Source organism: Salinicoccus kekensis (assembly GCF_900220995.1).
Taxonomy (GTDB): Bacteria; Bacillota; Bacilli; order Staphylococcales; family Salinicoccaceae; genus Lacicoccus; species Lacicoccus kekensis.
In genome coordinates this window covers 62,126-119,796 of sequence record NZ_OBQF01000006.1, presented here as the reverse complement: position 1 = coordinate 119,796, position 57,671 = coordinate 62,126, and the positions used below count along the sequence as shown (strand labels likewise).

The window sequence follows — 57,671 nt, the reverse complement described above, 5'->3', positions numbered from 1 at the left end:
GAAGGAATCGAAGTCAACAGACGCAGTCATATCATCGAAGCGAACGTCAATAATGCCGACTACCTGAATGTCAAAGAAGAGAAGCTCGGCCACCAATTACAGGAGGAAATGAAATGAATATCATACAAACAGGCATGAAAGGTGAAAATTTAAAGATCGCAATCGTCGCAGGCAGGTTCAATGACTTCATCACGGAGAGGCTGATCGCCGGGGCGGAAGGTACGCTGACCGCCCACGGGGTGGGGGCTGAAGACATCGACCTCGCTTATGTACCGGGTGCGTTCGAAATTCCGATCGCTGCAAAACAGATGGCGGAGTCGGGGAAGTATGATGCCATCATCGGCCTCGGCTGTGTCATACGGGGCAGCACGACCCATTATGATTATGTATGCAGCCAGGCGGCATCTGGCATCATGGAAGCAGGCCTTTCGACGGACGTGCCGGTGATGTTCGGCGTGATCACGACCGAAACGATCGAGCAGGCGATAGAGCGTGCCGGGACGAAACTCGGGAACAAAGGCTCGGATGCTGCAGCTGCCGCGATTGAAATGGCGAACCTGCTCAGTAAAATAAAGTCATAAAATGGTTATAAACTCAAAGGACCGGCCGTTTCAACAGATGCTATAGTGATAAGGAAAGGAGTTTTTCAAATGAAAATGAAATCTTTATTGCTCGTATTATTTGCAGGCATCATCCTTGCCGGCTGCGGCAATGGCGGAGACTCCGGGGAAATGAATCATGACGCGCCCGAGTCCGATGAGATGAGGACCCTGGAAGTCGATCTTGCCGCACCGGACCATATCATGGCAGGAGACACTGAAGTCCTGACGGCTTATGTCACATCAAATGATGAAGATGTGACCGATGCGGACCGCGTGATGTTTGAAATCCAGGATGAGGCAGGCGAAACGGTCGAGGAAATCGATGCCGAACATTCCGGAAACGGCGAGTACACCGTGGAATACACTTTCAAAGAAGCGGGTACATACACCGTCATCTCCCATGTCGATGCATACTCACTGCACACGATGCCAAGCTCAGAGGTCATCGTGGAATAATTCCTGCAGGCGGAAATCTGTGTAATCCAATGCCCGATTGGGTATAATATTGGTATCACAGTAGCAGGAGGTAAACATGAGACTGGATGATAAGACTTATATCATAGCCAATGCGACATCGCCTCTTGGTTCTGATTTATCCAAACACCTGGCGGGTGTTGGTGCAAATCTGATCTTGACGGGATTGGATCATGTCGCACTGGACCGGCTGCTCGAAGAGATACAGGAAGCGTCCGAAGGGCAGCACAGTGCTGTACTGCTTCAGCAGTCCAAGGAGATCGACTGGCAGAATGTGCTGTCTGAAATAGAACGGGATTTCGACAGTCTGAACGGCATCATCCTGATCCACACGATACACAGTGAAAGCAAATCCATCTATGATCTGACGTTCGAGGAATTCAACGAAGTGGTATATGAGCACGTGTGGGGCACTTATCTCGGTACAAGGGTGCTGCGTCCGCTTCTGAAGGATGAAAGTGAAGCGAAGATCATCAATGTGATTGAACCTTCCTTTGAAGAAGTTTATGAACGCAATTTATACTATACTGTGACGGGTGCCATCGAAGCGCTGACCCACTCGACGGCGATCGAGCTCAGTAAGGAAGATATCGATGTGTATGCGCTCAGTTACAGACCTTCATACAAAGAATCCATGGAAGATTCGCTTGAGCGGGCCAACCCCCAGGCCATCGATACATTAATGGATATTTTATCTGACGGGGGCAGCCAGCCCACGGGAGAAACGATAATCATCAATTAAAACTACCTTGCCCAAGGTAGTTTTTTCTTCGGATTGTCACTCTTCCAGCTTGAAAATCGAGATATACGGTGTATAATACTAATTATGACCGTATTGATAATCATTATCAGTTAAGGATGGTGGAAATGGCACAAAAATTATTTCGTATTGATATATTGATTATCATACTTATAATCCTATCAATAATTTCAATGTTTGTAGGAGTAATTCCACTATCTATAAACGAAATATTCAACTTGTCGGAACAGCAGCAGAACATACTGGCAACCAGCAGATTCCCAAGGACCGTATCCATCATCATAGCGGGTGCATCCCTTGCGGTCAGCGGTTTGATCATGCAGCAGCTGACCCGCAACAAATTCGTCTCCCCTACAACAGCAGGGACGATGGACTGGGCCCAGCTCGGTATACTGATCGGGCTCGTGATGTTCCCGGCGATCAACCTGTTCGGCAGGCTGGCCTTCTCACTGGTGCTTGCGATTTTCGGCACACTGCTCTTCATGCAGATCATCACGAGGATAAAACTTAAAGACGTGATCTTCGTCCCGTTGATCGGGCTGATGCTCGGCGGTGTGGTTTCAAGCATAGCGACCTTCATTGCACTCAGGACGAATTCACTGCAGGTCATATCCGGGTGGATGCACGGCAGTTTTTCAACCGTCATTTCCGGAAGGTATGAAATTTTATACATAAGTATTCCATTGCTCATCATCGCGGTTTTATTTGCAAATCAGTTCACTGTTGCCGGCATGGGCGAGGATTTCTCCAAAAACCTTGGAATGAACTACACAAGGGTTTTATATACCGGACTCTTCATCACTGCGGCAATCACGGCGCTGGTCGTGGTGACGGTGGGCATGCTGCCCTTCCTCGGACTGATCATCCCGAACATCGTATCGATGTTCAAAGGTGATCACCTTCAGAAGACGATCTACTCCACTGCGGTTCTCGGTGCGATTTTCGTCATGTTCTGTGACATACTGGGCAGAGTACTTATTTATCCATATGAAATATCGGTCGGTCTTATGATTGCGATATTCGGCAGCTTCATCTTCTTGTGGATGATATACAGGAGGGTGAAGACAAATGCTTAAAGACTACAAGAATAAACTCCTCGTGGGGCTGTCCATCCTGGCGCTCCTTGTGACAGGCTTTTATCTGCTCTATCAGATCGATATGGATATATTCTTTTATCAGGCGCCCTCACGGATCCGGCGTGTGGCCGCCATCGTCATAGTCGGAGTTGCCATAGCGGTTTCAACGGTGATTTTCCAGACCATCGTCAAGAACAGGATCCTGACACCATCAATCATGGGGCTGGATTCGGTATACGTCTTCATACAGACGACGATCGTCTTCCTGGCAGGCGTGAGCTCACCCCTGCTTTTGAATTCGCAGCTGAACTATTTCCTCAGTCTCATCCTGCTCACTTTGTTCACACTTTTCGTGTTCAAATACCTGTTCAGGCTGACGAGGAACAACATATTCATATTACTGCTCATCGGGATCATCCTTGGGACATTTTTCGGCAACCTGTCCACATTCATGCAGCAGCTGATCAGCCCGGATGACTTTCTGGTCCTTCAGAATGCGTTATTTGCATCATTCAATGCAGTCAATGAAAACCTGATGCTGCTTACGGCAGTCATACTCATCATCATGCTCATCATCGTGTTCATGGACTTCCATTCACTTGATGTACTGGCGCTCGGCAGGGATGCCGCAATCAACCTCGGTGTCAATTATGACAGGAAAGTTTCACAGCTCCTTGTCATAATCGCAATCCTTGTATCGGTGTCGACGGCGCTCGTCGGACCAATCATGTTCCTGGGCCTGCTCGTTGTAAACATTGCCCATGAACTTTTCAAAACGTATAAACACGCGTATCTGCTGGTGGGCACGTCATTGATCAGCATCATCGCACTCGTCCTCGGACAGATGATCGTCCAGTTCGTTTTTCAGAACAGTGTGGAAATCAGTGTTATAATCAACTTAGTCGGCGGCGTTTACTTTATTTATTTAATGCTTAGGAGGGGACGCAAATGATTAGCGTCAAAGGAATCACAAAGCTGTACGGTGACAAAAAAGTGGTGGATGATGTATCGTTATCGATTGCCAAAGGAAAGATCACTTCATTGATCGGACCGAACGGGGCGGGGAAAAGTACGGTCCTGTCCATGATTACACGGCTCCTGGACAACGATTCAGGTGATGTGCTGCTGGAAGGTGAAAACATCTTCACACAGCCGAACAGTGAACTTGCCAAGAAGATATCGATACTGAAGCAGTCCAACCATCTCGAACTGAAGATCACCGTCCGCGAGCTGATTGCATTCGGACGTTATCCCTATTCAAAAGGGCGGTTGACCAACGAGGACAATGCGCTCATAGATGAAGCCATCGATTACATGGAGCTCGGTGAATTTGAAGACAGGTTCATAGATGAACTTTCAGGCGGGCAGAGGCAGCGTGCATACATCGCCATGACGATCGCCCAGGATACGGAATATATCTTCCTGGATGAACCGCTCAATAACCTGGATATGAAGCACTCGGTGCAGATCATGCAGATTTTGAGGCGGCTTGTGCGCGAGAGGAATAAGACGATCATCATCGTCATACACGACATCAACTTCGCATCATGTTACTCGGACAACATCGTTGCACTGAAAGACGGCGAAGTCGCAATCAGCGGCACGAAGAACGAAGTGATCAAGAAAGATATCCTTGAAGACATATATGAAATGGAAATCAACATCGAATGCATCATGGGCCATCAGATCTGCATCTACTTTGATGAACATGCCGATGCGACGGTGGATGACTTCGTCAAGGAGCAGGCACAGATTTAGAGCGTCATACTTTAAGGAGGTGATGGGCTGAATATCGAATGTAACGTAGTAGTAGTTTTTAGTGGGGGCTAAAAATCACTATTATTCGGAAAGAGGTAGGAGTTATGAAGTTTAGAAGTTTTTATTTGATGTTGGCAATGGCACTGGTATTGGTGCTTGGAGCATGCGGCAACGCCGGAGATGAAGGCGATGCTTCCGAAGGTGCGGAAACGGATGAAGGCGCAGAAACAGAAGAAAACGCAGAATCTGAAGGTGGCACGGAGACGGTGACTTTCGACAACACGTTCCAGGTAGCCCCTGGCGATGGTGAAGACGATTCAACTGAAGGTGAAGAAGTTTCAGAAACCGTGGAAGTGGCGAAAAACCCGGAAAAAGTGGCAATCTTCGACCTTGGTGTCGCTTCGACATTCCAGGCACTTGATGTACAGGAAAACATTGCAGGCTTACCTAAAGGTGAAGGTGAAACATCCTTATCCGACGCATTATCGGAATTTGAATCTGATGAGTATGCAAATCTCGGCGGATTGAAATCTCCGGACTTCGAAGAAATGGCAAGAATGCAGCCGGACCTGATCATGATCAGCGGCCGTCAGGCGACTGAGAACAACCTGACCGAATTTGAAAGGGTTGCACCTGATGCAGAAATCGTTTATGTGGCTGCGGACAGCACTACATACTTTGAAGATATTGCGGAAATGACGAAGAAGATCGGTGAATTATACGAGAAAGAAGATGAAGCCGATCAGCTTGTCGAGGAAATGGAAACAAGGATCGATGATGTAAATGCGAAAGTTTCCGAACTGGAAGACAACTCAATCCTTTACCTCCAGACAAACGGAGAGAGGGGCGTTTCATTCCACGGACAAGGTGGAAGATTCAGCTACCTTTACGATACATTCGGTTTCAGTTCAGCCGATGAGTACGATGAGGAGACGGACAGCCATGGTTCCCAGGTCAACTATGAGTTCATCGCCAATGCAGACCCTGCAATCATGTTCGTGATGGACAGAGGCGCAGTGGCCGGCGGCGGAGATGCGACACCGGTCGATACACTCATCAACTCGACGACTGAATCTGCGACAGCAGTCCAGAACGAAAATATCTTTGAGCTTGATCCATATGTATGGTACTTGAATGCAGGCGGTCATGAGACTGCGATGGCTCAAATCGATGAAGTTGAAGCGGCAGTGGACAATTATACTGCAGAGTAAATTAAAAAAGTATGCGGTCAGTTAAAAAAACTGACCGCATACTTTTTATATTCATTTATGTCTGTCCGAACGTTTGTAAACAGGCTCGCCGATGACCCGGACTTCGGTGTCCAGTTCAATGCCGTATTCTTCCTTTACGGTCTGCTGGACGAAATTGATCAATTCTTCGTAGTCCCCGGCGGTGCCGTTATCGATGTTCACCATGAATCCGGCATGCTTTTTGGATACTTCGACGCCGCCGATCCGGTGGCCCTGCAGGCCCGCGTCCTGGATCAGTTTGCCGGCAAAGTTGCCGGGCGGCCTCTGGAAGACACTGCCGCATGACGGATACTCAAGGGGCTGCTTGCTTTCCCTGCGTTCCGTGAGGTCATCCATGACTGCATTTATAGCATCGATGTCGCCTTTTGCGAGCTTGAATTTCGCTTCCAGTATCACATAGTGGTTATCCTGGATGATGCTCCTGCGGTAACCGAGTTCAAGTTCCTCATTCGTCAAAGTCAGGATTTCGCCTTTTTCCGTGGCCACGGTGACTTCAAGCAGACAGTCCTTCACTTCGCCGCCGTATGCACCGGCATTCATGTATACCGCACCGCCGATACTTCCGGGTATGCCGCATGCAAATTCCAGGCCGCTTAATTCATTATCACGCGCAAACCGTGAGACTTCGATGATCGCCCGGCCGCTGCCGACGCTGATGACATCGCCTTCCAAATTGAGGTGTGTCAGCTCCAGCAGGTTCAGGACGATGCCGCGTATGCCGCCGTCCCGGATGATGATGTTGGAGCCGTTGCCGAGATAGGTCACGGGGATATGATTTTCATGGCAGTAGGTCAGCAGTATGGAGACATCGTCGAAGTCCCCGGGGGTGATATAGAAATCCGCCGGGCCGCCCGTTTCCGTATAGGTGTAATTTTTTAATGGTTCATCTATTTTTATCGTAGAGTTCTTTAATTGTAGTTTTAAATCTTTCTCAATCCGAGTCTTATCCACACTAATGATTCCCTTCAAAACGATTGGATTTTTATACTATCCATCATTATAAATGATATGACCGGATTTTGGAACTGGGATCTGGAGAAGTTTGTACAGGGCAGTTCAAGTGTGTTATATTTTTACCGCAGAAGTTTGATATGAATAAGGATGTGAAGCATGTGAAAGCAGGGCTGGGAGGCACTTTCACCTTATTGCTGATATGTACCTTCATTTTAAGTGCATGCGGGGATCCCTTTGCACAGGAAATGGAAAATTATCAGGAACAGATGGACGGAATCCATGAAATGAATGAAGAAGTGACGCGCGGACTGGATAATATCGATGGTGAAGAAATCATACAGCATGTTTCCGATATTGAGTCCGGTTCCGATGATGATGAATTTGAAAATCTGGCGGCTGAACTGGAAGGTGAAATCCTCCCGTTGGCCGAAGCGCTGGAGGAAGAGGCCTCAGCAGTCGAGACAGACCGGGAGGAGATTCAGGAGCAGCATGATATATTCCTCGAAAGTGCAGAAGCGAAATCCGACTTTACAGACCAGTTGAGTGATTATCTGATCACTTACCAAAATTCAATCGAGGCAAGTGACCGGCTGATTGCATTAAGCCAGTCGTTCATGGAGAATCAGAAAGAAAGGGACGACATCATAGAAAGCGCCGAAGATGAAGAAGTGGTCAATGAAATAGATATGCTGATAGAACAGCTCAATGAAAACAGTGAGGCGCTGTATGAAGCTTCCGATATGCTGGAAAGCGATGAACCGATGGAGAAGAAGCAGGAACAGATCGATGAAGTGCTCCTGCCCATGCTTGATGAGCATGTGACCTCGCTTGATACGATCAATTTATCGACGCAGCCGGCGAACAGGGTGAGAAGTATCAGCCTGGAGATGTATTACGGTTATCAGGCATATTATGAAGAGCGTAAAAATACGATGCTTTACAATGAAAAGCTGCAGAACATACAGCTGCAGAACATATTGTCACTGCAGGAGAGCTATCAGAAGATGGATGAGGAATACCGGCGGGGGATGGAAGAATTGAAGAACGGGGAGTGAGTCGCCCGCTCTATATTTTTTTCTTTCCTTGAAGCTGAGTTTCGTGGAGCGGATGGTCCGGATCATTTTCAATCTTATTGATGAAGATATTGCGGAATATGAGTGTGATGACCCAAAGCAGGAATACGCCGAGCAGCAGATAGGATACGGCTGCGTTATTATTGAAGTCCAGGAAGAACAGGACGACAACGATGAACAGGGCGAGATTCACCGAGTCCAGGAGATTCCAGCGTTTAATCGGTTTGTTCATTTTACTACCTCCAATCCACGGATATTATAGCATATATCAAATTTGTGTTTGCTATATATTTGAATTAATGATAAATTATACTAAGTTTAATTAAAAGGGTGATGAAATGTTAACTAAAGTGACAAATATCGATTCATTTGATGCGCTCCTTGATAAAAATGAATTCTTTTTCTTCCTAAAACATTCGAATACATGCCCGATTTCAGCAGGAGCTTTTGAGGAATTCAAGAAATTCCATTATGAGAGAGACATAGACGGCTTTTACCTGATTGTACAGGACCACAGGGAGCTGTCAAACTATATCAGTGAAAAATTTGATATCAAACATGAGTCGCCGCAGGCATTTTATTTTGATAAAGGTGAAGTCAAGTGGCATGCGTCACATGACAAGATCACCTTATCAAAACTTGCGTCGGTCGAAGACTGATTGATGAACCCAAACGAAGGTCGTTTGGGTTTATTTTATTAGCGGGAGGAACATGACCTGATTCTGGCCCATCTTCTTGGCCGCATGCAGCATATTGTCCGCATCCTTGAACAGCTGCCGCCTCGTCCCGCCGCTGTCCTTGAAGCCGATGCCCACCGAGACGGTCAGGCTGATCACCTCGTTTTTCCCGACATGGAAATTCGTATGCTCGACCGCATTCCTGATGGCTTCGGCGAGGCGTACGGTCCTGTCGAAGGAGACATCCGCAAGCACGATGGAAAACTCTTCACCGCTGTTCCGGTATATCGAGCCGCCTGTAGGCACATAGTTCTTGAGCAGGCCGGTGATCTGCTTGATGACCGCATCCCCGGCACCGTAGCCGTATGTATCGTTGACGACCTTGAAGTTATCGAGGTCGATCAGCAGCAGGCTGATGGTTTCCGTACGGCTTCCGAGCCGGTTGACTTCATTATCCAGTGCCTTGATGTTGCCGAGCTGGGTCAGGTGGTCCGTGTACTCCTCCCTGTTCAGCCGGTCGAGCACCCGGATGATCGAGTGGATATCCTCATACATGACGCTTGCAGTGATCATCAGGGCGGTGCTCATGAAGGTGATGATCAAAAACTGCATCCAGACGAGGGGTTCCAGGAAGAGGTCGATCCCCGTCAGCAGCAGGAGCGTGAATATGAAGTTGAACCATGTCATCAGCGGCGTCGTCTGTGATTTGAAGAAAGGCATGATCAGGATGGCGGTGATGTAGAGCACGCCTGCGATCAATATTTCAATGACACTGCTGCTGCTCAGGAAATAGTGTGCGGCAGCGACGAGGGCGAATGCAGCAATTTTTAAATACAGCTTATTCTTGATCAGAAGCAGAGGGACGAAGAACAGGCTGAAGCTGTACCCCCTGTATTCGATCGGGACAAATAAAAGAAGGACGGCCAATGTGACCATCAATGCCGCCTGAAAGGCTGCCGATGTCAGCTTGGCCGAATCCTCACTGTACTGGATGCGGTGGAAGAGATAGATCACGCTGATCGTTATGGAAATATTCAACACAAAATCGATTAACATGGATCATCCCTCCCGGCCATTTAAAAAATTATTCTATATCCAGGTTTTCCTCCAGCTCATTGGTCACTTCGTTGTAGGATTGCTCATCCGGATAGAAGTAATAAAGCCCGTCTTCCTGGGAGCGTTCGTCATAACCGTCAAGCAGCAGCTGTTCTATGTTCTGGGCCGGCTCCTGATATGTCGAGCGCAGTTCGTTCATCTCATTGAACTGGATGTTCGTACGGATGTTTTCACCCAGTACGTTTAAAATATCGTTGAAATTCGTCACGGTCTGGACACTGAGCAGCTCACTCGCAATGGCCTGGACGATCTGCTGCTGCCTTTGCTGGCGTCCTGCGTCCCCGCCTGAACCCGGGTCGTACCTGGCTCTTGAGAATGCGAGTGCCATGTCGCCGTCCATCTCGTAAGTCTCGCCTGAAACGAAGGAATAACCCGACTGGTCGAACGTATCGTTGCTTGTGACGGTGATGCCGCCGACTTCATCGATGATGTTCGTAAAGCCGTCCATATTTATGGAAACAAAATAATCGATCGGCACATCGAGGAAGTTCTCGACGGTATCTTTGGCCATCATCGGGCCGCCGTATGCGTAGGCATGGTTGATCTTTTCAACGCTGTCACGGCCGACGATCTCCGCCCGTGTATCCCTCGGGATGCTGACGATCCTGCCTTCCCCGCTGTCCGGATTCAGGGTGACCACCATGATGGTGTCGGAACGCTGCCCCATCATGACCTCATTGCGTGCTTCATCATCGTCGGTGCCGAAAAGGACGACGGAAACCGGTTCCCCTTCACTGATTTCCACCTGCGCTTCCCGGAGATTGGACTGTGAACCTTCAAATTCCGCATCATACATGTTGTTTGCCGTACTTCTGATCTGAAAGTATACATATGCGATCAAACCGCCTACAATCAATATGAAGATGAGCAGCAGGGCGATCATCACTTTGAAGACGGGATGCATCCCGCTTCGTCTATTTTGTCTCATAACTTTAACTCCTTAGTTTGATTGACTATAATTATACAATGAAAAGATTATAATTTAAATATCAATTCGATTTCACATTTTGTATATGATATATTAAATTGAAAATATTATGAACGGTGATGGGTATGTACACTACATTTCTACTCACGATGTCATTTATGATATCGCTGATCTTAACCCCTATATTTATTTGGATTGCCAGGAAGACCGGCTTTGTGGATCGTCCCGGCGGACGTAAAATCCACCTCAAGCCGATCCCGCATCTCGGCGGGGTCGCCATCCTGATTTCATTCGTCGTCGGTGTGCTGGTCTCACGGCCCATCGAAATCGAGTTTCAGCCCATCATCATCGGTGGTGCGCTGATCGTGCTGCTGGGCCTGATCGACGATAAATTCGACATGAAACCCCTCACCAAACTGATCGGGCAGATCCTGATCACGCTGGTGCCTATATATTACGGCATCGTCATCGACAGGATCACGCCGTTCGGCATCGAGATCGAGTTCGGCATATTTGCGGTGCCCATCACCATAATATGGATGATAGCGATCATCAATGCCATCAATCTGATCGACGGGCTTGACGGACTCGCCACCGGCGTATCCATCATCGCCCTCTCGAGCATCGCCTTCATCACGATCCTACAGGGCAACATATTCGTCATGATGATCTGTGTCATCCTGATCGGCTCATGCCTCGGGTTTCTCGTGTACAATTTCCATCCGGCGAAAATCTTCCTCGGGGATAACGGTTCGATGCTCCTCGGCTTCGTCATCAGCGTCATTTCATTGATGGGCTTCAAGAACATCACGCTGATCTCTTTATTCTTCCCGATCATCATACTCGGCGTCCCGATCGTCGATATGCTGTTTGCGATGTTCAGGCGCTACAGGAATAAAGTCTCGATCGTCAGTGCTGATAAGAGCCATATCCATCATAAGCTCCGCACCCTCGGCTATACGCATGTCGAGAGCGTCATATTGATCTACTTCATGGCGGCGCTGTATGCGGGTGCGAGCATCATACTGTACTTGTCGACCGTCCCGGGCGCGCTGATCATCACCACTCTCGTGATATTCACGACGGTGATCATCGTCGAGGCGACGAATCTGATCGGCAACGGGAAAAAGCCGGTCCTGAACTTCCTGCGCAGGCTCGTCCATAAGATCGTCTCCGCCAATTAAAAGAAGAGATGGAGGGCGGTCAGTATGAACATCGTGAGTCCGAGGCCAAAATGCAGCCGCCGCGTCGTGAGGTTGTGGCGGATCAGCAGGCTGTACCACCCGGAGAGCACGAGGGCGAGCAGGTTCACAGTTGCAAGCAGGCCGGTGAGGATCTTCATGCTGCCGGGATTGAAGCCGTAGAGATGAAGCACCGCCGCCCCGTGTAATAAAATGATGATAAATGATAATGTCCCCACCCACCGGTGCCAGGGCATTATTTTTTTTGACATCCGTGCAAGCCGTATCTTCACCGCCCTGTCTTCGGTGCTGCGAATGGTGGCGAAGACGGCATTCCGCGTCCAGTTGAAGATGAAGAGCAGGAAGCCTGCGAAACCGGGCAGTATATGGTAATACACGGAGTGGCCGGCAAGGCTTTGGACAGTATTCCACAGTGCCCATAGAAGGAGGGCGCCGTTCAGGAAAAACCAGATGCTCATGATACCGCCTCTCTAAAGTCAGGTGAGCACATTTTCAGCCATCAGCACATCCCCGGCCTCGGAACTGTGCGTCCCCTGGGTGATTTCATCGAGCATGCCGTACAGGTCTTCAAGATCTTCCGTCCGGGTGTGGACGGTGTAGGTGACCTTGTCGGTGTAGGCGGTGTCTTTGATGATGTGCGGGCTGCTCTGGGCTGCATGTTCGAATTTGCTTGTGTAGGTGTAGTCCATCGTGACGGTGACCGGCACCATCTCGACTTCATACACTTTGCCGGCACTCTGCACGACTTCGGCAGCAGCCCCGGAGTACGCCCGGATGAGCCCTCCGGCACCGAGCTTGATGCCGCCGAAATACCTTGTGACGACCACGGTCACATTATACATGAGCTCCCTTTTCAGCACTTCCAGTATCGGCACCCCCGCCGTGCCTGACGGCTCCCCGTCGTCATCGGCCTTCTGGATCAGTGCGCTTGCACCGATGATGTAGGCGCTGCAGTTGTGCGTCGCGTCTTTATGTTTTGCCTTGATCTCCGCGATGAATGCTTTCGCCTCCTCTTCGGTTTCCGTCCTTTTGATATATCCGATGAAGCGGGATTTGTTGATGATGACTTCAGTACTTTCAGTACGGTGGTTCATATATTTCTGTTCCATTGCATATCACCTCTTAAAATTATATTAACACATAGACTTAAGCTGGTGGATTTAGTAAAATATTCATGAGTGCGAGTGGTTTGAATTGGAGGACGTTAAATGAAGATTGCAATAGTCACAGACTCGACAGCCTATATACCCGAAGATCTTTTGGAGAAATACGATATACACACGATACCGCTCAGTGTCGTGATGGGGGATGAGACGTACAGGGAGAACGTGGATATCACGACGGAGGAATTCTTTGAAAAGATGGCGCAGATGGACACACTGCCGAGCACGAGCCAGCCTTCGATCGGCGATTATATACTGCTCCTTGAATCATTGTACCGTGACGGCTATACGGATGTGCTCAGCTTCCATCTGTCGGCCGAGCTCAGCGGTACATACCAGAATGCGGTGGCGGCGGGCCGGAGCGTTGAAGGCATCAATGTGCATGTCATAGACAGCCAGATTGCCTGCCTCGTCCAGGGTTTCATGCCCCTTTATGCTGCGCAGCACAAGGACAGCATGCCGCTTGAGGACATAATCGCCGAAGTGGAAGAGATGAAGAAGAAAGAGAACATGAATGCATATCTCATCGTGGACACTTTGACGAACCTTCAGAAAGGCGGTCGGCTGTCCAATGCGCAGGCATTGGTCGGCAGTCTTCTGAAAGTGAAGCCGATCCTCGAATTCCAGGACGGGAAAATCGTCCCTTATGAGAAGATCAGGACGAAGAAGAAAGCGAAGAAAAAAGTCGAGGAAATTTTTGCAGAAGAAGTCAGACGTCATGAGGGCAAGGACATCACGGCAGCCGTCATCCACAGCAATGTGGAGGAGGAAGGGCGCGAATGGATGAATGAACTGCAGGAACAGTTCCCGCAGGTGAATTTCATTCTCAGCTATTTCGGTCCGGTCATCGCGACCCACCTCGGTGAAGGCGCGCTCGGTCTCGGATATACGACATATGATGTGAAAATCGACTGATCGGGAAATAAAATCAAATACTCAGGACGCAGCTTATTTTGCTGCGTCCTTTTTTTATGGAGGATGCCATGTACTTCGACAGCAAAGGGGACATTTTATATAAGGAATCAGGCGTCGACAGCGTTAAAAATCTTTGCCACAGATGCCTGAACGATGACAAGACGCTGTTTTATGAATTCCATTCACCGCTTCACCAGAAGAAGGTGAAATACTGCCTGAACTGCATCGGTATCGGGCGCTCGGATTCCGTCACGCCGCTGATTGCCACGGAATCGGCGTCAAGGAGGGAGGAATGTGGGTATAAACTCCATTTCGAGCTGACGGAGATACAGAAGGCGGCCTCGCGGAAAGTCGTGGAGGCGGTGCGCGAAAAGGAAAATCTGCTGCTCCATGCAGTGACCGGCGCAGGAAAGACCGAAATCATCTTCGAGGGGATCAAATATGCAAGGGAGAACGGGCTGAACGTCGCTGTGGTCAGCCCGAGGATCGACGTGGTCAAGGAACTGCACCTGAGGTTGAGCGGGGCATTCAGGAAGGCGAGGATCGATTTGATGTTCGCAGGCGTCAAGGTGAAATTCGAACATCATTTCACCGTGTGCACGGTGCACCAGCTCTACAATTTCACAGACCATTTCGACTGCATCATCGTCGATGAATTCGATGCCTTCCCGCTCGCAGGCGACACGCATCTCCAGGGGGCGGTCCGTAAGTCCCTCACGGCCCGCGGCAGCATCATCATCATGACGGCGACGCCAACCCGTAAGATGCTGAAACTCGCAGGCGGCAATGTGTTCCAGATCGCAAGGCGGTATCACGGGCATGACCTTGCGATACCGGAAATCCACTATGCCAATGTCAGGAAAGCCATGGAGAAGGGGCGCCTTGATGCGAAACTGGAGCGGCTGCTCGACGGCATCATGACGCACGGACGGAAAGTACTGGTTTTCTTCCCCGAAATTAAAATGATGCATGAGGTGCATGGACTGATGGGGGATTTCGACGGTGTGGAGGCGGTCTACAGCGGTGATGCGGCGCGGTATGTGAAGGTGCAGCGCATGAGGGAGGGGGACATCCGGATCCTCCTTACGACGACGATCCTTGAACGCGGTGTCACATTCAGGGACCTGGATGTCATCGTGGTGCATACGGAATATTTTCCCGCAGACACATTGATCCAGATATGCGGCCGTGTGGGCAGGAAGCCGCAGGATCCGACCGGGAACGTCCATTTCCTCACGCTCTACAACACACATCATATCCGGGCGGCGATCAGGAAAATAAAAGCCTTCAACAGCGGGCGGACCGTCTTATGAGGTGTCTTTACTGCCACCGGCGGCTGGAGCCGGAACTGGACCTTTTGAACTTGTTCACGCGCCCCGGCCCTTTGTGCAGCGAATGTGAAATCAGGCTGAAGGAGTGGCGGAAGGGCGGGCGGTGCGGCAGATGCCGCCGGTTGATGGGTGAAGGGGAGGCGGAGTGCAGGGACTGCATCTACCTCAAGAGCCGCTTCCCCCCGGTCGGGAAAATCATGTGCATGCTCGATTACAACGAGGAAGTGAAGATGCTTATGCACAGATATAAATTCGTGAGGGACATCGCACTCGCGGAAGTGCTGTCATACTTCATCACAGTCGGACGGCGGGACTATGATCATTTTGTGCCGATCCCGGTTTCTCCCGGGCGGTTCCGTGACCGGGGTTTCAACCAGATCACCGAAGTGCTGAAGCGGGCCGGCCTCCCACAGAGCAATCTGCTTGAGACCGGAAAAGTGAAGCTGCAGTCGGAACTTTCCAGGCATGAGCGGATGAGCAGTGCCAACCCTTTCACTTTCAATGAGGAATACAGGGATGTTAGACTGCGGGATACAAGGATATTGATTGTGGATGATATATACACCACCGGCATCACGGTCCATCATGCTGCGGAAGTTTTATTACACCATGAACCTGCCGCGCTGGATGTGTTAACGTTTTCAAAAGCATGATGGACTATGGTACAATGGGAATGAAAAGAAAAAGCAATTCAAGGAGGCGTGCATCATGATAAGATGTGAGATAAGAGGAGAAAATATTGAAGTGACGGATGCGATCAGATCGCATATTGAGGAAAAAGTCGGCAAACTCGAGCGTTACTTCAATGATGTACCAAATACTCATGCGCATGTAAACATTAAGACTTATAACAACAAGCAGGGCAAGGTTGAAATTACAATCCCTATGAAAGGCCTCACTTTACGTGCAGAAGAAAGACATGATGACCTGTATGCTGCAGTGGATCTGATCGTCGACAAGCTTGAAAGGCAGATCCGCAAGCATAAAACCAAAATCAACCGTAAGTTCAGGGAGAAGGATCCGGAGCTCGAAATGTTCAGGGCGGCCGAGAATGGCAACGGTAACGGTGACAGCACGGATCAGGCCGACGAAGGCATTGAAATCGTGCGTACGAAAGAATTCACCCTGAAACCTATGGATTCCGAAGAAGCGGTGCTGCAGATGAATATGCTCGGCCATGATTTCTTCGTCTTCAATGATCGGGAAACCGAAGGGACCAGCATCGTATACAGACGCAGGGACGGAAAGTATGCTGTGATCGAAACGAACTAAATTGCTTATGCTTTAAAAAAATGAATCAAACGCTCGGATGAACAGGACGATGACTCTTCTTAGGGGAGGGAAACGTCCTGTTTTTATTTTCTGTGGAAAAATGGTAAAATTATGTGATGTATAACGACATGTGTAAAGAATGAGGAGAGAGCTATCTTGGGCGTACTGAATAAATTATTTGATGGCAACCGGTTCGAAGTCAGATCATTGCGCAAGCAGGCTGAAAAAGTCGATGCTCACCGTTCCACCATGGTGGAATTGAGTGATGCAGAACTTCAGTCCAAAACTGATGAATTCAAGGACCGGTTAAAAGATGTTGAAGATGATGTTAAACAAGAAGAAAAAGTATTGGATGATATATTGCCGGAAGCATTTGCTGTGGTGAGGGAAGCTTCCCGCAGGACACTTGGGCTTGAACCGTTCCTTGTTCAGATCATGGGCGGGATCGCACTCCACAAGGGCGACATTGCAGAGATGAAGACCGGTGAAGGTAAGACACTGACCGCAACAATGCCGGTGTATCTGAATGCACTGACGGGCAAAGGGGTCCATGTGATCACCGTCAACGAATACCTCTCTGCGACACAGATGGAGGAAATGTCGGTGCTGTACAATTTCCTCGGACTGACCGTGGGACTGAACCTGAACCAGAAGAACAGTGAGGAGAAGCGGCACGCTTTTGCACAGGACATCACCTATACGACCAATAACGAACTCGGTTTCGATTATCTGAGGGATAATATGGTGACGTATAAGAAGGACCGTGTGCTGCGTGAACTGAATTATGCGATCATTGACGAGGTCGACTCGATCCTGATCGATGAAGCGCGTACGCCGCTGATCATCTCGGGCAAGGCAGAACAGTCGGATACGCAGTACATGCAGGCGAATGCATTCGTCAAAATGCTTAAGATGGATGAGGACTTCACATATGATGTGAAGACGAAAGGCATACAGCTTACGGAAGACGGTATCCATAAGTCGGAGAAATGGTTCAAGATAGACAACCTGTTCGACGTCAAGCACGTGAACCTGCTGCATCACATCAACCAGGCGCTTAAGGCGAATTTCTCGATGGAGCGGGATGTGGACTATGTGGTGGAGGATGAGAAAGTCGTCATCGTCGACCAGTTCACAGGCCGTACGATGAAAGGCCGCCGCTTTTCGGATGGGCTGCATCAGGCGATTGAAGCTAAGGAAGGCGTCGACATCCAGAATGAATCGAAGACGATGGCATCGATCACCTTCCAGAACTTCTTCAGGCAGTTCAGGAAGCTCTCCGGCATGACGGGTACGGCGAAGACGGAAGAAGAAGAGTTCATCAACATCTATAATATGAAAGTCACCCAGATTCCGACGAATCAGCCGGTCGCCCGTGAGGACCGGACGGATAAGATTTTCTCGAATAAGGAATTCAAATTCAACGCCGTCATTGAAGAAGTGATGGACAGGCACCGTAAGGGCCAGCCGATCCTGATCGGTACGGTCGCGGTCGAGACGAGTGAACTGATTTCCGAACTGCTGCGTAAAAAAGGCATCCGGCACAATGTGCTGAACGCGAAGAACCATGAGCGCGAAGCGGAAATCATCCAGAACGCGGGTAAAAAAGGTGCGGTCACAATCGCCACGAACATGGCGGGCCGCGGTACGGACATCAAACTCGGCGAAGGCGTCAAGGAAGCCGGGGGCCTCGCGGTCATCGGTACTGAACGCCATGAATCCCGCCGTATCGATGATCAGCTGCGCGGCCGTGCAGGCCGTCAGGGCGATGTCGGTGTGAGTACATTCTACCTCTCCCTCGAGGACGATTTGATGAAGCGTTTCGGCTCGGAACGCATCCAGGGCGCGATGAACCGGCTTGGCATGTCCGGCGAGGAACTGACATCGAAGATGATTTCAAGGGCGGTCGAGTCTTCCCAGAAACGTGTGGAAGGAAACAACTTCGATGCGCGTAAGCGCCTGCTCCAGTATGACGATGTGCTGCGGCGCCAGAGGGAGATCATCTATCAGGAGCGTAATGAGATCATCGATAACGAAGATGTGCGTGATCTTTTGATGGGCATGATCGAATCTTCCGTGGAACGTACAGTCGGCTTCTATAATCTTGAGGACGAGGAAAACATCGACTATGATCAGTTCGTGAACACTTTGAATGATCTTTATTTCCGGGAAGAAACGGTCACTGCAGAGGATCTGAAATATAAGGAATCCGATGAGATCATCGAGCTGCTGCTGGAAAAAGTGCGGCATGAACTAGAATTGAAGGAAGAGAAACTCGGCGAAGAGAAGATGCGCCTGTTTGAGCGCATGATGATGCTTCGGACGATGGACAGGAAATGGACGGAGCACATCGATGCGATGGATCAGCTCCGTACCGGGATCCATCTGCGTTCATACGGCCAGATCAACCCGCTCCGTGAATATCAGAATGAAGGGCTCCAGATGTTTGAGGACATGCTTGTTGGTATCGAGGACGATACGGCGAAGTATGTGCTGAAGACACAGGTGAGGTCCGATGAGGAACTGAAGCGTGAGCAGGTCGTATCGAAGAGCGATATGCAGACCGGCGACGGCAAGCCGAAAGTGAAGAAGGCACCGAAGAAAAGGGAAGTCAGAGTCGGACGCAATGACCCGTGTCCATGCGGATCGGGTAAAAAATACAAAAACTGCCATGGGGCGGCATAAAGGAGACTGTTATGGAATTATCAGATATCAAAAACTTTACAGAAGCAAAGAAAGAGAAATTAAAAGACTTTAGGGGGTCTCTTTGACTTAGAAGAAAAAGAGACTCAAATCAGGGAAAATGAAGAAGAGATGCTGCAGCCGGAATTTTGGAATGATCCGGCGGCTGCACAGAAACTGATTGACAGCAACAACCATGTCAAAAAAATTGCAGACGGCTTCAATGAACTGGTGGAACTGATCGATGACATCGAAGTGACACATGAGCTGCTCAAAGAAGAATATGATGAAGATATGAAAGAGATGCTCGATGAAAGCGTCAAGGAAGCAGAAGAGAAGTTCAATGAATATGAGCTGAACATCCTGCTGAGCGACGAGCATGATCATCTCGATGCACTGCTCGAGCTGCATCCCGGCGCCGGCGGCACGGAAAGCCAGGACTGGGCGGAGATGCTCCTCAGAATGTATCAGAGGTATGCCGAGCAGCAGGGCTTCAAAGTCGAGACGATCGATTACCAGGCAGGGGATGAGGCAGGCGTCAAAAGCGTCACACTGTCCGTCAAGGGCCCGAATGCCTACGGCCTCCTGAAGGCGGAGAAGGGCGTCCACCGGCTGGTGAGGATTTCGCCGTTCGACTCCTCGGGCAGAAGGCACACATCCTTCGTTTCATGCGAAGTGACCCCGCAGTTCGACCACGATGACATCGAGATCGAAGTGAGGAGCGAGGACATCAGCGTCGACACCTACCGTTCCAGCGGTGCGGGCGGCCAGCACGTCAACACATCCGATTCCGCGGTTCGTATCACGCACCATGAATCGGGCATCGTCGTGACATGCCAGAACGAAAGGTCCCAGCTCAAAAACCGGGATCAGGCGATGAAGATGCTGAAGTCGAAGCTTTATCAGCGGGAACTGGAAGCCCAGCAGGCTGAGATAGACGCCATCAAAGGCGACCAGAAGGAGATCGGCTGGGGATCCCAGATCCGCTCCTACGTCTTCCATCCTTATTCAATGATCAAGGACCATCGCACGAATCACGAAGTCGGCAATACAGACAAAGTGATGGATGGTGATCTCGGCCCGTTCGTCGAGGCATACCTGCGGCAGAATATATAATGAGAGAATCAGGACACCCTCCGGGGTGTCTTTTTTGTTGGATGTGATGAGCTTGTAGGGCTTCTGATGTTTATTATAGTAGGAGAACGGCTTTTGAAAACGAGCAAGTCGGTGGAAAACGAGGATATGCTCGTATTTTGGTCCCTGGAAACGAGCAAGTCGGTGGAAAACGGGGATATGCTCGTATTTTGATCCCGGAAAACGAGCAAGTTACTGAAAAATGAAGATATGCTCGCATCCTGCCTGCTCCCCGGCTGAAGTGAAGATAGCCCGCCCGAAGAGAAACCACACGCCACGCTCTTAACATTACAAAACATGAAAGGGTGAAATGTTAACAGTGAAACCCCTTACAATCACCTGACCGCTTCATCACCCAGACCCGCCACCTTACCCGAAATCCACTTGAAGTAAAGATTTTTTTAAATTTCACAATGAGTTCATTCTGTAATATTCGTGTCACATTAAAGATGAGAATGCTGTCAAATCAACGTTTATCACTGTAATAAAGTACGTCATATATTACATTCGGCCGTTCTAAATTTCGTTTGTTTTACAATTCCTTTACATCCCACACAACTGAAAATTTCTGTGCTATAGTACTAAACATAGATTTAACAAGGCGGGTACGGCCCATCAGTTACCGTACGAAAATCAGCTTGTTATATATCATTAGGAGGAAATTTTTATTATGAAGAAGACAGTAGTATCAATAGCAACTGTTACAGCGTTGACAGGAATTGCTTCAACTAATATATCAGCAAATGAATATGTACCGGCAGAGGTACAGCAGAACCACGATTATACTTATAACTATGAAACGAATGGCGACAGCTATTCCTACTACTGGTACTATGGAGATACAGACGGCAGCCAGTATGCCAACCAGTATTCATCAAACTCAAACGAAACAGCTTCAGCACAGAATACATACACAGCCGAAGCAGCACCTGCAGTGAACGAAGCACCGGCAGTACAGGAATCATCTGCACCGGCAGTGTCCCAATCATCTTCTGATGTACAGGCACCTGCAGTGTCTCAGTCACAGTCAACTACTGACGTACAGGCACCTGCAGTAGTTGAAACTCCGGCAGCAAGCAGCAGCTCATCATTTACAGGCGGCACTAACTTCTACCCGGGCGGCGAGTGTACATGGTATGCTTTCGAACGTCGTGCAGAACTTGGTAAAGCTGTCAGCGGCAGCTGGGGAAATGCCAGCAACTGGGCAGGCCAGGCAAGTGCACAAGGCCTCACTGTTAACAACTCACCTTCAGTCGGCGCAATCATCCAGACACCTGCAAACACAAATGGTGCATACGGAATGGGTCACGTTGGTGTTGTCGAATCAGTGAACGGCGACGGTTCCATCACGATTTCAGAAATGAACTGGAGCGGCGGCCTCGGCGGAAAAACATTCAGAACACTTTCTGCTTCACAAGCTGCAAGCCACAACTTCATCCACTAAAATCTGTTTTACAGCAGATCAGGATCGGGACTCATGTCCCGGTCCTTTTTTGATGTCCACAAATATTCAACGGTTGCACCGTGTCCGGGCGGTGATGTTGTGTTAAAATAATTGCAATAACTATACTGGGGAAGTTTTTGATATGAACAGGAAACGTATACTCATCATCATTGCCGCCGCCGCAGGTGCGCTCCTCATCGGTGCTGCCATCGGTGCAGTGCTGAACTACTCGGAAGACCAGTTCGACAACCAGGCACTGGAAACGCTCAAGTCCACGGAAGGCAGGGACAACCATCATGCCGTCGGCGGAAACATCATGGAAAATGATCTCACGGAGATCATGAATGCAAATGCGGGTTTTAATGATATCATAGGGAATAATGAAGTGACGGTCGTCAATTTCTTCGCCTCATGGTGTGACCCATGCAAGCGGGAAACGCCGGCGCTCAATGAATACCACAACGAGCACCTGGACGAACCGATCGACATCATCGGTGTCAACATCAGCGACAGCGATGCCAACCGGGATGCGTTCCTGGAAGAGTTTGAAGTGCAGTATCCGGTCTTCGAATTCGAAGATGAGGACCAGGCGCTGTCGGATCACCAGATCCATCTGATGCCGACGACTTTCTTCGTCGACAGCGAAGGTGAGATCATCCGGGCATATATCGGCGAAGTGTCGCCGGAACTCGTGACGAACTATATAAATTACGTTAAGGAGGCATCCTGATGGGTGTGCATCAGTATTTTAAAAGCTTGAATGATTTAGAGAAGTTGATCCGCTGTCCCGGGAAATTCAAATATCAGGAACATAATGTGGCAGCACATTCTTTCAAGGTGACGAAAATTGCCCAGTATCTCGGTACGGTCGAGGAGCACAGCGGCACGGACGTCGACTGGAAAGCCCTGTATGAGAAGGCTTTGAACCATGACTATCCTGAAATCTTCACAGGCGACATAAAAACACCTGTAAAGTATGCATCAAGTGAGCTCAACACCCTGTTCAGGGAAGTCGAGGAGACGATGACGGTCAGATTCATCGAGGCGGAGTTCCCGGAGTCGTACCAGAAAGAATACAAAAGGCGCCTGAAGGAAGGGAAGGATGATTCGATAGAAGGACAGATACTGTCGGTGGCGGATAAAGTCGATCTGCTCTATGAATCGTTCGGGGAGATCCAGAAGAGGAACCCCGAGAAGCTTTTCTTTGAAATGTATGAGAATTCCCTGATCACGATCAAACAGTATTCACACCTTGCATGCGTGCAGGATTTCATCAACAATATTTTAACCGAAATGCTGAAAGAGCCGTTCATCCCGAAGACCGAACTCCTCGACATCACGGAGTCGATCCTCAATAAGGAGCTATGATGTATGGATTTGTTCTGGTATATGATGGCCCTGGTCGCGCCGGCCGTCACGGTGGTGATTTTTGCCAGGCTGACGCGGAATAAGTATGTCGCTGTCATACTGACATTCATCCTGTTCGCCGTGTCGATATACAGAGGATTCTATAACTCCGAATGGGTCATATATCTGGATGCGATCTCGATCGTCATCGGCTATATGCTCGTTGAATTATACAATATAGATAAAGTGGAAGATGAGTAGAGATGACCGAACAAATGTTTGTCGTTGATGCTCATTTTTTGTTAAAATAAAGTACACGATTATTTTTCGGAGGCGTATTTATGGCTAATTTTGAATTGGTTTCCAAATTTGAGCCGGCAGGCGACCAGCCCAAGGCAATCGAAGAACTGACAAGACAGATCAAATCCGGCCAGCGGCACCAGACACTGCTTGGTGCAACAGGTACCGGAAAAACATATACGATGAGCCAGATCATAAAAAAGGTGGGCAAACCCACGCTGATCATCGCGCACAATAAAACTCTCGCCGGGCAGCTTTACGGCGAATTCAAAGAATTTTTCCCGAATAACAGGGTAGAGTATTTTGTAAGTTACTATGACTATTACCAGCCTGAAGCATACGTGCCACATACGGATACATTCATCGAAAAGGATGCATCCATCAACGATGAAATCGATAAGCTCAGGCACAGTGCAACGAGCGCTTTATTCGAAAGGGATGATGTCATCATCATCGCTTCGGTCAGCTGCATATACGGCCTCGGTAACCCGGAAGAATACCGCGACATGGTCGTGAGTGTTCGTGTCGGCATGGAGATGGACCGCAACGAATTTTTAAGGAAGCTCGTCGACATCCAGTATTCAAGGAATGACATCGACTTCCAGCGGGGTACGTTCCGGGTGCGCGGCGACATCGTCGAAGTCTTCCCGGCCTCCCGTGATGAACAGTGCATCCGGGTTGAATTCTTCGGTGACGAAGTCGACCGTATAAGGGAGATCAATTACCTGACTGGGGAAGTCCTCCACGAGAGGGAGCACTTCGCCATATTCCCGGCCTCCCACTTCGTTACGCGTGAAGAGAAGATGCGCGTGGCGATCGAGCGCATCGAAAGGGAACTCGAGGAGCGCCTCAAGGAACTGCGCGACGACAATAAACTGCTCGAAGCTCAGCGGCTCGAACAGAGGACGAATTACGACCTTGAAATGATGCGGGAGATGGGATTCTGCTCCGGCATCGAAAACTATTCGGTGCATTTGACGCTGCGTCCGATGGGTTCGACGCCTTATACGCTGATGGATTATTTCGATGACTTCCTCATCATGATCGACGAATCCCATGTGACGCTCCCCCAGATCAGGGGGATGTTCAACGGGGACAAGGCGCGTAAACAGGTGCTCGTGGACCACGGCTTCAGGCTGCCGAGCGCCCTCGACAACCGGCCGCTGCAGTTCAGTGAATTCGAGGAGAAGGCCCGGCAGCTTCTGTATGTATCGGCCACTCCGGGTCCTTACGAGCTTGAACACACCGAGAAGATGGTCGAACAGATCATCCGTCCGACCGGACTGATCGACCCCACTGTCGATGTCCGGCCGACCGAACATCAGATCGATGATCTGCTCGAAGAAATCGTCAAAAGGAGCGAGCGCAACGAGCGTGTGCTGATCACGACACTGACGAAGAAGATGTCGGAGGACCTCACCACTTATCTGAAAGAGGCGGGTGTGAAAGTCCAGTACCTGCATTCGGAAGTGAAGACACTCGAACGGATCGAGATCATACGGGAACTGCGGCTCGGCACTTATGACGTGCTCGTCGGGATCAACCTGCTCCGTGAAGGGCTCGATATACCGGAAGTCTCGCTTGTCGCGATACTCGATGCGGACAAGGAAGGATTCCTCCGTTCGAACCGCTCGCTGATCCAGATCATGGGGCGTGCCGCGAGGAACAGCGAGGGCCACGTCATCATGTATGCCGACAAAGTCACCGACTCCATGCAGTATGCATTGGATGAAACATCAAGGCGCCGGGAAATCCAGAGGGCTTACAATGAAGAGCACGGCATCACACCGACGACCATCAAAAAAGATGTCAGGGAAGCGATCAGCGCAGAAGTTGAAGTCAAGGAAGACAGGGAAAAATCGTCAGGCAAGCGGAAGAAGATGACGAAAAAAGAGAGAGAGAAAACAATGGAACAGCTCGAGCGCGATATGAAGCAGGCAGCCAAGGACCTGGACTTCGAAACGGCCTCGGAGCTGCGTGACGCACTGTTTGAACTCCAGGCAGAAGGGTGAACTCTATGAAGAATAAAAATATAAGCATCAAAGGTGCAAGACAGCATAACCTTAAAGATATCGACGTCGAGATCCCGCGTGATCAGCTCATCGTCATGACGGGGCTTTCGGGATCCGGCAAATCATCGCTCGCTTTCGATACCATTTATGCAGAAGGGCAGCGGCGCTATGTCGAATCATTGAGTGCATATGCACGGCAGTTTCTGGGACAGATGGAAAAGCCCGATGTCGATTCGATCGAGGGGCTCTCGCCCGCCATCGCAATCGACCAGAAGACGACGAGCAACAACCCGCGTTCAACGGTTTCGACCATCACTGAAATCTATGATTACCTGAGGCTGCTGTATGCACGTGCGGGGACGCCGTACTGTCCGAACCACGGTGTCGAAATCAGCTCCCAGACGGTCCAGGAAATGGTGGACCGTGTGATGGAACTGCCTGAACGGTCGAAGATCCAGGTGTTCGCACCGATCATCCACGGCAGGAAGGGCCAGCATAAGAAACTGCTGGAATCCCTGAGTAAGGAAGGTTTCGCAAGGGTGCTCGTCAACGGGGAGATTTATGACATCGAAGAAGTGCCCGAACTCAATAAAAACCAGAAGCACAACATTGAACTCGTCATCGACCGTCTTGTCGTACGCGACGGTGTGGAAGCGCGTCTCGGCGATTCGCTTCAGACGGCGCTTGAAAAAGGCGAAGGCAACATCGTGATCAATGTCATCGACGGGGAGGACATGTTCTTCTCGGAAAATTACGCCTGTCCGCTGTGCGGCTTCACGGTGCCTGAAATGGAACCGAGGCTGTTTTCATTCAACGCACCGTACGGTGCATGCAAAGAATGTGACGGTCTCGGGATGAAGATGGCGGTGAACGAGAAGCTCGTCATCCCGGATGACAGCCTTACGCTTGAAGAGGGTGCACTCGTTCCGTGGGAACCGATTTCCTCCGGCTATTATCCGCAGCTTCTGAAGCAGACATGTGAACACTTCAACATCGATATGGGCACACCTTTCAAAGCGCTCAGCAAGAAGGAACGCAAACTTTTATTGTATGGTTCGAAAAGTGAAGTCGTCACCTACAGGTTCAGGCAGGAGAACGGTGTGGAGCGGACGAGGAAGATGGCGTTCGAAGGTGTCATAAATAATATAGAACGCAGATACCGGGACAGCCCGTCCGAATATACACGTGATGTCATGAGCCGTTATATGCGGGAGACGGCGTGCCAGTCATGTAAAGGTTACCGCCTCAGCGATGAAGCGCTGGCCGTCAAAGTCGACGGGCGCCATATCGGTGAAACTGTCGACCAGCCTGTCAATGATGCACTGGAATTCTTCAGCGGCCTTGAGCTGTCGCGCCAGAACCGCTCCATCGCGGCACCGATACTGAAGGAAATCGATGAACGGCTCCTGTTCCTTAGGAATGTCGGGCTCGACTATCTGACATTGAACCGCAGAAGCGGCACATTGTCCGGGGGCGAGGCACAGCGCATACGCCTCGCGACACAGATCGGCTCGAGGCTGAGCGGTGTATTGTACATTTTGGATGAGCCTTCAATCGGCCTGCATCAGCGGGATAATGAGCGGCTCATCAGCACATTGAAGGATATGCGGGATCTCGGCAACACCTTGATCGTCGTCGAGCACGATGAAGATACGATGCTTGCAAGCGACTACCTGATCGACATCGGGCCGGGTGCGGGTGAGCACGGCGGAGAAATCATGGCTTCAGGCACGCCTGAAGAAGTCATGAATGATGAGAATTCGATCACCGGGCTTTATTTGAGCGGAAAACGCCAAATACCGCTTCCGGAAAACTACCGCAAACCCGACCCTGAGCGGATGATCCGCATACGGGGTGCGCGTGAAAACAATCTGAAGAATATCGATGTGGATATACCGATGGGCATTATGAACCTTGTTACGGGCGTATCAGGGTCGGGCAAGAGCACACTCATCAACGAAATCGTCTATAAGGCACTGCACCAAGAATTGTATAAATCCAAACAGATCCCGGGCGAGCATGACAGCATCACGATGCCTGACAAACTGGAGAAGATCATCGACATCGACCAGTCGCCGATCGGCCGGACGCCGCGGAGCAACCCCGCGACATATACGGGCGTCTTCGACGATGTCCGTGATGTGTTTGCACAGACGAATGAAGCGAAAGTGCGCGGCTATCAGAAAGGCCGGTTCAGCTTCAACGTGAAGGGCGGACGCTGCGAGGCCTGCAGGGGCGACGGCATCATCAAGATCGAAATGCATTTCCTCCCTGATGTCTTCGTCCCTTGTGAAGTGTGTGACGGCAAACGTTACAATCGGGAGACGCTCGAAGTCAAATACAAGGATAAAAGCATTGCGGACGTCCTTGAGATGACGGCGGAAGAAGCTTTCTACTTCTTTGAAAACCTTCCGAAGATCAAGCGCAAGATCAAAACGCTCGTCGATGTCGGACTCGGCTATGTCCGCCTCGGACAGCCGGCGACGACGCTGTCGGGCGGGGAGGCGCAGCGCGTCAAACTTGCCTCCGAACTGCACAAACGCTCGAACGGGCGCTCGCTTTATATACTGGACGAACCGACGACCGGCCTCCATTCCGAAGATATAGGGAAGCTGATCAAGGTGCTCCAGAGACTGGTGGACAACGGGGATACAGTCATCATCATCGAACATAACCTCGATGTCATCAAAGTTGCGGATAATATCATCGACCTGGGGCCTGAAGGTGGTGTCGGTGGCGGAACAATTGTCGTTGATGGTACAATTGAAGATGTCATAAACGAGCCGGCGAGCCATACGGGGCATCATCTAAAAAAATGGTTGAACAGAAACCATCAGGAGGTTAATCATGGACAGTAAAGAACGTATTTTGAAGATGTTAGAAGAGGGCAAGATCACTTCCGAAGAAGCCATACGCCTCATGGAAACCATGGATAAGAGGGAAAATGCGAACCAGTCGACTTCCGCAGATGACGCTGAACAGGAGAAGAAAACCGGTGATGAGTATTGGGACGGCGGTATGGTCAACGATCTCTTCCAGCAGTTCATGGGTGAGGTCAACAAATACGTGAAGCCTGATAAACTGAACAAGACCTACAAGGACGTCAATGAACGGGCCAGCAGGACATATCAGGATATGAGGACGAAATTCGACAGCAACCAGCAGGCTTCCCAGGTGTTCAAATCGGTGGAACGCGCTTTTGATTCCGTCAAAAACACGAACTTCGATTCGGTGTTTTCAGGCGGTGCAAAAAACCGGCTGATTGAAACACTTGATGAACCGTTCTCTTCGATATCACTCGATATCACGAACGGTGACATCAAAATCGTGCCGACGGACCGTGTCCAGACTGCAAAATTTGAAGTGACACCTTTCTACAGGAAACTCGACACCAAAAGGAACTATTTCCAGGACATCATCTGTGAAGTCAAAAATGATGAGCTGATCATCGTCTCGGATATCCGCGCAGCGAAGGTGAATGTCGAACTCAACCTGAGCCCGGAGAACATAAGACGGATGATCGTGACCGGCTCGAACGGAAACGTCTTCCTGAAAGACCAGGAAATCAAGGATCTCACGGTTGATGTGCTGAACGGAAACGTCAAACTTGAAGACACCGTGACCGAGAATGCCTTCGTCCGGACTTCAAAAGGGAACATCTCCGTTGAAAAGGGCGCTTACGGCAATGTGGAGCTGATATCGATGGTCGGAACGATCAACACCGATCAGTTCAATGCAAAGGACATCACGGTGTCGGCCAACGGCTCCGTGAACATGACGCTCCAGAGCACGACGGACTCCGCCACGATCACCACCAACATGGGCAGCGTCAATTTGAGCATCCCGCAGGGGCGCCCGCTGGAAGGCAGGCTCTCGACCGTGGTGGGTCAGCTGAACTATCCGCCTGAAGTGGATGCGAGATTCATGAAGCACCAGGACTTCGGGCTGAAGGAATTGATGCTCGTGAATGATTCCGATGAACCCGGACTGTTCATAGAGGTCAGCACAAAGTTCGGCAGTGTAACTTTGCACAGAAGTTGATGATTGATGAAAAAGGCCGGAATATTCCGGTCCTTTTTATTTTGCTGCAGCTGTTTTTGGGGTAAGATGATACTTAACATTAGGAATTCAAGAGGTGATTACATGTTGACGGTACACGAACTGGTTGAGCAGTTCACTTTGAAGGTGGTGGCGGGCAATGACGGTCTGACCAACGAAATCAAAAACTATGATATTTCACGTCCGGCATTGGAAATCGGGGGCTATTTCTCCCATTATTCATCGGACCGGGTGCAGATCCTCGGTATGACGGAGATTTCATTCTTCGAGAGGATGCTGACCGATAAAGACCGGGAAGACCGCTCAAAGCGCCTCTGCCGCAAGGAGACGCCATGCATCGTGCTGGCGCGCCAGCTGCCCCCGCCGCTGGAACTGATAGAAGCATGTAACGCCAGCAACACCCCCTTGCTTGTCACCGAGGCCAACACGACGACGTTTTATTCAAAGCTTTCAAACTATCTTGAAAAAGCGCTGGCACCGGAGACGAACAGGCACGGCGTGCTCGTTGATGTATATGGGATCGGTGTGCTGATCACCGGGGAGAGCGGCATCGGCAAGAGTGAAACCGCACTTGAACTGGTGAAGAACGGCCACCGGCTTGTCGCCGATGACAATGTCGAGATCAAGGAAGTTTCGGATAATGTCCTGATGGGCAGTGCGCCGAAGCTCATCCAGAACCTGCTTGAAATCCGCGGCCTCGGAATCATAAATGTGATGACCCTGTTCGGGGCGGGCTGCATACTGGCGGAGAAGAGGATCATGCTGAACGTCAACCTCGAGCCCTGGGAAAAGGGCAGGGATTATGACAGGGTCGGGCTCGACCGGAAGAAACTTTCGATATTGAACTCCGAAATCGAGATGCGCACCATTCCGATCCGTCCGGGCAGAAGCCTCGCCGGCATCATCGAAGTGGCCGCGATGAACTACCGCCTGCGCCACATGGGATATGACGCGGCGGCGGAATTCAATGACCGGCTGAACAAGCAGATCAAACTCAACGGAGGACTGGAAAATGATTTATAATATACAGCCGCTCGACCCCGTACTCATCTCCCTCGGTCCGCTGGACCTCAGATGGTATGGTGTCATCATAGCATTCGGCATGCTGCTCGGATTCCTCATCGCGAACCGGGAAGCGAATAAGAAGAACATGCCTGAAGGCATGTTCGTCGATCTGATGTTTTACATAATTTTATTTTCACTGATCGGGGCGAGATTGTATTATGTCCTGTTCAACCTGGACTACTACCTCCAGGACCCGATTTCAATCATCATGGTCAATGAAGGCGGTATGGCGATCCACGGCGGGCTGATCGGGGGCATACTCGCAGGCCTCATATACTGCCGAAGGAAAAACCTGAGCTTCTTCCAGGTGGCGGACATCGCGGCACCGAGCCTGATCCTCGGACAGGCGATCGGCAGATGGGGCAACTTCATGAACCAGGAGGCCCACGGCGGCGAAGTGACGCGGGGCTTCCTTGAATCACTGATGCTCCCTGAATTCATCATCAACCAGATGTACATCGACGGCAGCTACTACCATCCGACATTCCTGTACGAATCGGTATGGAACATCATCGGTTTCGTCATCCTGCTGCTGCTCAGGCCGAAGCTTAAAATCGGCCAGACGATGCTGCTCTACCTGATCTACTACTCGGTCGGCCGCTTCTTCATAGAGGGCATGCGCACCGACAGCCTGATGATCGGGGATCTGCTCAGGACCGCACAGGTCGTGTCAATACTCACCATCATCGCAGCCATTGCCATATGGATCTACCGCAGCAATAAATACAACCTGCCGAAATACGGCGACGTGGACGGCATATACGATCCGGACGGCAAACGCCGGAAAAAACGTTCCGGACCGAAAAGCCGGACTGTAAGCAAGGATCATAATAAGAAACATAAAAGGAAGAAATGATATGAGGAATACGACACGCTACAAAGTCGGGAAATATAATCCACTATGGAATCTGTACCGGACGGTCTCCTTCTTTAAAGTCGTCAAAAACTTCATCATCATCGAAATCGGGCGGTACTGTCCGTCCACAAGGCTGAAACATCTTTTGTACCGGAAATTTTTGAAGATGGATCTCGGGGAGAAGGTCTCGTTTGCCTATAAGGCGATGCCGGACCTGATGCACCCGGAACGGATCCACATTGGCAACAACAGCATAATCGGTTATAATACTGTAATATTGACCCATGAATATTTAGTAGATGAATACAGGCTCGGGGATGTCCATATAGGAGACAATACGATGATCGGCGCAAACGTGACCGTCCTGCCGGGCGTCACCATCGGCAGCAATTCGAGCGTCGGTGCAGGTGCCGTCGTGTCGAAGGATATCCCGGATGATTCGAGCTGTTATGGGAATCCACTTGTGATAAGGAGCAATAAAGATGAATGATAGAAAAGTAATCCCCTTCAATCAAAGTGGTTCATTTTACTTCAATCAAGGACTGAAAAAAATAGATCAGCAGAAAAAGGGCGACGCCCTGAAGAACTTCGAGAAGGCATTTAATGCAGATGAAGATAATCTCGCTTATTTGTCACAGTATGTATATCTGCTCGCAGAAAATGGAAGGCATGCTGAAGCTGAATATTTACTGATCAACAAATTCATTCAGCATCAATATGATGCTGAATTTTATTTTATACTCAGCCAGCTGTTCGTCATCACGAACGACCCCAATAAGGCATTCCTGTTCGGCGTGGAATATGCGAAGCATTTCCCGGAGGCGGGGTATCATGAAGAGCTCGAGAACATGTTCGAGCTGGCGATCGAAGACGAGGAGGAAGTTGAGAAGGAGGCTGAGCGGTTCGTCAGCCACCACATCTTCCAGCATCTGTTCATGAACGCCCGCATAGAGGAGTCGCTTGAATATTTATCGATGCTGCCCCTCGACCTTCAGGAAGAACGCACTTTCAGGAACCTGAAGGCGATGGCCTATTTGTTTTTGAATCAATTTGATGAAGCTTATGAACTGCTGCGTCAGCTGCACATGGAGGACAAGACCGATATGCACGCCCTCAGCCATCTGACGCTGCTGTACTACCATACGGGCCGGGAAGCGGAATTCGAAGCCAACTTAAAGAAGATGGAAGTGGTCGAACCGCTCGATGATGATTCGAGGTTCAAGGTGGGCCTTGTGCTCAACTTCCTTAAACAGTACTCCAGATCTTATGAACTGCTGTATCCGCTGTATAAAAATCAGCAGTACATCAGTTTCCAGCTGCTGCATGCATTGAGTTTTGCGAGCTATCACACGGGCAGGGAGGAAGAGGCGCGGATGTTCTGGGAGAAGATGCAGAACTTCCATGCGGTCAGTGATGTATACAGCCCCTGGGAGAAAGAGCGGGCGGCGGACCTGATCACCGTCACGGCCGAAACCCACCTTCATGAGGACGATGTCCATCTGAGGCTGCTCGGCCTTTACAAGCTTCACCTCATCAGGCCGAGGGATGCGATTCTCGGCCACCCTGTATGGGAGACGATTGAAGCGCTGGATGATTATGAAAAGCTGTATGTCACTTTCCTTTTCCAGGGCGTCAAGCTCGTCAGGCTCGGGAAGATGCACAACGGCCTCGAAATATTGAGGGGTGCCGGCTATGAGGGAGATGAAGATCTGCTGCAGTGGATCGACACTTTCCATCTTTTGTATGACAGGATCAAAGACTTCGAAGACATCCCTTCACTCGTCGCAGCGACGGTTTATTTATATCCAAAAGGCAGAAAGATCACGAAAAAAAGCATGACGGAAGAGTTCGGGATCACTTCATACAGGCTGAACAAAGCGATCGGAATGATCAAGCAGATATGATGAAAATGCCCTTGGAAATGTTTATAATATTGAATGGTATGAAATGACAACTGAAATGATCATCAGAAAGTTAGGAGATTTGAAATGGCGGAAGAAAAAGTACATGATGTTGTAATAATCGGTGCCGGACCGGCGGGCATGACAGCTGCCGTCTATGCATCGAGGGCCAATCTGGATACGGTGATGCTTGAAAGAGGCGTACCGGGCGGACAGATGGCAAACACGGAGGATGTTGAAAACTATCCGGGATATGATTTCATCACGGGGCCGGAATTATCCTCAAAAATGTTTGAACATGCACAGAAATTCGGTGCACAGTATAAATACGGTGACATCAAGTCGGTGGAGGATCACGGGGAGTATAAAATCCTGAAGACATCCTCTGAAGAAATCAAGACGAAGACGGTCATCATCGCAACGGGTGCTGAGTATAAGAAGATCGGCGTGCCGGGTGAAGATACACTCGCAGGGCGCGGTGTGAGCTACTGTGCGGTCTGTGACGGCGCGTTCTTCAAAGAGCGTGAACTCGTCGTGATCGGCGGCGGCGACTCGGCTGTGGAAGAGGGTGTGTACCTGACGAAGTTCGCAAGCAAGGTGACGATCGTCCACAGACGTAATGAGCTGCGTGCCCAGAAGATCCTTCAGGACCGTGCATTCAAAAATGAAAAGATCGAATTCATTTGGGATACGGAACTGCAGACGATCAACGGGGATGACAAAGTCAAGAGTGTGACGCTCCTCGATAAAAACACCGGAAACAAATATGATTACGATGCCGACGGCGTGTTCGTCTACATCGGCATGAAGCCTTTGACGCAGCCGTTCGAAGATCTCGGCATCCTGAATGAGCTGAACTATATAGAGGCGAACTCCGAAATGGAGACGAGTGTTCCGGGGATCTTTGCCGCAGGTGACGTGATCGACAAGACGCTCCGTCAAATCGTTACAGCAACAGGCGACGGCAGTGTCGCCGCAGAAAATGCCCAGAAGTATATCGAAACGCTGGCGGACTGACCGCTGAAGAAGGCAAACTGAAATGTTTTGCCTTCTTTTTGCTTTGCTTTCATGGAAGGGCGGGTGCCGGAGGCGGTGGATGCGATTGTGATATTGCCGTCTGTATGCTTTAGTTCGGGTTATTAATCATGTAAAATGAAATAAGACTAAGAAAACAGGATGTGGAGCCATTGAAGAATTTGATCATTCTCACAGGTATGAGCGGATCCGGGAAATCCGTCGCGCTGGAAGCACTGGAAGATATGGATATCTTCTGCATCGATAATCTGCCGCCGATACTGATTCCGAAAATAGTCGAGCTGATGGAGACGACCGAAGGCAGGATGGACAACGTCGGACTCGGCATCGACCTCCGGGGCAAGGAATTATTCGATACACTCGTATCCGAACTTGAAAAAGTGCAGGATAACCCGCACATCAACCTTAAAATCATCTTCCTCGATACGACGAACGAAAAACTTGTCGCACGCTACAAAGAGACGAGGCGTTCCCACCCGCTGGATCACGGCATGAACGTGCTGCAGGCGATCCAAAAAGAGCGGGAACTGCTCGATGAACTGAAATACAGGGCGGGCACAATCATCGATACGACCGAATTGAAGCCGAAGGAGCTGCGTGCCAGGATGTTTGAGGAAATCACCGGCGACGGGGATGGCGGCTTCAGCGTCAATATACTGAGTTTCGGTTTCAAGCACGGCGTGCCGATAGATGCAGACCTCATGTTCGATGTGCGCTTCCTCCCGAACCCGCATTATGTGGATGCGCTCCAGCCCTACACAGGGCTTGACGAGCCGGTCTATAACTATGTGATGGGCTTCAAGGAAACCAATATATTCTATACGAAACTGCTGGATATGATCCGTTACCTCCTCCCGCAGTATTTAAGGGAAGGGAAATCACAACTGGTCATCGGCATCGGCTGTACAGGCGGCCAGCATCGTTCTGTCGCGCTAGCGGAACGGCTGGCAGATGAGCTCCGGGAATACTATGATTTCAAAATAGTGACCGAACACCGGGATGCTCTGATTGAAGGCGTCAGAAATGAACAAAATTAGGGTCACACTGGTCGGCGGCGGCACCGGATTGAGTGTTTTAGCGCGTGGTTTGAGGCAGTATCCGGTGGAAGTTTCAGCAATCGTCTCCGTTGCTGATGACGGTGGCTCCACAGGCATCATACGCGACCAGATCGATATGCCGGCACCGGGTGACATACGGAACGTGATGTCCGCCTTATCCGATGTGGAATCGAAGCTTGAGAGCCTGTTCAATTACAGATTCAAGAAAAATGAAATCAGCGGCCATGCCCTGGGGAACCTGATGCTTGCGGCCATGTACGATATGACGGGAGACTTTGCGCTCGCTGTCGAAGAGCTCAGCGTCATCCTCAACGTGCGCGGCACGGTCATCCCATCGACCAATTTCAGCCCAAAGCTCGCCGCCCGCATGCAGGATGACTCAATCATCATCGGTGAGAGCTACATACCGAAAGTCCACCAGCAGATTTCGGAAGTGTTCCTGCTGCCGAAAGACACGATCGCGACCCCCGAGGCCGTCCAGGCAATCGAAGAAGCGGACATCATCGTCCTCGGGCCCGGCAGCCTCTACACGAGCATCATCCCGAACCTGCTCCCTTCAGGGATGAAGGAGGCCCTCATCAGTTCCGAATGCACAAAAGTCTATGTGTCCAACATCATGACCCAGGTGGGCGAAACGATCGGTTACACGGCTTCCGACCATCTACAGGCGATCAACAGGCACATGGGCAAAAATATCTTCGATTACATCATCCAGAATGAAAGGAACATCACCTCCGACGTATCCGACTACTACAAGGAGAACGGGATGTCCGTCGTGACGAGTGATCAGAAGGAACTTGAGGAAATGGGCGTCTCCGTCCTCACCCATGAAAATCTCGTGAGTGTCGATTCCGACGGGGCGGTCAGGCATAACAACGATGTGATCGCAGAAATGATTTACGATATTGCACTGAGGGAGATCGGCACACTGCAGTATCGCGCGAATAAAGATCAAAGTTAGGGTTGATGAAATGTCATTTGCATCAGATATGAAAAATGAACTTACACGTGTTGATGTGGATACATGCTGCAAGAAGAGTGAATTATCCGCGCTGATCAAGATGAACGGCGCGCTCAGCTTTTTCGACGGCGACTGGATCATCAACGTACAGACCGAAAATGCGGCGATTGCACGCCGCATATTCTCACTCATCAAAAAAGTGTACGGTGTGGATATAGAGCTGCTCGTCCGCAAAAAGATGAAGCTGAAGAAGAACAACGTCTATATCAGCAGGGTGAAAAAGGATGCACATAAGGTCCTCGAAGATTTGAACATCATCGAAGACGGCATGATCATCCATACGATCGATGAGGATATCAAGAAGAAGGAATGCTGCATCCGAAGCTATTTGAGGGGGGCATTCCTCGCCGGCGGCTCGGTGAACAACCCGGAAACCTCCGCCTATCACCTGGAAATCGCCTCGCTCTATGAAGATCATGCCATCGCCCTGACCGAACTGATGAACGGCTACGATCTGAATGCAAAATATATAGAACGTAAACGCGGCTACATCACTTATTTGAAGGGTGCCGAAAAAATCGCGGAATTCCTGAGCCTGATCGGCGGTTATCAGGCACTTTTGAAGTTCGAAGATGTCCGCATCGTCCGTGATATGAGGAACTCCGTGAACAGGCTGGTCAACTGCGAGACGGCAAATCTCAACAAGACCATCAGTGCCGCGATGCGCCAGGTGGAGAACATCCATCTGATCGACGATGAGATCGGCATCGATGAACTGCCGGAAAGACTGCAGGAAATCGCAAGATTGAGGGTCGAGCATCAGGATGTCTCCTTGAAGGAGCTCGGTGAGATGATGTCATCGGGCGCGATTTCAAAGTCCGGCGTCAATCACAGGCTGAGGAAGCTCGACAACATCGCAGAGAAGATAAGAAGCGGCGAGACAATAGATTTCAAATAGCTCATGGTTTTTATTTTCCCGGAATGATGATTCATCCGGGATTTTAATTTTGACACCGGATGGTCATATTTGGGAGGAAATATTTACGGGAGGCATACCATTTGAATTGAAATGGAATGCTCCTGTGGTAAAATGACGGACGATAACGATTTGGAAGGTAGGAAACAATAATGAAGAAATGGTTGATGATGATAACGGCTGCGGCCACGATGACACTTGTCGCTGCATGCGGCGATGACAACGCAGAAGAAGCACAGGAAGAGACTGCAGAGGAAGGGCACGCAGGCGGAGAGGCGGAAGAGATGCCTGAACCGGATCTTGAAGATGTGCCGGATGTCGTTGCTGAAGTGGAAGGCGAGGAGATCACGAAGGATGAGTTTGAGCAGGTGTATACTGCCCAGTTCCAGCAGGCTGCGATGATGCAGCAGATGACGGGTGAGGAAATCGATGAGGATGCTTTGAAGGAGCAGGTTGCGGAAGGTCTCGTTTCTGAGAAGCTGCTTGCGATGGAAGCGGACAACCGTGATATGGAAGCATCCGAAGAAGATGTGGACCAGCTCCTCAGCCAGCTCACTGAAATGAACGGCATGGAATCGGAAGATGAATTCATCAGCGCCATGGAAGAAGGCGGCATGAGTGAAGAGGAACTTAGGAATGAGCTTGCAAACCAGGTTAAGGTGCAGCAGCTGATTTCCGAGGAATCCGGCGACACTGAACCGACCGAGGAAGAGATGCAGGAAGTTTATGACGAGCAGATCGCGGCACGTGAAGATGCCGGGGAAGACTCCGAGACGCCTGAATTCGAAGATGTGAAGCCGCAGATCGAACAGCAGCTTTCCAGGGAGAAAGAAGTCCAGGCTGCACAGGATCTCGCAGACGAACTGCGTGAAGAAGCAGATGTGACGATCCATATTTAATTGCTGATTGTCTGAGTGTGACAGGAGCGGGTGATTTTCCCGGGTTTCGTGTCACGGACGGTCTGAATATGACACGAGCGGGGACTTTTCCCGGGTTTCGTGTCACGAACGGCCTGAATATGACACGAGCAGGGACTTTTCCCGGGTTTCATGTCACGAACGGCCTGAATATGACACGAACAGGGATTTTTCCCGGGTTTCGTGTCACGGACGGCCTGAATATGACACGAACGGGGACTTTTCCCGGGTTTCGTGTCACGGACGGCCTGATTGTGACACGAGCGGGGACTTTACCTGACTTTCGTGTCACGAAACAAAATAAAACCCGCCGGACTCATCAAAAGAGTCCCGGCGGGTTTTTCTCATTCTCCGTATATTTCATCAAGGGCGACATCAAGGCTCGGATAGTTGAATTTGAACTCCTGGGCGAGCAGCTTTTGAGGGATGACTTTCTGCCCCTTGACGAGCATTATCGACTGGTCGCCTAAAACTTTCTCGAAGATGAACCCCGGCATATTCACAAAAGTCGGCCTGCCGAGCGCCATGCCGAGATACTTGGCGAAGTGTGCCTGCCTGAGCGGCGAGGGGGCGGTCATATTGACCGGGCCTGAAAGCTCCGTATCCGCCATCGCAAAAAGCAGTGCGTTAACGAGGTCCTCCACATGGATCCAGCTGTAGTACTGGTCACCTGACCCGATTTTGCCCCCCGCCCCGAATTTGAACGGCAGCGCCATCATCGGCAGCACGCCGTCGTCTTTATCGAGTACCAGGCCGAACCTGCCGAGGACGACCCGCGTCCCGAGAGCCTCAAATCTGAGCGCCTGATTTTCCCAAGCGGTCACGACCGACGACAGGAAATTCGAAGGGCTGAATGCGTCGTCTTCGGTATAGCTCACGGTTTCGCTCGTCGGGTAATAGCCGACGGCACTCGCATTGATCAGGACGCCGGGTTTTATTTCCGCCTGCTCAGCCCAATTGTAAAGGAGTGTCGTGACATTGATCCGTGAATCAAGGATCGCTTCCTTATGGCTGTCGGTCCACATCTTGCTCAGCGACGCGCCTGCAAAATTATAGACGGCATCGATATTCATGGGCAGTGATTCCGCAAAGCTCAGATCAGATACATTATCCGGGTCGTATTTGATGTAATGGATGAAAGGATGGTCGCTTGTGTGCTCCCCGCGGCTTAATATATAAACGTGGTGCCTGTCCTCCACCAGTGCATCGCGCACATGGGAGCCGACCAGGCCCGTGCCTCCAGTCATTAATATGTTCATTGATGGGGTGCCTCCTTAAAATCGTATAGTTTCTAGTCTCATACCCGAAAAGATGACAAAATAAAAGTGCCACATGTCAAAATGACATATGGCACCAATATTATCCCTGGAGCTTTTCAGGTTCCATCACTTCGTCGATCAGGCCGTACTCTTTCGCTTCTTCTGCTGACATGAAGAAGTCGCGGTCCGTATCCTGTTCGATTTTGTCCAGTGACTGGCCTGTTCTCTCAGCGAGGATCTTGTTCAATTTTTCGCGGGTTTTCAGGATGTGCTTGGCGGCAATTTCAATTTCAGTCGCCTGACCCTGTGCACCGCCGAGTGGCTGGTGGATCATCACTTCAGCGTTCGGCAATGCAAAGCGCTTGCCTTTCGCACCTGCTGCGAGCAGGAATGAGCCCATGGAAGCAGCCATGCCGAGGCAGATCGTCTGGACATCCGGCTTGATGTGCTGGATCGTATCATAGATCGCCATTCCGGCCGTGACACTGCCGCCAGGTGAGTTGATATAAAGATAAATGTCTTTTTCAGGGTCCTGTGCCTGCAGGAATAAAAGCTGGCTCACCACCGAGTTCGCGACGTTGTCGTCGATGCCTGTTCCAATCATGATGATTCTATCTTTTAATAATCTACTATAAATGTCATAAGCACGTTCTCCGCGATTTGTCTGTTCAATCACTGTAGGTATTAAGTTCATGTTTTTCCCTCCGTGTTTTGTATAATATTAATGCTGATTTATTTATATCATATTAGTCAAATAAGGTCAAAAGATAAAACCGGCTTTTCATTTCTAAAATGTATGCTATAATGGTTATGGTCTGAAATACATAACGGCTTGAATATTGATCGGGCCCCCATGGTGTAATGGATAACACGTAAGATTCCGGTTCTTGAGATAGGAGTTCGATTCTCTTTGGGGGCGCTGCGTAAAGTCTTTGGACAAATGATCCAGCCATAATCCTCAAGGGTTATGGCTGTTTTTTTATTTCTTTTGGATGCTTCATGCATACAACGTACCAGAGTAGTGTAATTTTTACAATAAAAATCAATCGCTTCAAATCATCCGGCATCCAATGTATACTTGTGACTGAAAATGATCCCTGGTGCCGATTTTTATTCACTGTGAAAAGCAGGTGATGAATGTGCTGAATGATATGGAAATTATCGACGAACCCAATGATGACCTGAAGGAAAGTTATGTGCGGGATGTCTTCTTTGTAGCTTTGAACTGCGGGAAGCTGCTCCTTGAGAGCGGTGCGGAGACATACCGCATCGAAGATACGATGATGCGCATATCCAACAGCTACGGCATCAGCAATCCCCAGGTGTTCGTCACACCGACCGTCATCATCTTCTCCATGAACGAGCATGCATTGACGCAGACGGTGCGGATTGATGAACGTGCCAACGACCTCGGCATGGTGGATGTGATCAATAACTTATCCCGCGATATTTCCGCCGGCATGCCGCTTAAATCGGCGATCAGGAAAATTGAGAGGATCCATGAATCACTCGTATTCCCCCTGTGGCTGATGGTGCTGACCGGCGGGATGGTCGGCTTCATGTTCCTCCTGCTGTTCGACGGTGCGCTCATTGATCTGCCGGCGGCGGCGTTCGGCGGTGCGCTCGGCGTATTCATAATGGAGGGGATCCTCCGTTTCACGAAGGTCAAATTCTTCACGGAATTCTTCGCGTCGCTGTTCATCGCGCTCACCGCTCTTCTCTACGTTACATACGGGCCGGGTGCCAACATGGACACCATCATCATCGCTTCAGTGATGCCGCTTGTGCCCGGTGTCCTGATCACGAATGCGATACGTGAGATGATCCGGGGCCATCTGCTCGCCGGCATCATGAAAGGTGCGGAAGCGACTTTGACTGCATTTGCGATCGGCGCAGGGGTTGCGCTCGTGTTCATGATCATTTAAGGAGGCGGTTGGATGGCGGTGTTCGTTTATCAGTTTATTTTAAGCTTTTTCGCCTCCATGGGTTTCGGCATACTCTTCAATGCACCGAGGCGGGCGCTCATCAGCTGTGGGCTGACCGGTGCTGCGGGATGGCTTGTATATTTCACTTTCATGGATATGGGCGTGACACAGATCGTCTCGAGCTTTGCGGGCGGCATCGTGCTGACTGCAGTGTCAATCTATAATGCGAGGTATTTGAAGATGCCGCTCGTCATCTTCATCACATGCGGGATCATCCCGCTCGTCCCGGGCGGAATCGCCTACCAGGCGATGCGTAACGTGGTGCTTGAAAACTATCAGCTGGCGATTTCATACGGGATTGAAGCAGCACTCATTGCCAGTGCGATCGCACTCGGCATCATCACATCGGAGATGTTCCATTCGCTGGTAAATACGATTTTATCAAAATTAAAGACAGGTGAGTAATTGTGTTGAAGTTGGATTATTATATGAGGGAACGGTGCGGATTATGCGACGAAGGTCTGCTGCAGATCAAAGTTGCGTTATCGGAGCTCAGGGAGATGGATGTCAGGATCAATAAGATCGACATCGACCATGATGATGCACTGCAGGAAGAGTACATGGTGAGGGTCCCGGTGCTGAAGCATGATTCCGAAGTCATCCAGGAGGGCATCCTCGATTTCGTCCAGATCTATGATTATATAAAAGCCATTAAGGGTAAGTGAATAGCGGATACAAAAAGATTGCATTGTTATATATAATTTTGATATATTAATGATGCAATTTTTTTGTCCCTGGTGGGACGGTTTTTGTCTCACTATAGCGAAAGGTGGATAATGATATGTGGCAGAGACTCATTGACATCCAGAAAAGCGTAGTTCCCGATATTTTATCTCACATGTTGAAACGCCTTGATATTTTAGGTTACATCGGAGCAGAACAGCCGATCGGCAGAAGGACGCTGTCGAAGCAGCTGGGTATGACGGAAAGGGTGCTGCGCAGGGAAGTCGAGGAACTGGCGGCACTGAACCTGATCAAAGTGGATGCCAAAGGCATCTCTTTGTCGGGCAGCGGCAGGGAAGTGCTGCGTGAAGTGGAGCCTTTCCTCACGCTGATTGAAAGCCGCAACGACCTCGCCGGCCAGCTGAAGGATCGATATTCTCTGAAAGACATCATCGTCGTCCGCGGTGATGCGGAGGAGAACCCCTTCGTCAAGGAGGAGCTCGCCAAACTCACGGCTGAACAATTGACGGAGCAGCTGTTTCCGGGTGCGGTGGTGTCCGTTGCAGGCGGATCCACGATGGCGCTCGTCAGCAAGTTCTTAAGGCCGAAACACGAAGACCTGCTGTTCATCCCTGCAAGGGGCGGCCTCGGTGAAGAGGTCGCCTACCAGTCGAATTCCATCGTCGGGTATCTGGCGGAAGCGACGGAAGGGCAGCACAGGATGTTATACGCACCGGACAGCATCAGCGAAGCTTCACTGCAGTCGCTGAAGGCAGAGCCGATGGTGAGCGAGATCATCGAACTGAATGAACGCTCGTCATTCGTCATCCATGGCATCGGCGATGCCTTTGAAATGGCACGGCGCAGGAATGTGGATGAAGCGACCATGCAGAAACTGGCTGAAGGTCAGGCCGTGGGCGAAGCGTTCGGGTTTTATTTCGATGCTGACGGGGAATTGGTCCATAAGGTGACGACCATCGGACTGCAGCTTGAGGACCTTGGAAAAAAAGAGGCCATTTTTGCAGTTGCAGGCGGTGAAAGCAAGAAAGAAGCGGTGAAAGCTTATTTGAAGCTGGCACCGGAAAATACGATATTGATCATTGACGAAGTCATTGCCGGTCATTTACTGGCATAAAAATATAAGGAGGCCATATTTTATGGTTAGAGTAGCAATTAATGGATTTGGAAGAATCGGCAGGCTTGCAGCAAGGGAAATCCAGAATTACGATGATATGGAAGTCGTGGCGGTCAACGACTTGACCGATGATGAATTCCTTGCGCACCTGTTCAAATATGATACGACCCAGGGCCGTTTTGAAGGCGACATCGAAGTGCTCGGAAACGGCTTCAAGATCAACGGCCAGGAAGTGAAGTCGTTCACCGAGGAGGACCCGTCGAACCTGCCTTGGGGCGATCTGGATGTGGATATCGTCCTTGAATGCACCGGCTTCTTCACCGACGAAGAAGGTGCGAGGAAGCACCTTGAAGCCGGGGCGAAGAAAGTGCTGATTTCGGCACCTGGCAAAGGCGATATGAAGACGATCGTGTACGGTGTGAACGAAGACACGCTCGATGGTGATGAGGAAATCGTATCTGCAGCATCATGTACGACGAACTGCCTCGCACCGGTCGTCAAAGTGCTGAATGATGAATTCGGCATCGAAAAAGGCCTGATGACGACGATCCATGCATACACGGGTGATCAGAACACACTGGATGCACCGCACAGGAAAGGCGACTACCGCCGTGCACGTGCCGCAGCCCAGAACATCGTGCCGAACTCCACAGGGGCGGCCAAAGCGATCGGCCTCGTGCTGCCGGAACTTGAAGGCAAGCTCGACGGCGGCGCACAGCGTGTACCTGTTGCGACAGGCTCACTCACAGAAGTGACGGTATCACTTCAGAAGAATGTCACGGAAGACGAAGTGAACAGCGTGATGAAGAACGCATCGAACCCTTCATTCGGCTATAATGAAGATCCGATCGTCTCTGCCGACATCATCGGCATCAAGGAAGGGTCTTTATTCGATGCGACCCAGACGCGTGTACTCGAAGTCGACGGCAAACAGCTCGTCAGGGCCGTTGCATGGTATGACAATGAAATGTCCTACACTGCACAGCTCGTCCGCACTTTGAACCACATGACGGCAAAATAATTCAATATTATGACGGATGGAGGTATTCCATCCGTTTTTTATTTTTCTGCAGGCTTAAATTGGGTATAATGAAAACAATGAACAATTTAGGAGGCATGTCATGAAGAAGACTGTTGAAGACATTGAAGTGAAAGGCAAGAAGGTGCTGCTCCGTGCGGACCTGAACGTACCGATGGAAGGCGGGGAGATCACGGACGACAACCGTATCGTGCAGGCGCTGCCGACCATCAAATATCTGCTCGGACAGGGCGGCCGGGTCATTTTATTCTCCCACCTTGGGAAAATAAAGACCGAAGAAGATAAAAAAGACAAGACTTTGAAGCCGGTTTCGGAGAAGCTCGGCGAACTGCTGGGACAGACGGTCACATTCATCCCCGAAACGCGCGGGGAGGAACTCGAGCGTGCGGTGGACGGGCTTGCCGACGGTGAGATCCTTTTATTTGAAAACACCCGCTTCGAAGACCTGGACGGCAAAAAGGAATCCGGCAATGATCCGGAGCTCGGCCGTTACTGGGCGGGGCTCGGCGATGTGTTCGTCAATGATGCATTCGGCACGGCCCACCGTGAACATGCTTCAAACGTCGGCATCGCACAAAACATCGAGACGGTCTCCGGCTATCTGATGCAAAAGGAGATCGACTTCATCGGCGGTGCGGTTGATGAGCCAAAAAGTCCTTTCGTTGCGATACTCGGCGGTGCTAAAGTGTCGGATAAGATCGGCGTCATCGAAAATCTGCTCGAGAAGGCGGATAAAGTGCTGATCGGCGGCGGCATGGCCTATACATTCTTCAAGGCGCAGGGCAAGGAGATCGGCACATCCCTGCTTGAGGCGGACAAGGTGGACCTTGCGAAGTCGCTGCTTGATGCCGGCGGGGATAAGATCGTGCTGCCGGTCGATGCGGTCGTCGCGGACAAATTCGCGGAGGACGCGACTCACAGGACGGTCTCCGTCGATGACATCCCTGAGGATATGATGGGGCTTGATGTCGGAAATGAAACGGTCGAGACGTTCAAGTCGCACCTTGACGATGCCAAAACCGTGGTCTGGAACGGACCGATGGGCGTCTTCGAATTTGAAAACTTCGCACACGGCACGATCGGTGTCTGCAAGGCGCTCGCGGGCCTTGAGGATGCAACGACGATCATCGGCGGCGGTGACTCGGCTGCAGCGGCAGCTTCACTCGGCTACGAAGACGACTTTTCACATATATCCACAGGCGGCGGTGCATCGCTCGAATACCTTGAAGGTAAAGAGCTGCCGGGGCTTGCAGCGATCAATGACAAGTAGATCATAGGAGGATTATAATGAGGACACCATTTATTGCAGGAAACTGGAAGATGAACAAGACGATTTCAGAAGGCGAGGAGTTTATCGAAAACCTTGGGAAGCTGCCGGCAAAGGATGAAGTGGAGAGCGCCATATGCGCGCCGTTCATCCATCTGCCGGGGCTGGTCGAGAGGGCACGGGACCTCGAGCTCGGCATCGGTGCGGAAAATGCGCACCATGAAGACAGCGGGGCGTTCACAGGCGAAGTCTCTGCAGCGATGCTCGAAGACCTCGGCGTGGACTACGTCATCATCGGCCACTCGGAACGCAGGGAACACTTCAACGAGACGGATGAGACGGTCAATAAAAAGACCCATGCCGTCTTGGATAAGAACATGATCCCGATCGTCTGCGTCGGTGAATCGGATGCGGAACGCGAGGCGGGAAGGCATGCTTCCGTCGTCGAAGGCCAGGTTGAGCATGCACTGTCTGATATACCGGCGGATGCGGTGAAAAAGGTTGTCATCGCCTATGAGCCGATCTGGGCGATCGGCACAGGCAAATCCGCTACAAGCGGGGATGCGGGCGAAATGTGCGGCGTCATCCGTAAAAAGATTGCATCCCTCTACGGTGATGCGGCGGCGGAAGCCGTGCGCATCCAGTACGGCGGCAGTGTGAAGCCGGAAAACATCGGGGAATATATGGCCGAGGAGCATATCGACGGCGCCCTCGTCGGCGGTGCATCCCTCGCACCGGATGATTTCATGGCGCTCCTGGAAGGTGCAAGGCGATGAGTAAACCGACGGCTTTGATCATACTGGACGGTTTTGCTAACCGGGCCGAAGAGAAGGGCAATGCGGTGAAGGCCGCACATAAACCAAACTTCGACCGTTATTTCAACCGCTACCCGCACAATGAACTGTCCGCGGCCGGCCTGGATGTCGGCCTCCCGGAAGGTCAGATGGGGAATTCCGAAGTCGGGCATCTGAACATCGGTGCCGGCCGCATCGTCTACCAGAGCCTTACGCGGATCAACAAGGCGATTGAGGACGGCGACTTCTTCGAAAACCGGGTGCTGCTTGATGCGATCCGCCATGTGAAGGAGGAAGACAGTGAACTCCATCTGATGGGACTCCTCAGTGACGGCGGCGTTCATTCGCATTACGAGCATTTATTCGCACTGCTGAAACTCGCAAAAGACGAAGGGCTCAAACGCGTCTATGTCCATGCCTTCCTTGACGGCAGGGATGTCGGGCAGAGCTCGGCCCTCGGATTCATAGAGGAGACAGAGCGCCGCTTCAAGGAGATCGGCATCGGCGAATTCGCCACAGTTTCCGGCCGCTACTATGCGATGGACCGCGATAAGCGCTGGGACCGCGGTGAGAAGGCATATCATGCAATCTCGAACGGCCGCGGCCCGGTATATGAAAGTGCTGCGGAAGGCGTGCAGGCAAGCTACGATGAAGAGGTATATGATGAGTTCGTCGCGCCTTTCGTCGTAAAAGGTTACGACGATAAGGAAGGGACGGGCGTGAAGGACAATGATTCCGTCATCTTCTTCAACTTCCGTCCGGACCGGGCGGCCCAGCTTTCTGAAATATATACGAATGAAGATTTCATCGAATTCGAGATGGACCGGAAGTATTCAAACCTGAAATTCGTGACTTTCACCCGGTACAGTGACGATATCGTCGCAGATGTCGTCTTTGAGAAGGAAGACCTCGTGAACACGCTCGGTGAAGTCGTGGCGGACGCGGGAGGCAGACAGCTCCGGACAGCGGAGACTGAAAAATTCCCCCACGTCACTTACTTCTTCAGCGGCGGGCGCCACCGGGAGTTTGAAGGTGAACGGCGTGTGCTCATCGATTCGCCGAAAGTGGCGACCTATGACCTGCAGCCCGAGATGAGCGCTTATGAAGTGCGGGATGCCTGCCTTGAGGAACTCGCCCGGAAAGATCTGGACCTGGTGGTGCTGAACTTTGCGAACCCGGATATGGTCGGCCACAGCGGCAAGTTCGAGCCGACCGTGAAGGCGATCGAGGCGGTGGATGAATGCCTCGGCCCGATCGTGGACGAGATCATCGCCCAGGGCGGTGCCGCCGTCATCACTGCGGACCATGGCAACTCGGATGAGGTGACGACGGTCGATGGCCAGCCGATGACCGCACATACGACCAACCCGGTCCCGATCATCGTGACCAAAGAAGGCGTCGAAGTGAGGAGCGGCGGCATCCTTGCGGACATCGCGCCGACGCTGCTCGACCTCATGGAAATCAGGCAGCCTGAAGAGATGACGGGTGAAAGCCTGATACGGGAGTGACGGATTTTTATTATTGTTGAAATTATTCACTCTTTCTCACATAATGAGAGAGAACAAATACATTTAAGGAGATATCGATATGCCAATAATTACAGATGTTTATGCCCGCGAAGTGATTGACTCCCGCGGAAACCCTACAGTTGAAGTGGAAGTGCTGACTGAAAGCGGTGCATTCGGCCGCGCACTCGTCCCTTCCGGCGCCTCGACAGGTGAATATGAAGCCGTTGAACTGCGTGATGCGGACGATACACGCTACATGGGCAAAGGCGTGGAAAAAGCTGTAGAAAACGTCAATGAAGTGATCGCCGTTGAACTGATCGAAGGAGAGTTCAGCGTGCTGGAGCAGGTCTCCATTGATAAGATGATGATTGCACTTGACGGCACCGGGAACAAAGCCAAGCTCGGGGCGAATGCAATCCTCGGCGTATCCATAGCTGTGGCGAAAGCGGCCGCAGAATTCCTTGGACAACCATTGTATAAATATCTGGGCGGATTCAATGCTGTGCAGCTGCCGGTGCCGATGATGAACATCATCAACGGCGGTGAGCATGCGGACAACAACGTGGATATTCAGGAATTCATGATCATGCCTGTAGGTGCCGAAAGCTTTAAAGAGGGCCTGCGCATGGGTACTGAAATATTCCATAACCTGAAAAAAGTGCTGAGTGAAAAAGGTCTGAACACCGCTGTCGGTGATGAAGGCGGATTTGCACCAAACCTCGGCTCGAATGAGGAGGCACTCTCGACGATCATAGAAGCGATTGAAAAAGCGGGCTACGAGCCGGGTACGGAAATACGCCTCGCAATGGATGCCGCTTCATCTGAATTCTACAATGTGGAAAAAGGTGTTTATGAATTGTCCGGAGAAGGCAAGACCTTCACATCCCAGGAGATGGTCGACTGGTATGCTGAAATGGTCGATAAATACCCGATCATTTCCATTGAAGACGGACTGGATGAGAACGACTGGGACGGCCACAAGCTGCTGACCGACCGCCTCGGCGACCGGGTGCAGCTCGTCGGGGACGACCTGTTCGTGACGAACACCGAGAAACTCGCACGCGGCATCGAAGAAGGCGTCGGCAACTCCATCCTGATCAAAGTGAACCAGATCGGTACATTGACCGAAACGTTCGAAGCCATTGAAATGGCGAAGCGTGCAGGATACACATCCGTCATCTCCCACCGCTCCGGTGAAACGGAAGATACGACGATTGCAGATATCGCAGTTGCGGTGAATGCCGGACAGATCAAGACAGGCGCCCCGTCCCGTACGGACCGCGTCGCCAAATACAACCAGCTGCTCCGCATCGAAGACGAATTATATGAAACAGCCAAATATGACGGCCTAGACTCTTTCTTCAACCTGGAGGAAGTGTAGAATAAAGCCCCCTGCTTCTTGTGAAGCGGGGGGCTTTTTGTGTGGGTGGTGACATGAAATGAGCGTCTCGAGAGCTTTTGTGCGTCCCGATGAGAGGAATTGACACGAAATTACTAGATGGCTAAATTTGGTGTCAATAAAAAATATAAAATGACATGAAACTTCATATTTTAGAAGTATCATGCCAAAGATGACAATAAAATGACACCAAACAGCCGTGGTTGTACATCTCGTGTCATAAAGTGAGAGATATTGGCGTGAAACTCCCAATTAGCCAATCTTCATGTCAGTAATGCATATAAAATGACATGAATCGAGCTAATGATAAGTAGTCATGCCATTAACAAAGTTTGAATGACATGAAAGGGTGTTATTTATATTTTTCATGTCATCTCAAACTAACTTTAAAGAAAATATTTAATACTTTAAGTTTCCAAGGCGCTTTTGTGTCCGTATATAGGAGCTTGAAATCTGATTACCGCTGTACTTTGAAAGTATAAGAGAATTAATAGGCCAATCACTGTTCAATATCCTGAGCTCGTGAATTAATCTCTGGATGACACTCAGCAAATCAAAATCTTCATTACAACTTGGACAGGAGAAGCAGTCTCTCCCCAAACGCTCCAACTCCACATAACAATTCTCACAGAACACACCGCCCCGCAGCTCATCGACCTCGACATTCACCGGCGCATCATACATCGACTTCGTCACCCGGCGCGATTCCAAAAAACCGGCGAGCCTGTCGTAGGAGTATCGATTATCACGCACAACCCGTTCCAGAAATTTGCCGACTGCGCTGTGCACCAGTATGTTCTTCCCGTAAGGCAGGCTGTAGATCGTCTGGGCCGGGCTGATGAGCACCAGACAGCTGTAGACCTCCATTCCGGCACCCGACTTTTTCAAAAGATGGCGGAAGGCATCATTCTGCCTCGACACCTGCTGCATCAGATTCTTGAACTTCTCCCCGTTCGTATACGTCCACACCTCATCACCGTAAATCAAGTCAAAATTATACTTCTTCACTTCGAAAGTGAAGATCCGGTCCCCGGCGATCAGGACATTATCAATCTGCACTTCACTGGAGCTCCGAACAATCTTCCCGTCACCGGCAGCCTGATTGACCGAAAATCTGTAATCCTTCAAATGGATGCAGTTCCGGCCACGGATCACGAACTCGATCATCGCATCCATCTCGCCTTCACCCTCCCACCCGAGCTTCAGATTATCAAGTTCGTTCAGTTCCGCGCCCCCGACGCCTGCCCGGCATTTCATTATCTCAAGCTGTTCCAGCTTCATCGGCTTATGTCTCAACAGGATAACCATCCCCTTCCACCCTCAAATTTAAAATCCATCCAAATTGTTGTCAAAACGCAACAATTCAATATCTGCACACAGAAAATGAAAAACTGTTAAAAGCAGCATACAGATTTCCAAAAACCCGCAGAATTCACCCCCAAAAACACGAAATCTGCCATTTTACAAAAATCCCGGCAACTTGCATTTATACACCGATTTTGTTATGATTCCTAATGTTAATATTTATTGGAGGGACTACCACATGCAAACAGCTTTGATCGTATTGTTGATAATCGTTTGTATATCATTAATTGCAGTGGTATTGCTACAGTCAGGAAAAAGCGCCGGCCTTTCGGGTGCAATCAGTGGCGGGGCAGAGCAATTATTCGGTAAACAGAAGGCACGCGGGATGGATCTCGTGCTGCACAGGGCAACTGTGATTCTATCCATACTATTTTTCTTAATAATGCTTTTACTGACTTACGTCAGCTAATCGAATGAAAAAAGTCGAAAGAAAACCCTCCATACTGCAGGGTTTTCTTTTTCTTTTGTTTGCCCGCACTTTAACGTACAATTGAAGTAACAATCGGAAAGTGGGATATCCATGATGAACGTGAAAATGCCCGGAGAATTTTATTTTGATGAAGGGTCCGAATACGCAGTGCTGCTGCTGCACGGCTTTACAGGCAACACATCGGACGTGCGGCAGCTCGGCCGCCATCTGCAGAAGAAAGGCATCACATCATATTCCTTCAATTATGAAGGCCATGCCGCGCCGCCTGAAAACATACTACAATCTTCACCGCACACATGGTACCGGCAGACACTGGAAGCATACGACTTCCTGAAATCCGAAGGATACGACAAAATCTTCGCAGCAGGCGTCTCCCTCGGCGGCGTATTCGCACTCCTTCTCTCACAGGACCGGGACACCATCGGCACAGCCGCGATATGCAGCCCGATGTTTATGAAATCGCACGATGAGCTATTATTAAGTTATAAGACATATGCCCAAAACTTCAAAAAGCGTTTTGAAAATAAAGACCAGCAGACGATTGATAACGAGTTGGAAGCAAGTCTCGGCGACGCTCATGATACACTGTCCGACATAAACGTGATGATCGACCGGGCCAGGGGATCGCTTGAAGATGTCTTCGATCCGGTATTCACCGCCCAGGGGGCGCTTGATGAGGTTATCGACCCGGAATCGGCGAATGTCATCCATGACGGCATATCGACCGACCCTTCCGAGAAAAGGCTGAAGTTCTATGAAAACTCAGGGCATGTGCTCACAATAGATGAAGATAAAAAAGAACTGTTCGATGATATATATGGATTTATGGAAGAGATAATATAATGGAGGTATTCTCATGAGTAACTACAGGGAAATGATTTTGGACATCATAAACAAAGAAGAGTACAAACCGGTGACGATCGATCACTTTATACAAGCACTGGATGCCCATGATTCAGAGGACTTCAAAGAAGTGGTCAAAGTGATGGTTGCTCTTGAGGAAGAAGGCATCGTCGTACGCACCAAAAAGGACAAGTATATGAAGGTGACCGAGACGAACCTCGTCAAAGGGAAGCTCTCCATGCATAAGCGGGGGTTTGGCTTCCTGCGGCCTGAAGAGGAGGAGGTGGATGATGTCTTCATCCCGCCGACTGCGGTCAACGGTGCGCTTGATGGAGATACTGTGCTCGTGGAAGTTGCGGCCGACTCTTCCGGCGAGAAGGTGGAAGGGAATGTTACAAGCATCCTGACGCGGGGCATCACGAAGGTCGTCGGCGAGTATGTGGACAACAAGTCGTTCGGCTTCGTCCTGCCGGATTCCAAAACGTTCAAGACGGATGTTTTCATTCCCAAGGGCCAGCATCTCGGTGCGGTGGACGGCCATAAAGTGCTTGTTGAAATCACCAATTACCCGGAAGGGAAAAACGACAACCCGGAAGGCCATGTCATCCAGATCCTCGGGCACAAGAACGACCCGGGCGTCGATATACTCTCAATCATCTACAATCACGGCATCGACATCGAGTTCCCCGACACTGTGCTCAACGAGGCGGAAAATGTGCCTGACAGCATCCAGCCGGGCGAGCTGGAGGGCCGCGAGGACCTGAGACATGAGAACACCATCACGATCGACGGCGCCGATGCGAAGGACCTGGATGACGCGATTGCGGTGAAGCGGCTGGACAACGGCAATTATGAGCTCACCGTGAGCATCGCGGATGTGAGCTACTACATCAAGGAAAATTCGGAGATGGATAAAGAGGCATACGACCGTGCGACGAGTGTCTACCTTGTCGACCGTGTCATCCCGATGATCCCGCACAGATTGTCGAACGGCATCTGTTCCCTGAATCCGGATGTCGACCGCCTGACGATGAGCTGCCGCATGGAAGTGGACGATGACGGTAATGTGGTCAACCATGACATCTTCCCGAGTGTGATTCACTCGAACCGCCGCATGACTTATGAAGCGGTGAACAAGATGCTGGAAGATGAAGATCAGGCATTGATTTCCGAGTACGGTGACGTATATCCGATGATCAAAGACGCCGGCGACCTTGCGGCGATCCTCCGGAAGAAAAGGGACCGCCGCGGCGCAATCGACTTCGACTTCAAGGAGGCCCAGGTCCTTGTCGGCCCGGACGGCGTCCCTGAAGACGTGGTCATACGCGAGCGCGGCACGGGTGAGAAGCTGATAGAGGAATTCATGCTGCTGGCCAATGAAACGGTGGCGGAGCATTTCCACTGGATGGATGTGCCGTTCCTTTACCGTATTCACGAAGACCCGAAAGAGGAGAAGCTCAAGAAGTTCTTCGATTTCATTTCAACCTTCGGCATAGTGGTGAAGGGGAAAGGCAGCGAGATCCACCCGAATGCGCTCCAGGATATTTTAGAGGAGATCGAAGGCCGGCCGGAGGAGCTGGTCATCAGCACGCTGATGCTGCGTTCGATGCAGCAGGCGAAGTATTCGCCGGAAAGCCTCGGGCACTTCGGACTGTCGACGGAGTTCTATACACACTTCACCTCACCGATACGACGCTACCCGGATCTGATCGTCCACAGGCTGATCCGCAAGTACCTGATTGAAGGCAGGACGGATCACAAGACGGTCAACAAAGTCAATTCATGGCTGCCGGAAGCGGCTGAACATACTTCAGAAAGAGAGCGCCGCGCCCAGGATGCCGAGCGCGACACGGATGATTTGAAGAAGGCGGAGTTCATGAAGCAGTACATCGGTGAGACGTTCGAAGGCGTCATCACAGGTGTGATGAACTTCGGAATGTTCGTCGGGCTGCCGAATACGATCGAAGGCCTCGTCCATATGTCGAACATGACGGATGATCACTACCAGTTCCATGAGCGCAGCATGGCGCTCATCGGGGAGCGCACCGGAAAAGTGTTCAGGATCGGGGACCCGGTGGAGATAGAAGTGATGGATGTGAACATTCCGGAAAGACTGATCGACTTCAGGGTCATCGGCATGCCGGAGAGACAGAAAGCAGAAAGACGTTCAAGACCGGTGGAGATCCGAGCGAAAAATAAACCTTCCGATAACAAGAAGAAGGGTGATAAAAGGGGCGGGAAGAAGCCTTTCTATAAAGCACCGGCCAAAAAAGGACAAAGGAAGAAGTAGTGCATTATGAAAAAAGGACATACGAAACCACTTGCCCAGAACAGGAAGGCAAGACACGACTATACAATTGAAGAGACAGTGGAAGCCGGCATCGCGCTGAAGGGGACGGAAATCAAGTCGATCAGGCGTGGATCCGCGAACCTCACCGATGCCTATGCCAAGACTTATAAGGGCGAAATGTATGTGTACAACATGCATATCGCCCCGTATGAAGAAGGGAACCGCTTCAACCATGATCCGCTCCGCACACGGAAGCTGCTGCTCCATAAAAAGGAGATCGACAAGCTTGCGGGCCATATCCAGGAGACGGGCAACGCCTTGGTCCCGCTCAAACTCTACATCAAGAACGGCGTCTGCAAAGTGCTGCTCGGCGTGGCGAAAGGTAAGAAGAAATACGACAAGCGTGAGGATTCGAAACGCAGGCAGATGAAGCTCGAAGCGGACCGCGCGATGAAGGACCGCATGAGGTAGGGCCGTGAGCATACGGGGTTGAAATATGCGGGCATTCCTGCTATAATATACTTCACTCGAAAATATCGAGGCTTTTTAATCCGGGGACGTTCCGGATTCGACAGGGGCTGTTTGAGCATTTTAAGCGTGTCGGAGGTTTCGGCTCCGTCATAAACGATACTCAGTTTATAATAACTGGCAAACAAAACAATTTCGCAGTAGCTGCCTAAGAGCACTCTGCATCATCCCATGGGTAATCCTGCGGCCCATGACGATGATTCAACCTTAGCAGGATACGCACTGGGTCTGCCGTCTTAAGACCCAATGCGGAAACCAATAAGACTAGCATGGATTTGAAGGTCTGTTCATTACCTTGATCCATGCGAAACTGAAAAATGAACTACACACGTAGAAAGAAATGTGTCAAAGTCTCTGGACGCGGGTTCAACTCCCGCCGTCTCCATATAATAGGCTCACACCCTTGTGGTTGAGCCTTTTTTATTTGCCTCGACCACCATATGACCACTACCACTCAAAACCACTTGAACATGATTTTCAGCCATTTTATAATAAATGTGAATTCTATTTCTAAATATAGAAATGTAATGTAGATTAGAATGAACAAATCATTTTTTCGTAATTACTTATACATATGTATTGAACTTAGTCTATATTGCAGACTATTTTGGTATAATTGGAATTATTATACTTAGGAGGCTGATTGGGAATATGAATGAATTACTGTCAAATCCCTTTGTTATTGCATTAATCAGTACCTTATTAGTTTCAGGCCTTTTTTATATACTTGAATATTTTATTACGAAGTATAGAAATAAAAGTAATGTCAATAAAGCAAACGATATGGTTATTTCTAAAGTTATTACATATATGTTTTCTCATAAAGAGTTTAATGATTTTATTTTAGAAAGTGTTATTGAAGGTGTTTCGAAGACGCTAGAGGTTAAAAAAGACAAGATGCATACAATACATCAATTTAGATCTATTATAATTTTGCGGTTAATAGATAATGTAACGTTTAATAATGAAGAAAAACAAAGTATTGTAGACAGAATCTCAAAAATTAAAGGTAATGAAGAGAGGAATAAAGTTGAAGAAGAACTAATGAAAGAGGCAGAAGATGGAATAGACGACTTTTTAAGAAAAAGGAAGCCTAAGAATAACTCAATTCTTCAAAATAGAAAAGTTATATCATTAGTGATGTTGGTATATTTATATATGGGAATATTTATTATCACACTATATTCTTTTAGAGAGGAATTTTATATTGAAATTGAAAGAATTATGGACTTAGGTTTAGTAACAATAGTTGGCGTGAGTTTTTCTATTATTCTTTTACTTACAATTTTATTATCATTAATCCTTGTTTCCAAACTAAAGAGAAACAACTAATTTTTTATTAAAGAAGAAGTCAATTTCTAGTTACAACTTCACAAATCAAAGTTATTAAGAATAAAAGCATCTGATAGTATAAAAAGGTCTAATGAAAAGGAGGATATAATGAAGAATTTCCCTTCTTCTAAAGATTACAATTATTGGTTAATAGGTATGGTTATTCTAACAATTTATTTTGCAACTAAAAGTTTGGGTGAAAATGAAATATTAATAAACTATATAACCTTTGCTGGGACAATAATTTCTATCTTATTAGCGATAGTTGCTATAATATATTCATATCAACAAACTAATAGAAGTTCTCAAAATTATGCTGACACTAAGAGTCTTTTAAATAGCATTTCTGAAAATGTTAATGGTATTGAAGATTTAAAAGTAGGCGCAGCTAGTAGTAATACAGATATTAAAAATATCAAAGAAAATTTAAATGCTGTTTTATATCGCAATGTTCAATACATAAATTCTAGTGAAAATAGCGTTGAAAAGTTAATAGAATCACAAAAATTAAAAGAAAGTGGTTATCAAGATTTTCATATTACGTTAATACCTAAAATTTATGATTTTGAAAATCCTGTAAAAATCGAGAACAATGAGTATGAACACTATGTAAAACATTATCAAGACATGACTGGGGCTAATCTAGCTATCGCATTTAACATACATGCTAAGGAAAATGGATTTGGATATAGCTTTGACTTGAGTGTCGGGGAAAAAGGCATGACTCCAGATTATTTGAAATTGATATTAGGAAGCTATAAAAGTGAAACATTAAAAGTATTTAATGTATCTAAGTTAATTTATGCTGATGTAAAACTAATAGAATGAGATACTTGTATGATACATAATACAATTTCGTGACTACCCCTTGACTTATCGGTAAATATGCTGTAGTATACTAAGAGTAGTTTAAATTAACAAATTTTAATTTTTTCATTCATCTGAAAAACTCTTAAAAGAAATTAATTTACACGAACAAATATTGAGTGCAAAAGCACTAGGAGGTTTTTTCTATGAATGAAGGAACAGTAAAATGGTTTAACGGCGAAAAAGGCTTTGGTTTCATCACACAGGAGCAGGGTGACGATGTATTCGTACATTTCTCAGCTATCCAGGCTGATGGTTACAAAACTCTTGAAGAAGGTCAAAAAGTGACATTTGAAGTAGAAGAAGGTCAGCGTGGTCCACAGGCGACTAACGTTACACCTGTTTAATCTACAAATCATATAAAACTTGAGGGGACGGCCTGTGGCCGTCCTTTTTGATTAGTTTCAACAAACCCCTTGACATATTAGTCAAGATGGTGTAATATTCTAAGAGTAGTTTAAATTAACAAATTTTAATTTTTTCATTCATCTGAAAAACTCTTAAAAGAAATTAATTTACACGAACAAATATTGAGTGCAAAAGCACTAGGAGGTTTTTTCTATGAATGAAGGAACAGTAAAATGGTTTAACGGCGAAAAAGGCTTTGGTTTCATCACACAGGAGCAGGGTGACGATGTATTCGTACATTTCTCAGCTATCCAGGCTGAC

Annotated in this window: 59 protein-coding genes, 1 tRNA gene and 1 other RNA gene (1 of these 61 cut by a window edge); 52 read left to right on the top strand and 9 right to left on the bottom strand. The window is 49.6% G+C overall.

Annotated features, from left to right (window positions below):
* From ribB to CRN96_RS11425, 8 genes are all read left to right on the top strand, one after another.
* Positions 1 to 117 carry the final stretch of a 3,4-dihydroxy-2-butanone-4-phosphate synthase gene (gene ribB / locus CRN96_RS11460; protein ID WP_097042295.1) on the top strand. Its footprint begins 1,071 nt before the window's first position, so 117 of the gene's 1,188 nt are visible here — the last part of the coding sequence; the start codon falls outside the window, past its left edge; it ends in the stop codon at positions 115 to 117.
* A complete protein-coding gene (gene ribH, locus CRN96_RS11455) occupies positions 114 to 581 on the top strand; it encodes a 6,7-dimethyl-8-ribityllumazine synthase (RefSeq protein ID WP_097042293.1) in 468 nt (155 codons plus the stop codon). The genes ribB and ribH overlap by 4 nt, the downstream gene beginning before the upstream one ends.
* Positions 582 to 650: 69 nt before the next feature.
* Entirely contained in the window at positions 651 to 1,058 is a 408-nt protein-coding gene (locus CRN96_RS11450; protein ID WP_097042291.1) for a FixH family protein, read from the top strand.
* A 76-nt stretch (positions 1,059 to 1,134) separates the two neighbouring features.
* Positions 1,135 to 1,818, top strand: coding sequence for an SDR family NAD(P)-dependent oxidoreductase (locus CRN96_RS11445; RefSeq protein WP_097042289.1), 684 nt, complete (start codon positions 1,135 to 1,137; stop codon positions 1,816 to 1,818).
* 125 nt (positions 1,819 to 1,943) lie between these two features.
* On the top strand, positions 1,944 to 2,912 hold the full coding sequence (locus CRN96_RS11440; RefSeq protein ID WP_097042287.1) for an ABC transporter permease: 969 nt from the start codon (positions 1,944 to 1,946) through the stop codon (positions 2,910 to 2,912).
* On the top strand, positions 2,905 to 3,864 hold the full coding sequence (locus CRN96_RS11435; protein WP_097042285.1) for an iron chelate uptake ABC transporter family permease subunit: 960 nt from the start codon (positions 2,905 to 2,907) through the stop codon (positions 3,862 to 3,864). The genes CRN96_RS11440 and CRN96_RS11435 overlap by 8 nt, the downstream gene beginning before the upstream one ends.
* Positions 3,861 to 4,670 (top strand): iron ABC transporter ATP-binding protein, encoded by an 810-nt coding sequence (locus tag CRN96_RS11430; protein WP_097042283.1) that lies wholly within the window; start codon positions 3,861 to 3,863, stop codon positions 4,668 to 4,670. The genes CRN96_RS11435 and CRN96_RS11430 overlap by 4 nt, the downstream gene beginning before the upstream one ends.
* Positions 4,671 to 4,774: 104 nt before the next feature.
* Positions 4,775 to 5,881, top strand: a complete 1,107-nt coding sequence (locus tag CRN96_RS11425) for a siderophore ABC transporter substrate-binding protein (protein ID WP_097042281.1) — start codon at positions 4,775 to 4,777, stop codon at positions 5,879 to 5,881.
* A 51-nt stretch (positions 5,882 to 5,932) separates the two neighbouring features.
* Here CRN96_RS11425 and murB read toward each other — a convergent pair whose 3' ends face one another.
* Positions 5,933 to 6,871 carry a UDP-N-acetylmuramate dehydrogenase gene (gene murB, locus CRN96_RS11420; RefSeq protein WP_097042279.1) on the bottom strand — a complete coding sequence of 313 codons (939 nt, stop codon included), beginning with the start codon at positions 6,869 to 6,871 and terminating at the stop codon, positions 5,933 to 5,935.
* A 140-nt stretch (positions 6,872 to 7,011) separates the two neighbouring features.
* Here murB and CRN96_RS11415 point away from each other — a divergent pair, with 140 nt between their 5' ends.
* A complete protein-coding gene (locus CRN96_RS11415) occupies positions 7,012 to 7,929 on the top strand; it encodes an EMYY motif lipoprotein (RefSeq protein WP_097042277.1) in 918 nt (305 codons plus the stop codon).
* Between the two features lie 10 nt (positions 7,930 to 7,939).
* Here the strand turns inward: CRN96_RS11415 and CRN96_RS11410 are convergent, their stop codons facing one another.
* The gene (locus tag CRN96_RS11410) at positions 7,940 to 8,179 is read right to left on the bottom strand and encodes a hypothetical protein (RefSeq protein WP_097042275.1); all 240 of its coding nucleotides are present in this window, start codon (positions 8,177 to 8,179) and stop codon (positions 7,940 to 7,942) included.
* 106 nt (positions 8,180 to 8,285) lie between these two features.
* Between CRN96_RS11410 and ytxJ the strand changes: the two genes are divergently transcribed.
* Complete coding sequence (gene ytxJ, locus CRN96_RS11405; protein WP_097042274.1) at positions 8,286 to 8,606, top strand: bacillithiol system redox-active protein YtxJ; 321 nt, start codon at positions 8,286 to 8,288, stop codon at positions 8,604 to 8,606.
* 30 nt (positions 8,607 to 8,636) lie between these two features.
* Here ytxJ and CRN96_RS11400 read toward each other — a convergent pair whose 3' ends face one another.
* A complete protein-coding gene (locus tag CRN96_RS11400; protein WP_097042272.1) occupies positions 8,637 to 9,680 on the bottom strand; it encodes a GGDEF domain-containing protein in 1,044 nt (347 codons plus the stop codon).
* Between the two features lie 28 nt (positions 9,681 to 9,708).
* Positions 9,709 to 10,668, bottom strand: coding sequence for an LCP family glycopolymer transferase (locus tag CRN96_RS11395; RefSeq protein WP_097042270.1), 960 nt, complete (start codon positions 10,666 to 10,668; stop codon positions 9,709 to 9,711).
* 125 nt (positions 10,669 to 10,793) lie between these two features.
* Between CRN96_RS11395 and CRN96_RS11390 the strand changes: the two genes are divergently transcribed.
* Positions 10,794 to 11,852, top strand: coding sequence for a glycosyltransferase family 4 protein (locus CRN96_RS11390; RefSeq protein WP_097042269.1), 1,059 nt, complete (start codon positions 10,794 to 10,796; stop codon positions 11,850 to 11,852).
* Here the strand turns inward: CRN96_RS11390 and CRN96_RS11385 are convergent.
* Both CRN96_RS11385 and CRN96_RS11380 read right to left on the bottom strand, forming a co-directional pair.
* Positions 11,849 to 12,328 (bottom strand): hypothetical protein, encoded by a 480-nt coding sequence (locus CRN96_RS11385; protein WP_097042267.1) that lies wholly within the window; start codon positions 12,326 to 12,328, stop codon positions 11,849 to 11,851. The genes CRN96_RS11390 and CRN96_RS11385 overlap by 4 nt on opposite strands.
* A gap of 18 nt (positions 12,329 to 12,346) precedes the next feature.
* Positions 12,347 to 12,979, bottom strand: a complete 633-nt coding sequence (locus CRN96_RS11380; protein ID WP_097042264.1) for a YigZ family protein — start codon at positions 12,977 to 12,979, stop codon at positions 12,347 to 12,349.
* A 99-nt stretch (positions 12,980 to 13,078) separates the two neighbouring features.
* Between CRN96_RS11380 and CRN96_RS11375 the strand changes: the two genes are divergently transcribed.
* The 22 genes from CRN96_RS11375 to CRN96_RS11270 all read left to right on the top strand — a co-directional run bounded on the left by CRN96_RS11375 (position 13,079) and on the right by CRN96_RS11270 (position 38,280).
* Entirely contained in the window at positions 13,079 to 13,948 is an 870-nt protein-coding gene (locus tag CRN96_RS11375) for a DegV family protein (RefSeq protein WP_097042263.1), read from the top strand.
* Positions 13,949 to 14,004: 56 nt separating this feature from the next.
* On the top strand, positions 14,005 to 15,261 hold the full coding sequence (locus CRN96_RS11370) for a DEAD/DEAH box helicase family protein (protein WP_245844671.1): 1,257 nt from the start codon (positions 14,005 to 14,007) through the stop codon (positions 15,259 to 15,261).
* On the top strand, positions 15,258 to 15,932 hold the full coding sequence (locus CRN96_RS11365) for a ComF family protein (RefSeq protein ID WP_179647208.1): 675 nt from the start codon (positions 15,258 to 15,260) through the stop codon (positions 15,930 to 15,932). Before CRN96_RS11370 ends, CRN96_RS11365 begins: the two co-directional genes overlap by 4 nt.
* 55 nt (positions 15,933 to 15,987) lie before the next feature.
* A complete protein-coding gene (gene hpf, locus CRN96_RS11360) occupies positions 15,988 to 16,551 on the top strand; it encodes a ribosome hibernation-promoting factor, HPF/YfiA family (RefSeq protein WP_097042259.1) in 564 nt (187 codons plus the stop codon).
* Between the two features lie 156 nt (positions 16,552 to 16,707).
* Complete coding sequence (gene secA / locus CRN96_RS11355; RefSeq protein ID WP_097042257.1) at positions 16,708 to 19,236, top strand: preprotein translocase subunit SecA; 2,529 nt, start codon at positions 16,708 to 16,710, stop codon at positions 19,234 to 19,236.
* 11 nt (positions 19,237 to 19,247) lie between these two features.
* A protein-coding gene (gene prfB / locus CRN96_RS11350) for a peptide chain release factor 2 (RefSeq protein ID WP_179647207.1) occupies positions 19,248 to 20,349 on the top strand; the annotation gives its coding sequence in 2 pieces (ribosomal slippage) (positions 19,248 to 19,319 and positions 19,321 to 20,349; 1,101 coding nt in all).
* A 688-nt stretch (positions 20,350 to 21,037) separates the two neighbouring features.
* Complete coding sequence (locus CRN96_RS11345) at positions 21,038 to 21,811, top strand: CHAP domain-containing protein (RefSeq protein ID WP_097042253.1); 774 nt, start codon at positions 21,038 to 21,040, stop codon at positions 21,809 to 21,811.
* A 142-nt stretch (positions 21,812 to 21,953) separates the two neighbouring features.
* Positions 21,954 to 22,541: a TlpA family protein disulfide reductase gene (locus CRN96_RS11340; protein WP_097042251.1), complete on the top strand. Its 588-nt coding sequence runs from the start codon at positions 21,954 to 21,956 to the stop codon at positions 22,539 to 22,541.
* Positions 22,541 to 23,179, top strand: coding sequence for a YfbR-like 5'-deoxynucleotidase (locus tag CRN96_RS11335; RefSeq protein WP_097042249.1), 639 nt, complete (start codon positions 22,541 to 22,543; stop codon positions 23,177 to 23,179). The genes CRN96_RS11340 and CRN96_RS11335 overlap by 1 nt, the downstream gene beginning before the upstream one ends.
* A 3-nt stretch (positions 23,180 to 23,182) precedes the next feature.
* On the top strand, positions 23,183 to 23,419 hold the full coding sequence (locus CRN96_RS11330; RefSeq protein WP_097042247.1) for a DUF2198 family protein: 237 nt from the start codon (positions 23,183 to 23,185) through the stop codon (positions 23,417 to 23,419).
* 80 nt (positions 23,420 to 23,499) lie between these two features.
* Positions 23,500 to 25,470, top strand: a complete 1,971-nt coding sequence (uvrB, locus tag CRN96_RS11325; RefSeq protein WP_097042245.1) for an excinuclease ABC subunit UvrB — start codon at positions 23,500 to 23,502, stop codon at positions 25,468 to 25,470.
* Between the two features lie 5 nt (positions 25,471 to 25,475).
* Positions 25,476 to 28,328 (top strand): excinuclease ABC subunit UvrA, encoded by a 2,853-nt coding sequence (uvrA, locus tag CRN96_RS11320; protein WP_097042243.1) that lies wholly within the window; start codon positions 25,476 to 25,478, stop codon positions 28,326 to 28,328.
* Positions 28,318 to 29,511, top strand: coding sequence for a DUF4097 family beta strand repeat-containing protein (locus CRN96_RS11315; protein ID WP_097042241.1), 1,194 nt, complete (start codon positions 28,318 to 28,320; stop codon positions 29,509 to 29,511). Before uvrA ends, CRN96_RS11315 begins: the two co-directional genes overlap by 11 nt.
* A 102-nt stretch (positions 29,512 to 29,613) precedes the next feature.
* Positions 29,614 to 30,552 (top strand): HPr(Ser) kinase/phosphatase, encoded by a 939-nt coding sequence (gene hprK, locus CRN96_RS11310; RefSeq protein WP_097042238.1) that lies wholly within the window; start codon positions 29,614 to 29,616, stop codon positions 30,550 to 30,552.
* Complete coding sequence (gene lgt, locus CRN96_RS11305; protein ID WP_097042236.1) at positions 30,542 to 31,450, top strand: prolipoprotein diacylglyceryl transferase; 909 nt, start codon at positions 30,542 to 30,544, stop codon at positions 31,448 to 31,450. The genes hprK and lgt overlap by 11 nt, the downstream gene beginning before the upstream one ends.
* 1 nt (position 31,451) lies before the next feature.
* The gene (locus CRN96_RS11300; RefSeq protein ID WP_097042233.1) at positions 31,452 to 31,940 is read left to right on the top strand and encodes an acyltransferase; all 489 of its coding nucleotides are present in this window, start codon (positions 31,452 to 31,454) and stop codon (positions 31,938 to 31,940) included.
* Positions 31,933 to 33,354: a tetratricopeptide repeat protein gene (locus tag CRN96_RS11295; protein ID WP_097042231.1), complete on the top strand. Its 1,422-nt coding sequence runs from the start codon at positions 31,933 to 31,935 to the stop codon at positions 33,352 to 33,354. The genes CRN96_RS11300 and CRN96_RS11295 overlap by 8 nt, the downstream gene beginning before the upstream one ends.
* A gap of 84 nt (positions 33,355 to 33,438) precedes the next feature.
* On the top strand, positions 33,439 to 34,368 hold the full coding sequence (gene trxB, locus CRN96_RS11290) for a thioredoxin-disulfide reductase (protein WP_097042229.1): 930 nt from the start codon (positions 33,439 to 33,441) through the stop codon (positions 34,366 to 34,368).
* Between the two features lie 170 nt (positions 34,369 to 34,538).
* The gene (gene rapZ / locus CRN96_RS11285; RefSeq protein ID WP_281254136.1) at positions 34,539 to 35,423 is read left to right on the top strand and encodes an RNase adapter RapZ; all 885 of its coding nucleotides are present in this window, start codon (positions 34,539 to 34,541) and stop codon (positions 35,421 to 35,423) included.
* Positions 35,410 to 36,405 carry a gluconeogenesis factor YvcK family protein gene (locus CRN96_RS11280; protein WP_097042227.1) on the top strand — a complete coding sequence of 332 codons (996 nt, stop codon included), beginning with the start codon at positions 35,410 to 35,412 and terminating at the stop codon, positions 36,403 to 36,405. Before rapZ ends, CRN96_RS11280 begins: the two co-directional genes overlap by 14 nt.
* 10 nt (positions 36,406 to 36,415) lie before the next feature.
* A complete protein-coding gene (whiA, locus tag CRN96_RS11275; RefSeq protein WP_097042225.1) occupies positions 36,416 to 37,363 on the top strand; it encodes a DNA-binding protein WhiA in 948 nt (315 codons plus the stop codon).
* A gap of 170 nt (positions 37,364 to 37,533) precedes the next feature.
* Positions 37,534 to 38,280: a SurA N-terminal domain-containing protein gene (locus CRN96_RS11270; protein WP_097042223.1), complete on the top strand. Its 747-nt coding sequence runs from the start codon at positions 37,534 to 37,536 to the stop codon at positions 38,278 to 38,280.
* A gap of 362 nt (positions 38,281 to 38,642) precedes the next feature.
* Here CRN96_RS11270 and CRN96_RS11265 read toward each other — a convergent pair whose 3' ends face one another.
* On the bottom strand, positions 38,643 to 39,557 hold the full coding sequence (locus tag CRN96_RS11265) for a TIGR01777 family oxidoreductase (RefSeq protein ID WP_097042221.1): 915 nt from the start codon (positions 39,555 to 39,557) through the stop codon (positions 38,643 to 38,645).
* 100 nt (positions 39,558 to 39,657) lie between these two features.
* On the bottom strand, positions 39,658 to 40,251 hold the full coding sequence (gene clpP / locus CRN96_RS11260) for an ATP-dependent Clp endopeptidase proteolytic subunit ClpP (protein ID WP_097042219.1): 594 nt from the start codon (positions 40,249 to 40,251) through the stop codon (positions 39,658 to 39,660).
* Positions 40,252 to 40,404: 153 nt separating this feature from the next.
* Here clpP and CRN96_RS11255 point away from each other — a divergent pair.
* The 10 genes from CRN96_RS11255 (at position 40,405) to eno (ending at position 49,329) form a co-directional block, all read left to right on the top strand.
* Positions 40,405 to 40,476, top strand: a tRNA-Arg gene (locus tag CRN96_RS11255).
* 214 nt (positions 40,477 to 40,690) lie between these two features.
* Positions 40,691 to 41,482, top strand: coding sequence for a threonine/serine exporter family protein (locus CRN96_RS11250; protein WP_097042217.1), 792 nt, complete (start codon positions 40,691 to 40,693; stop codon positions 41,480 to 41,482).
* Between the two features lie 12 nt (positions 41,483 to 41,494).
* Entirely contained in the window at positions 41,495 to 41,947 is a 453-nt protein-coding gene (locus CRN96_RS11245) for a threonine/serine exporter family protein (protein WP_097042215.1), read from the top strand.
* A gap of 2 nt (positions 41,948 to 41,949) precedes the next feature.
* Positions 41,950 to 42,207: a glutaredoxin family protein gene (locus CRN96_RS11240; protein WP_097042213.1), complete on the top strand. Its 258-nt coding sequence runs from the start codon at positions 41,950 to 41,952 to the stop codon at positions 42,205 to 42,207.
* A 173-nt stretch (positions 42,208 to 42,380) separates the two neighbouring features.
* Complete coding sequence (locus CRN96_RS11235) at positions 42,381 to 43,340, top strand: sugar-binding transcriptional regulator (protein WP_245844668.1); 960 nt, start codon at positions 42,381 to 42,383, stop codon at positions 43,338 to 43,340.
* A gap of 22 nt (positions 43,341 to 43,362) precedes the next feature.
* Entirely contained in the window at positions 43,363 to 44,361 is a 999-nt protein-coding gene (gene gap / locus CRN96_RS11230) for a type I glyceraldehyde-3-phosphate dehydrogenase (protein WP_097042209.1), read from the top strand.
* Between the two features lie 100 nt (positions 44,362 to 44,461).
* The gene (locus tag CRN96_RS11225; RefSeq protein WP_097042206.1) at positions 44,462 to 45,649 is read left to right on the top strand and encodes a phosphoglycerate kinase; all 1,188 of its coding nucleotides are present in this window, start codon (positions 44,462 to 44,464) and stop codon (positions 45,647 to 45,649) included.
* A gap of 17 nt (positions 45,650 to 45,666) precedes the next feature.
* Positions 45,667 to 46,422: a triose-phosphate isomerase gene (gene tpiA / locus CRN96_RS11220; RefSeq protein ID WP_097042203.1), complete on the top strand. Its 756-nt coding sequence runs from the start codon at positions 45,667 to 45,669 to the stop codon at positions 46,420 to 46,422.
* Entirely contained in the window at positions 46,419 to 47,948 is a 1,530-nt protein-coding gene (gene gpmI / locus CRN96_RS11215; protein WP_097042200.1) for a 2,3-bisphosphoglycerate-independent phosphoglycerate mutase, read from the top strand. The genes tpiA and gpmI overlap by 4 nt, the downstream gene beginning before the upstream one ends.
* A gap of 79 nt (positions 47,949 to 48,027) precedes the next feature.
* A complete protein-coding gene (gene eno / locus CRN96_RS11210) occupies positions 48,028 to 49,329 on the top strand; it encodes a phosphopyruvate hydratase (protein WP_097042198.1) in 1,302 nt (433 codons plus the stop codon).
* A 417-nt stretch (positions 49,330 to 49,746) separates the two neighbouring features.
* On the opposite strand, the gene CRN96_RS11205 is transcribed toward eno, so the two are convergent.
* Complete coding sequence (locus CRN96_RS11205) at positions 49,747 to 50,628, bottom strand: nuclease-related domain-containing protein (protein WP_179647206.1); 882 nt, start codon at positions 50,626 to 50,628, stop codon at positions 49,747 to 49,749.
* Positions 50,629 to 50,890: 262 nt separating this feature from the next.
* On the opposite strand from CRN96_RS11205, the gene secG reads away from it, so the two are divergent.
* From secG to CRN96_RS11160, 9 genes are all read left to right on the top strand, one after another.
* Positions 50,891 to 51,121, top strand: a complete 231-nt coding sequence (gene secG, locus CRN96_RS11200; RefSeq protein WP_097042193.1) for a preprotein translocase subunit SecG — start codon at positions 50,891 to 50,893, stop codon at positions 51,119 to 51,121.
* A gap of 114 nt (positions 51,122 to 51,235) precedes the next feature.
* Positions 51,236 to 51,985, top strand: a complete 750-nt coding sequence (locus tag CRN96_RS11195) for an alpha/beta hydrolase (RefSeq protein WP_097042509.1) — start codon at positions 51,236 to 51,238, stop codon at positions 51,983 to 51,985.
* 13 nt (positions 51,986 to 51,998) lie between these two features.
* The gene (rnr, locus tag CRN96_RS11190; protein WP_097042190.1) at positions 51,999 to 54,275 is read left to right on the top strand and encodes a ribonuclease R; all 2,277 of its coding nucleotides are present in this window, start codon (positions 51,999 to 52,001) and stop codon (positions 54,273 to 54,275) included.
* 6 nt (positions 54,276 to 54,281) lie between these two features.
* Positions 54,282 to 54,746 carry an SsrA-binding protein SmpB gene (gene smpB / locus CRN96_RS11185; RefSeq protein WP_097042188.1) on the top strand — a complete coding sequence of 155 codons (465 nt, stop codon included), beginning with the start codon at positions 54,282 to 54,284 and terminating at the stop codon, positions 54,744 to 54,746.
* A gap of 82 nt (positions 54,747 to 54,828) precedes the next feature.
* Positions 54,829 to 55,191: a transfer-messenger RNA gene (gene ssrA, locus CRN96_RS11180) on the top strand.
* Between the two features lie 263 nt (positions 55,192 to 55,454).
* Positions 55,455 to 56,135: a hypothetical protein gene (locus tag CRN96_RS11175; protein WP_097042186.1), complete on the top strand. Its 681-nt coding sequence runs from the start codon at positions 55,455 to 55,457 to the stop codon at positions 56,133 to 56,135.
* 108 nt (positions 56,136 to 56,243) lie between these two features.
* Entirely contained in the window at positions 56,244 to 56,963 is a 720-nt protein-coding gene (locus CRN96_RS11170; RefSeq protein ID WP_097042184.1) for a hypothetical protein, read from the top strand.
* A 185-nt stretch (positions 56,964 to 57,148) separates the two neighbouring features.
* Positions 57,149 to 57,349 carry a cold-shock protein gene (locus CRN96_RS11165; RefSeq protein WP_072709758.1) on the top strand — a complete coding sequence of 67 codons (201 nt, stop codon included), beginning with the start codon at positions 57,149 to 57,151 and terminating at the stop codon, positions 57,347 to 57,349.
* Positions 57,350 to 57,563: 214 nt separating this feature from the next.
* On the top strand, positions 57,564 to 57,671 hold a 108-nt coding region (locus CRN96_RS11160; protein WP_143544319.1), incomplete at its 3' end, for a cold-shock protein.

Bases quoted from the DNA above. Each gene is read 5' to 3' on its own strand.
- ribH (WP_097042293.1), top strand. From the start codon at position 114: ATGAATATCATACAAACAGGCATGAAAGGTGAAAATTTAAAGATCGCA.
- CRN96_RS11450 (WP_097042291.1), top strand. From the start codon at position 651: ATGAAAATGAAATCTTTATTGCTCGTATTATTTGCAGGCATCATCCTT.
- CRN96_RS11445 (WP_097042289.1), top strand. From the start codon at position 1,135: ATGAGACTGGATGATAAGACTTATATCATAGCCAATGCGACATCGCCT.
- CRN96_RS11440 (WP_097042287.1), top strand. From the start codon at position 1,944: ATGGCACAAAAATTATTTCGTATTGATATATTGATTATCATACTTATA.
- CRN96_RS11435 (WP_097042285.1), top strand. From the start codon at position 2,905: ATGCTTAAAGACTACAAGAATAAACTCCTCGTGGGGCTGTCCATCCTG.
- CRN96_RS11430 (WP_097042283.1), top strand. From the start codon at position 3,861: ATGATTAGCGTCAAAGGAATCACAAAGCTGTACGGTGACAAAAAAGTG.
- CRN96_RS11425 (WP_097042281.1), top strand. From the start codon at position 4,775: ATGAAGTTTAGAAGTTTTTATTTGATGTTGGCAATGGCACTGGTATTG.
- CRN96_RS11415 (WP_097042277.1), top strand. From the start codon at position 7,012: ATGAATAAGGATGTGAAGCATGTGAAAGCAGGGCTGGGAGGCACTTTC.
- CRN96_RS11410 (WP_097042275.1), bottom strand. From the start codon at position 8,179: ATGAACAAACCGATTAAACGCTGGAATCTCCTGGACTCGGTGAATCTC.
- ytxJ (WP_097042274.1), top strand. From the start codon at position 8,286: ATGTTAACTAAAGTGACAAATATCGATTCATTTGATGCGCTCCTTGAT.
- CRN96_RS11400 (WP_097042272.1), bottom strand. From the start codon at position 9,680: ATGTTAATCGATTTTGTGTTGAATATTTCCATAACGATCAGCGTGATC.
- CRN96_RS11395 (WP_097042270.1), bottom strand. From the start codon at position 10,668: ATGAGACAAAATAGACGAAGCGGGATGCATCCCGTCTTCAAAGTGATG.
- CRN96_RS11390 (WP_097042269.1), top strand. From the start codon at position 10,794: ATGTACACTACATTTCTACTCACGATGTCATTTATGATATCGCTGATC.
- CRN96_RS11385 (WP_097042267.1), bottom strand. From the start codon at position 12,328: ATGAGCATCTGGTTTTTCCTGAACGGCGCCCTCCTTCTATGGGCACTG.
- CRN96_RS11380 (WP_097042264.1), bottom strand. From the start codon at position 12,979: ATGGAACAGAAATATATGAACCACCGTACTGAAAGTACTGAAGTCATC.
- CRN96_RS11375 (WP_097042263.1), top strand. From the start codon at position 13,079: ATGAAGATTGCAATAGTCACAGACTCGACAGCCTATATACCCGAAGAT.
- CRN96_RS11370 (WP_245844671.1), top strand. From the start codon at position 14,005: ATGGAGGATGCCATGTACTTCGACAGCAAAGGGGACATTTTATATAAG.
- CRN96_RS11365 (WP_179647208.1), top strand. From the start codon at position 15,258: ATGAGGTGTCTTTACTGCCACCGGCGGCTGGAGCCGGAACTGGACCTT.
- hpf (WP_097042259.1), top strand. From the start codon at position 15,988: ATGATAAGATGTGAGATAAGAGGAGAAAATATTGAAGTGACGGATGCG.
- CRN96_RS11345 (WP_097042253.1), top strand. From the start codon at position 21,038: ATGAAGAAGACAGTAGTATCAATAGCAACTGTTACAGCGTTGACAGGA.
- CRN96_RS11340 (WP_097042251.1), top strand. From the start codon at position 21,954: ATGAACAGGAAACGTATACTCATCATCATTGCCGCCGCCGCAGGTGCG.
- CRN96_RS11335 (WP_097042249.1), top strand. From the start codon at position 22,541: ATGGGTGTGCATCAGTATTTTAAAAGCTTGAATGATTTAGAGAAGTTG.
- CRN96_RS11330 (WP_097042247.1), top strand. From the start codon at position 23,183: ATGGATTTGTTCTGGTATATGATGGCCCTGGTCGCGCCGGCCGTCACG.
- uvrB (WP_097042245.1), top strand. From the start codon at position 23,500: ATGGCTAATTTTGAATTGGTTTCCAAATTTGAGCCGGCAGGCGACCAG.
- uvrA (WP_097042243.1), top strand. From the start codon at position 25,476: ATGAAGAATAAAAATATAAGCATCAAAGGTGCAAGACAGCATAACCTT.
- CRN96_RS11315 (WP_097042241.1), top strand. From the start codon at position 28,318: ATGGACAGTAAAGAACGTATTTTGAAGATGTTAGAAGAGGGCAAGATC.
- hprK (WP_097042238.1), top strand. From the start codon at position 29,614: ATGTTGACGGTACACGAACTGGTTGAGCAGTTCACTTTGAAGGTGGTG.
- lgt (WP_097042236.1), top strand. From the start codon at position 30,542: ATGATTTATAATATACAGCCGCTCGACCCCGTACTCATCTCCCTCGGT.
- CRN96_RS11300 (WP_097042233.1), top strand. From the start codon at position 31,452: ATGAGGAATACGACACGCTACAAAGTCGGGAAATATAATCCACTATGG.
- CRN96_RS11295 (WP_097042231.1), top strand. From the start codon at position 31,933: ATGAATGATAGAAAAGTAATCCCCTTCAATCAAAGTGGTTCATTTTAC.
- trxB (WP_097042229.1), top strand. From the start codon at position 33,439: ATGGCGGAAGAAAAAGTACATGATGTTGTAATAATCGGTGCCGGACCG.
- CRN96_RS11280 (WP_097042227.1), top strand. From the start codon at position 35,410: ATGAACAAAATTAGGGTCACACTGGTCGGCGGCGGCACCGGATTGAGT.
- whiA (WP_097042225.1), top strand. From the start codon at position 36,416: ATGTCATTTGCATCAGATATGAAAAATGAACTTACACGTGTTGATGTG.
- CRN96_RS11270 (WP_097042223.1), top strand. From the start codon at position 37,534: ATGAAGAAATGGTTGATGATGATAACGGCTGCGGCCACGATGACACTT.
- CRN96_RS11265 (WP_097042221.1), bottom strand. From the start codon at position 39,557: ATGAACATATTAATGACTGGAGGCACGGGCCTGGTCGGCTCCCATGTG.
- clpP (WP_097042219.1), bottom strand. From the start codon at position 40,251: ATGAACTTAATACCTACAGTGATTGAACAGACAAATCGCGGAGAACGT.
- CRN96_RS11250 (WP_097042217.1), top strand. From the start codon at position 40,691: ATGAATGTGCTGAATGATATGGAAATTATCGACGAACCCAATGATGAC.
- CRN96_RS11245 (WP_097042215.1), top strand. From the start codon at position 41,495: ATGGCGGTGTTCGTTTATCAGTTTATTTTAAGCTTTTTCGCCTCCATG.
- CRN96_RS11235 (WP_245844668.1), top strand. From the start codon at position 42,381: ATGTTGAAACGCCTTGATATTTTAGGTTACATCGGAGCAGAACAGCCG.
- gap (WP_097042209.1), top strand. From the start codon at position 43,363: ATGGTTAGAGTAGCAATTAATGGATTTGGAAGAATCGGCAGGCTTGCA.
- CRN96_RS11225 (WP_097042206.1), top strand. From the start codon at position 44,462: ATGAAGAAGACTGTTGAAGACATTGAAGTGAAAGGCAAGAAGGTGCTG.
- tpiA (WP_097042203.1), top strand. From the start codon at position 45,667: ATGAGGACACCATTTATTGCAGGAAACTGGAAGATGAACAAGACGATT.
- gpmI (WP_097042200.1), top strand. From the start codon at position 46,419: ATGAGTAAACCGACGGCTTTGATCATACTGGACGGTTTTGCTAACCGG.
- eno (WP_097042198.1), top strand. From the start codon at position 48,028: ATGCCAATAATTACAGATGTTTATGCCCGCGAAGTGATTGACTCCCGC.
- CRN96_RS11205 (WP_179647206.1), bottom strand. From the start codon at position 50,628: ATGAAGCTGGAACAGCTTGAGATAATGAAATGCCGGGCAGGCGTCGGG.
- secG (WP_097042193.1), top strand. From the start codon at position 50,891: ATGCAAACAGCTTTGATCGTATTGTTGATAATCGTTTGTATATCATTA.
- CRN96_RS11195 (WP_097042509.1), top strand. From the start codon at position 51,236: ATGAACGTGAAAATGCCCGGAGAATTTTATTTTGATGAAGGGTCCGAA.
- rnr (WP_097042190.1), top strand. From the start codon at position 51,999: ATGAGTAACTACAGGGAAATGATTTTGGACATCATAAACAAAGAAGAG.
- smpB (WP_097042188.1), top strand. From the start codon at position 54,282: ATGAAAAAAGGACATACGAAACCACTTGCCCAGAACAGGAAGGCAAGA.
- CRN96_RS11175 (WP_097042186.1), top strand. From the start codon at position 55,455: ATGAATGAATTACTGTCAAATCCCTTTGTTATTGCATTAATCAGTACC.
- CRN96_RS11170 (WP_097042184.1), top strand. From the start codon at position 56,244: ATGAAGAATTTCCCTTCTTCTAAAGATTACAATTATTGGTTAATAGGT.
- CRN96_RS11165 (WP_072709758.1), top strand. From the start codon at position 57,149: ATGAATGAAGGAACAGTAAAATGGTTTAACGGCGAAAAAGGCTTTGGT.